Source organism: Roseibium sp. AWQ4_290, from assembly GCF_056160985.1.
The window spans coordinates 1-55,462 of the sequence record NZ_JBSWYG010000007.1 but is presented as its reverse complement, the minus strand read 5'-3'; the positions used below and the strand labels follow the sequence as shown (position 1 = coordinate 55,462).

General features: G+C 58.3%; 57 protein-coding genes and 1 pseudogene (1 of these 58 cut by a window edge). 33 read left to right on the top strand and 25 right to left on the bottom strand.

Features of this window, described 5'->3' with window-relative positions; genetic code table 11:
• On the bottom strand, positions 1-2,602 hold the 5' portion of the coding sequence (locus ACXAH0_RS08775) for an indolepyruvate ferredoxin oxidoreductase family protein (RefSeq protein ID WP_475190338.1). 932 nt of this gene lie to the left of the window's left edge; 2,602 of the gene's 3,534 nt are visible here — the first part of the coding sequence; its start codon is at positions 2,600-2,602; its stop codon lies beyond the left edge, outside the window.
• A gap of 146 nt (positions 2,603-2,748) precedes the next feature.
• Between ACXAH0_RS08775 and ACXAH0_RS08770 the strand changes: the two genes are divergently transcribed.
• Positions 2,749-3,228, top strand: coding sequence for an Lrp/AsnC family transcriptional regulator (locus ACXAH0_RS08770; RefSeq protein WP_475174309.1), 480 nt, complete (start codon positions 2,749-2,751; stop codon positions 3,226-3,228).
• A gap of 32 nt (positions 3,229-3,260) precedes the next feature.
• Here ACXAH0_RS08770 and ACXAH0_RS08765 read toward each other — a convergent pair whose 3' ends face one another.
• From ACXAH0_RS08765 to ACXAH0_RS08755, 3 genes are all read right to left on the bottom strand, one after another.
• A complete protein-coding gene (locus ACXAH0_RS08765; protein ID WP_475174307.1) occupies positions 3,261-3,845 on the bottom strand; it encodes a helix-turn-helix transcriptional regulator in 585 nt (194 codons plus the stop codon).
• A gap of 201 nt (positions 3,846-4,046) precedes the next feature.
• Positions 4,047-4,352 (bottom strand): PepSY domain-containing protein, encoded by a 306-nt coding sequence (locus ACXAH0_RS08760; protein WP_475174305.1) that lies wholly within the window; start codon positions 4,350-4,352, stop codon positions 4,047-4,049.
• A gap of 186 nt (positions 4,353-4,538) precedes the next feature.
• Complete coding sequence (locus tag ACXAH0_RS08755; protein WP_475174303.1) at positions 4,539-5,819, bottom strand: NAD(P)/FAD-dependent oxidoreductase; 1,281 nt, start codon at positions 5,817-5,819, stop codon at positions 4,539-4,541.
• A 310-nt stretch (positions 5,820-6,129) separates the two neighbouring features.
• Here ACXAH0_RS08755 and ACXAH0_RS08750 point away from each other — a divergent pair, with 310 nt between their 5' ends.
• From ACXAH0_RS08750 to ACXAH0_RS08730, 5 genes are all read left to right on the top strand, one after another.
• Complete coding sequence (locus ACXAH0_RS08750; RefSeq protein ID WP_475190337.1) at positions 6,130-7,095, top strand: sodium:proton symporter; 966 nt, start codon at positions 6,130-6,132, stop codon at positions 7,093-7,095.
• Between the two features lie 74 nt (positions 7,096-7,169).
• Positions 7,170-7,940 (top strand): DUF2259 domain-containing protein, encoded by a 771-nt coding sequence (locus ACXAH0_RS08745; protein ID WP_475190334.1) that lies wholly within the window; start codon positions 7,170-7,172, stop codon positions 7,938-7,940.
• Between the two features lie 169 nt (positions 7,941-8,109).
• Positions 8,110-8,778, top strand: coding sequence for a ribulose-phosphate 3-epimerase (rpe, locus tag ACXAH0_RS08740; RefSeq protein ID WP_475190332.1), 669 nt, complete (start codon positions 8,110-8,112; stop codon positions 8,776-8,778).
• 167 nt (positions 8,779-8,945) lie between these two features.
• The gene (locus ACXAH0_RS08735; protein ID WP_475190624.1) at positions 8,946-10,562 is read left to right on the top strand and encodes an APC family permease; all 1,617 of its coding nucleotides are present in this window, start codon (positions 8,946-8,948) and stop codon (positions 10,560-10,562) included.
• Between the two features lie 141 nt (positions 10,563-10,703).
• Complete coding sequence (locus tag ACXAH0_RS08730) at positions 10,704-11,327, top strand: YitT family protein (protein ID WP_475174293.1); 624 nt, start codon at positions 10,704-10,706, stop codon at positions 11,325-11,327.
• A gap of 13 nt (positions 11,328-11,340) precedes the next feature.
• Here the strand turns inward: ACXAH0_RS08730 and ACXAH0_RS08725 are convergent, their stop codons facing one another.
• Positions 11,341-11,823 carry an NUDIX hydrolase gene (locus ACXAH0_RS08725; protein ID WP_475190330.1) on the bottom strand — a complete coding sequence of 161 codons (483 nt, stop codon included), beginning with the start codon at positions 11,821-11,823 and terminating at the stop codon, positions 11,341-11,343.
• A gap of 159 nt (positions 11,824-11,982) precedes the next feature.
• Here ACXAH0_RS08725 and purB point away from each other — a divergent pair, with 159 nt between their 5' ends.
• The 3 genes from purB (at position 11,983) to ACXAH0_RS08710 (ending at position 14,919) form a co-directional block, all read left to right on the top strand.
• Entirely contained in the window at positions 11,983-13,311 is a 1,329-nt protein-coding gene (purB, locus tag ACXAH0_RS08720) for an adenylosuccinate lyase (protein ID WP_475174289.1), read from the top strand.
• Positions 13,312-13,583: 272 nt separating this feature from the next.
• On the top strand, positions 13,584-14,345 hold the full coding sequence (locus tag ACXAH0_RS08715) for a metallophosphoesterase family protein (protein WP_475190327.1): 762 nt from the start codon (positions 13,584-13,586) through the stop codon (positions 14,343-14,345).
• A gap of 19 nt (positions 14,346-14,364) precedes the next feature.
• Entirely contained in the window at positions 14,365-14,919 is a 555-nt protein-coding gene (locus ACXAH0_RS08710) for an RBBP9/YdeN family alpha/beta hydrolase (RefSeq protein WP_475190325.1), read from the top strand.
• A 232-nt stretch (positions 14,920-15,151) separates the two neighbouring features.
• Here the strand turns inward: ACXAH0_RS08710 and ACXAH0_RS08705 are convergent, their stop codons facing one another.
• From ACXAH0_RS08705 to ACXAH0_RS08695, 3 genes are all read right to left on the bottom strand, one after another.
• Entirely contained in the window at positions 15,152-15,370 is a 219-nt protein-coding gene (locus ACXAH0_RS08705) for a hypothetical protein (RefSeq protein WP_475174282.1), read from the bottom strand.
• Between the two features lie 224 nt (positions 15,371-15,594).
• Positions 15,595-16,398: an HpcH/HpaI aldolase family protein gene (locus ACXAH0_RS08700; protein ID WP_475190323.1), complete on the bottom strand. Its 804-nt coding sequence runs from the start codon at positions 16,396-16,398 to the stop codon at positions 15,595-15,597.
• A 238-nt stretch (positions 16,399-16,636) separates the two neighbouring features.
• Positions 16,637-16,960, bottom strand: a complete 324-nt coding sequence (locus tag ACXAH0_RS08695; protein ID WP_475174278.1) for a DUF1476 domain-containing protein — start codon at positions 16,958-16,960, stop codon at positions 16,637-16,639.
• 308 nt (positions 16,961-17,268) lie between these two features.
• Between ACXAH0_RS08695 and purC the strand changes: the two genes are divergently transcribed.
• The 6 genes from purC (at position 17,269) to ACXAH0_RS08665 (ending at position 20,160) form a co-directional block, all read left to right on the top strand.
• On the top strand, positions 17,269-18,033 hold the full coding sequence (purC, locus tag ACXAH0_RS08690) for a phosphoribosylaminoimidazolesuccinocarboxamide synthase (RefSeq protein ID WP_475174277.1): 765 nt from the start codon (positions 17,269-17,271) through the stop codon (positions 18,031-18,033).
• A gap of 136 nt (positions 18,034-18,169) precedes the next feature.
• Entirely contained in the window at positions 18,170-18,703 is a 534-nt protein-coding gene (locus tag ACXAH0_RS08685; protein ID WP_475190321.1) for a hypothetical protein, read from the top strand.
• 121 nt (positions 18,704-18,824) lie between these two features.
• Positions 18,825-19,067 carry a phosphoribosylformylglycinamidine synthase subunit PurS gene (gene purS / locus ACXAH0_RS08680; protein ID WP_475174597.1) on the top strand — a complete coding sequence of 81 codons (243 nt, stop codon included), beginning with the start codon at positions 18,825-18,827 and terminating at the stop codon, positions 19,065-19,067.
• Positions 19,068-19,083: 16 nt separating this feature from the next.
• A complete protein-coding gene (locus ACXAH0_RS08675) occupies positions 19,084-19,191 on the top strand; it encodes a phosphoribosylformylglycinamidine synthase-associated small membrane protein (RefSeq protein WP_475174272.1) in 108 nt (35 codons plus the stop codon).
• Positions 19,192-19,208: 17 nt separating this feature from the next.
• Entirely contained in the window at positions 19,209-19,877 is a 669-nt protein-coding gene (purQ, locus tag ACXAH0_RS08670) for a phosphoribosylformylglycinamidine synthase subunit PurQ (protein WP_475174270.1), read from the top strand.
• 28 nt (positions 19,878-19,905) lie between these two features.
• Complete coding sequence (locus tag ACXAH0_RS08665; RefSeq protein WP_475174269.1) at positions 19,906-20,160, top strand: DUF2164 domain-containing protein; 255 nt, start codon at positions 19,906-19,908, stop codon at positions 20,158-20,160.
• On the opposite strand, the gene ACXAH0_RS08660 is transcribed toward ACXAH0_RS08665, so the two are convergent.
• Positions 20,161-20,964 carry a helix-turn-helix transcriptional regulator gene (locus ACXAH0_RS08660; protein ID WP_475174266.1) on the bottom strand — a complete coding sequence of 268 codons (804 nt, stop codon included), beginning with the start codon at positions 20,962-20,964 and terminating at the stop codon, positions 20,161-20,163. It lies immediately after the preceding gene.
• Positions 20,965-21,120: 156 nt separating this feature from the next.
• Between ACXAH0_RS08660 and ACXAH0_RS08655 the strand changes: the two genes are divergently transcribed.
• Positions 21,121-21,657, top strand: coding sequence for a peroxiredoxin-like family protein (locus ACXAH0_RS08655; RefSeq protein ID WP_475190320.1), 537 nt, complete (start codon positions 21,121-21,123; stop codon positions 21,655-21,657).
• 195 nt (positions 21,658-21,852) lie between these two features.
• Here ACXAH0_RS08655 and ACXAH0_RS08650 read toward each other — a convergent pair whose 3' ends face one another.
• Positions 21,853-22,098 carry a DUF1127 domain-containing protein gene (locus ACXAH0_RS08650; RefSeq protein ID WP_475190318.1) on the bottom strand — a complete coding sequence of 82 codons (246 nt, stop codon included), beginning with the start codon at positions 22,096-22,098 and terminating at the stop codon, positions 21,853-21,855.
• Between the two features lie 103 nt (positions 22,099-22,201).
• On the opposite strand from ACXAH0_RS08650, the gene ACXAH0_RS08645 reads away from it, so the two are divergent.
• The 6 genes from ACXAH0_RS08645 to ACXAH0_RS08620 all read left to right on the top strand — a co-directional run bounded on the left by ACXAH0_RS08645 (position 22,202) and on the right by ACXAH0_RS08620 (position 28,136).
• On the top strand, positions 22,202-23,713 hold the full coding sequence (locus tag ACXAH0_RS08645) for an aminotransferase-like domain-containing protein (RefSeq protein ID WP_475190316.1): 1,512 nt from the start codon (positions 22,202-22,204) through the stop codon (positions 23,711-23,713).
• 279 nt (positions 23,714-23,992) lie between these two features.
• Positions 23,993-24,199, top strand: a complete 207-nt coding sequence (locus ACXAH0_RS08640; protein WP_475190315.1) for a hypothetical protein — start codon at positions 23,993-23,995, stop codon at positions 24,197-24,199.
• Between the two features lie 193 nt (positions 24,200-24,392).
• Positions 24,393-26,591, top strand: a complete 2,199-nt coding sequence (gene purL / locus ACXAH0_RS08635; RefSeq protein ID WP_475174256.1) for a phosphoribosylformylglycinamidine synthase subunit PurL — start codon at positions 24,393-24,395, stop codon at positions 26,589-26,591.
• Between the two features lie 47 nt (positions 26,592-26,638).
• A complete protein-coding gene (locus ACXAH0_RS08630) occupies positions 26,639-26,872 on the top strand; it encodes a BolA family protein (RefSeq protein WP_475174254.1) in 234 nt (77 codons plus the stop codon).
• 235 nt (positions 26,873-27,107) lie between these two features.
• On the top strand, positions 27,108-27,443 hold the full coding sequence (gene grxD / locus ACXAH0_RS08625; RefSeq protein ID WP_475174252.1) for a Grx4 family monothiol glutaredoxin: 336 nt from the start codon (positions 27,108-27,110) through the stop codon (positions 27,441-27,443).
• A gap of 411 nt (positions 27,444-27,854) precedes the next feature.
• Positions 27,855-28,136 (top strand): antitermination protein, encoded by a 282-nt coding sequence (locus ACXAH0_RS08620; protein ID WP_475174250.1) that lies wholly within the window; start codon positions 27,855-27,857, stop codon positions 28,134-28,136.
• 96 nt (positions 28,137-28,232) lie between these two features.
• Here the strand turns inward: ACXAH0_RS08620 and ACXAH0_RS08615 are convergent, their stop codons facing one another.
• The 3 genes from ACXAH0_RS08615 to ttcA all read right to left on the bottom strand — a co-directional run bounded on the left by ACXAH0_RS08615 (position 28,233) and on the right by ttcA (position 32,855).
• Complete coding sequence (locus ACXAH0_RS08615; protein WP_475190312.1) at positions 28,233-29,813, bottom strand: DUF427 domain-containing protein; 1,581 nt, start codon at positions 29,811-29,813, stop codon at positions 28,233-28,235.
• Between the two features lie 50 nt (positions 29,814-29,863).
• Positions 29,864-31,507, bottom strand: coding sequence for an EAL domain-containing protein (locus tag ACXAH0_RS08610; RefSeq protein WP_475174244.1), 1,644 nt, complete (start codon positions 31,505-31,507; stop codon positions 29,864-29,866).
• A gap of 406 nt (positions 31,508-31,913) precedes the next feature.
• Positions 31,914-32,855 carry a tRNA 2-thiocytidine(32) synthetase TtcA gene (ttcA, locus tag ACXAH0_RS08605; RefSeq protein WP_475190311.1) on the bottom strand — a complete coding sequence of 314 codons (942 nt, stop codon included), beginning with the start codon at positions 32,853-32,855 and terminating at the stop codon, positions 31,914-31,916.
• Between the two features lie 195 nt (positions 32,856-33,050).
• Between ttcA and ACXAH0_RS08600 the strand changes: the two genes are divergently transcribed.
• Entirely contained in the window at positions 33,051-33,539 is a 489-nt protein-coding gene (locus ACXAH0_RS08600; RefSeq protein ID WP_475174239.1) for a LysM peptidoglycan-binding domain-containing protein, read from the top strand.
• An 82-nt stretch (positions 33,540-33,621) separates the two neighbouring features.
• On the opposite strand, the gene rpsD is transcribed toward ACXAH0_RS08600, so the two are convergent.
• Positions 33,622-34,239, bottom strand: coding sequence for a 30S ribosomal protein S4 (gene rpsD / locus ACXAH0_RS08595; RefSeq protein WP_475174237.1), 618 nt, complete (start codon positions 34,237-34,239; stop codon positions 33,622-33,624).
• Positions 34,240-34,816: 577 nt separating this feature from the next.
• On the opposite strand from rpsD, the gene ACXAH0_RS08590 reads away from it, so the two are divergent.
• Positions 34,817-36,625 carry an EAL domain-containing protein gene (locus ACXAH0_RS08590; protein ID WP_475174236.1) on the top strand — a complete coding sequence of 603 codons (1,809 nt, stop codon included), beginning with the start codon at positions 34,817-34,819 and terminating at the stop codon, positions 36,623-36,625.
• Between the two features lie 268 nt (positions 36,626-36,893).
• On the opposite strand, the gene ACXAH0_RS08585 is transcribed toward ACXAH0_RS08590, so the two are convergent.
• The 4 genes from ACXAH0_RS08585 to ACXAH0_RS08570 all read right to left on the bottom strand — a co-directional run bounded on the left by ACXAH0_RS08585 (position 36,894) and on the right by ACXAH0_RS08570 (position 38,813).
• Positions 36,894-37,079, bottom strand: a complete 186-nt coding sequence (locus ACXAH0_RS08585; protein ID WP_475190309.1) for a hypothetical protein — start codon at positions 37,077-37,079, stop codon at positions 36,894-36,896.
• Positions 37,079-37,630: a hypothetical protein gene (locus ACXAH0_RS08580; protein WP_475190307.1), complete on the bottom strand. Its 552-nt coding sequence runs from the start codon at positions 37,628-37,630 to the stop codon at positions 37,079-37,081. Before ACXAH0_RS08580 ends, ACXAH0_RS08585 begins: the two co-directional genes overlap by 1 nt.
• 147 nt (positions 37,631-37,777) lie before the next feature.
• Entirely contained in the window at positions 37,778-38,059 is a 282-nt protein-coding gene (locus ACXAH0_RS08575) for a hypothetical protein (RefSeq protein WP_475190305.1), read from the bottom strand.
• Positions 38,060-38,174: 115 nt separating this feature from the next.
• Positions 38,175-38,813 (bottom strand): hypothetical protein, encoded by a 639-nt coding sequence (locus ACXAH0_RS08570; RefSeq protein WP_475190304.1) that lies wholly within the window; start codon positions 38,811-38,813, stop codon positions 38,175-38,177.
• Positions 38,814-38,949: 136 nt separating this feature from the next.
• Here ACXAH0_RS08570 and ACXAH0_RS08565 point away from each other — a divergent pair, with 136 nt between their 5' ends.
• Complete coding sequence (locus ACXAH0_RS08565; RefSeq protein ID WP_475190303.1) at positions 38,950-39,204, top strand: hypothetical protein; 255 nt, start codon at positions 38,950-38,952, stop codon at positions 39,202-39,204.
• Positions 39,205-39,349: 145 nt separating this feature from the next.
• Here the strand turns inward: ACXAH0_RS08565 and ACXAH0_RS08560 are convergent, their stop codons facing one another.
• The 3 genes from ACXAH0_RS08560 to ACXAH0_RS08550 all read right to left on the bottom strand — a co-directional run bounded on the left by ACXAH0_RS08560 (position 39,350) and on the right by ACXAH0_RS08550 (position 41,348).
• Positions 39,350-39,823, bottom strand: a complete 474-nt coding sequence (locus tag ACXAH0_RS08560; protein WP_475190302.1) for a hypothetical protein — start codon at positions 39,821-39,823, stop codon at positions 39,350-39,352.
• A gap of 363 nt (positions 39,824-40,186) precedes the next feature.
• Positions 40,187-40,513 (bottom strand): hypothetical protein, encoded by a 327-nt coding sequence (locus tag ACXAH0_RS08555; protein ID WP_475190299.1) that lies wholly within the window; start codon positions 40,511-40,513, stop codon positions 40,187-40,189.
• Between the two features lie 94 nt (positions 40,514-40,607).
• Positions 40,608-41,348: a hypothetical protein gene (locus tag ACXAH0_RS08550; protein WP_475190642.1), complete on the bottom strand. Its 741-nt coding sequence runs from the start codon at positions 41,346-41,348 to the stop codon at positions 40,608-40,610.
• Here ACXAH0_RS08550 and ACXAH0_RS08545 point away from each other — a divergent pair.
• Positions 41,257-42,026 (top strand): annotated as a pseudogene (locus ACXAH0_RS08545) (IS5 family transposase). The gene ACXAH0_RS08550 and the pseudogene ACXAH0_RS08545 overlap by 92 nt on opposite strands.
• Positions 42,027-42,103: 77 nt before the next feature.
• Here ACXAH0_RS08545 and ACXAH0_RS08540 read toward each other — a convergent pair.
• From ACXAH0_RS08540 to ACXAH0_RS08525, 4 genes are all read right to left on the bottom strand, one after another.
• Complete coding sequence (locus ACXAH0_RS08540) at positions 42,104-42,577, bottom strand: hypothetical protein (RefSeq protein ID WP_475190298.1); 474 nt, start codon at positions 42,575-42,577, stop codon at positions 42,104-42,106.
• 589 nt (positions 42,578-43,166) lie between these two features.
• Entirely contained in the window at positions 43,167-43,964 is a 798-nt protein-coding gene (gene murI, locus ACXAH0_RS08535; RefSeq protein WP_475172980.1) for a glutamate racemase, read from the bottom strand.
• A gap of 5 nt (positions 43,965-43,969) precedes the next feature.
• Positions 43,970-44,794 (bottom strand): RNA methyltransferase, encoded by an 825-nt coding sequence (locus ACXAH0_RS08530; protein ID WP_475172977.1) that lies wholly within the window; start codon positions 44,792-44,794, stop codon positions 43,970-43,972.
• Positions 44,795-45,148: 354 nt separating this feature from the next.
• The gene (locus tag ACXAH0_RS08525) at positions 45,149-47,095 is read right to left on the bottom strand and encodes a PhoX family protein (protein WP_475190297.1); all 1,947 of its coding nucleotides are present in this window, start codon (positions 47,093-47,095) and stop codon (positions 45,149-45,151) included.
• Between the two features lie 469 nt (positions 47,096-47,564).
• Between ACXAH0_RS08525 and ACXAH0_RS08520 the strand changes: the two genes are divergently transcribed.
• The 7 genes from ACXAH0_RS08520 (at position 47,565) to ACXAH0_RS08490 (ending at position 55,214) form a co-directional block, all read left to right on the top strand.
• Positions 47,565-48,053: a DUF2267 domain-containing protein gene (locus ACXAH0_RS08520; protein WP_475190294.1), complete on the top strand. Its 489-nt coding sequence runs from the start codon at positions 47,565-47,567 to the stop codon at positions 48,051-48,053.
• A 270-nt stretch (positions 48,054-48,323) separates the two neighbouring features.
• Complete coding sequence (locus ACXAH0_RS08515; RefSeq protein ID WP_475190292.1) at positions 48,324-50,540, top strand: NADP-dependent isocitrate dehydrogenase; 2,217 nt, start codon at positions 48,324-48,326, stop codon at positions 50,538-50,540.
• A gap of 281 nt (positions 50,541-50,821) precedes the next feature.
• Positions 50,822-51,517, top strand: coding sequence for a hypothetical protein (locus ACXAH0_RS08510; RefSeq protein WP_475172971.1), 696 nt, complete (start codon positions 50,822-50,824; stop codon positions 51,515-51,517).
• 40 nt (positions 51,518-51,557) lie between these two features.
• Complete coding sequence (locus ACXAH0_RS08505) at positions 51,558-52,259, top strand: HAD family hydrolase (RefSeq protein ID WP_475190291.1); 702 nt, start codon at positions 51,558-51,560, stop codon at positions 52,257-52,259.
• Positions 52,260-52,438: 179 nt separating this feature from the next.
• Positions 52,439-53,656 (top strand): NADP-dependent isocitrate dehydrogenase, encoded by a 1,218-nt coding sequence (locus ACXAH0_RS08500; protein ID WP_475190288.1) that lies wholly within the window; start codon positions 52,439-52,441, stop codon positions 53,654-53,656.
• A 146-nt stretch (positions 53,657-53,802) separates the two neighbouring features.
• The gene (locus ACXAH0_RS08495) at positions 53,803-54,411 is read left to right on the top strand and encodes an ABC transporter ATP-binding protein (protein ID WP_475190286.1); all 609 of its coding nucleotides are present in this window, start codon (positions 53,803-53,805) and stop codon (positions 54,409-54,411) included.
• A complete protein-coding gene (locus ACXAH0_RS08490; protein WP_475172961.1) occupies positions 54,408-55,214 on the top strand; it encodes an ABC transporter permease in 807 nt (268 codons plus the stop codon). The genes ACXAH0_RS08495 and ACXAH0_RS08490 overlap by 4 nt, the downstream gene beginning before the upstream one ends.
• The last annotated feature ends 248 nt before the right edge of the window (positions 55,215-55,462 follow it).

Genomic DNA, 55,462 nt, shown 5'->3' with positions numbered 1-55,462 from the left:
CCGCATTGACGGGCAGATAGGCGCCGGAGGCTTCCCGCAGCGCCGTGTCCATGCGCTTTTCGTCAAAGGAAAGGGTCTGCTTCAGGACGAATTCGGCCGTCGGCGCAACCTTCGTGTTGGCAACCGTCAGCGTATGCCCCCGCCGGGCCAAGGCCAGCTGATCCGCATTGGTGGCCACCACCATGTCGCTTGCGATCAGAAGGTCGAGACTCGCCGTCGGCACACGCGGCCCTTCAATGGAGCGGTCCCCCGCAGCAAAGCGCACATGGGAGGTCACAGGTCCACCCTTCTGGGCAAGACCGGTCATGTCCAGGGTCGAGGCCTGTTTGCCATCCACATGGGCCGCCATGGCCAGAACCGCGCTGATCGTGGTCACGCCCATACCGCCGATCCCGGCAATCAGGGCATTGCGGGTTTCGGCAAGGCTGGCAAGCTCTGGCTGTGGCAACCCCGCCACCAGCGCATCAATATCAACCTCCGCCTTTTTCGGCTTGCGCAAGGCCGCTCCGTCAATCTCCACAAAGGACGGGCAGAACCCCTTGATGCAGGAAAAATCCTTGTTGCAGCTCGACTGGTTGATCACGCGCTTCTCGCCAAAGGGCGTCGGCAGCGGCTCAACGGACAAGCAATTGGATTGCACGGAACAGTCGCCGCAGCCCTCACAGACCCGGTCATTGATGAACAGCCGCTTGTCCGGATCCGGGAACTGACCGCGCTTGCGGCGGCGGCGCTTTTCCGCCGCACAGGTCTGATCAAACACGATCACCGAGACACCGTTGAACGACTGCAGCTCCCGCTGCACATCCATCAGTTCGTCCCGGTGGTGCACCTTGGTGCCTGGCGCCAGCGGGCTCCAGGAACCGTAACTTTCCGGTGTCTCCGCCACAACGGCAATGCGCTCAACCCCTTCGGCCTCAAGCTGACGGGTGATCTGAGGCACGGTGAGCTGGCCGTCAACCTTCTGCCCACCGGTCATGGCCACTGCGTCATTGTAGAGGATCTTGTAGGTGATCGGTACTTTGGAGGCGAGCGCCTGACGGATAGCCAGAATGCCGGAATGGAAATAAGTGCCGTCACCCACATTTGCGAAAACATGGCTGTCGCCGGAAAAGGGCTGCTGTCCGACCCACAGAACGCCCTCGCCGCCCATGGCGATCTGGCCTTCCGTGGTCCGGCCCGCCAATTCCGTCATGGCATGGCAGCCGATCCCCGGCAGGGATCGGGCGCCGGACGGCGTCATGGTGGAGGTGGAATGCGGGCAGCCAGAGCAGAAATAGGGAATGCGGGCGGCCCGCTCCGCGTGGCCCTGGGCCCACATGACCTGCTTTGTCATCCGGTTGGCCACATCGGCCATGTCGTCCGAGACAAGATCTTTCGGCAACCAGCCGATCAGGCCCTTGATCAGTTCGGCCACCGACAGCTCCAGCACATCCGACAGGAAGACTTCCCCGTCCGGGCGCCGCTTGCCCCAGATTTCCGGCCGGCTCATCTCCGGCCAGTGATAGGAGATTTCCTTGATCTGCGGCTCCATGAAGGCCCGCTTGTGCTCGACCACCAGAAGCCGTTCGGCTCCGCGCGCGAAGTCGCGCAAGCCCAGCGGTTCCAGCGGCCAGGTCATGGCCACCTTGTAGACGGCCAGTCCCAAGGCCTTCGCCCGGTCTTCAGAAATGCCCATCAGGCTCAGGGCCTGAAGCAAATCCCGATAGGCCTTGCCGGACGCAACGATGCCGAGCTTGACCTGTCCACGGGTTCCGAAAGCGACCCGGTCGAGGCCATTGGTGCGCACATAATTCTGCGCCGCCGGTATGCGCAGATCGCGCACCAGCCGCTCGGTTTCCAGCCGGTTGCCCAGAAGCAGATCCCGGTTCTGCCGGTAATCCTTGCGCGGATCGCCTTCCAGCGGGCGGACCAGACGCAGACGGTCCGGGGAAATGTTGATGGTCGCGGAGGCATCCATCGTATCGGCCACACAGATCAGGGCACTCCACAGGCTGGTGAAGCGGGACATTTCCAGCCCATGCAGGCCGTAATCCAGAACTTCTTGAATATCCGCCGGATTGAGCACCGGAATTTCGGCGTGCTGGAAGAAAAACTCGCTCTGGGCGGGCAGAATGGAAGATTTTGCCAGATGGTCATCGCCTGCAAGCGCCAGTACGCCGCCATTGCGGTCCGTGCCTGACGCGTTGGCCTGGCGCAGCACATCCCCGGCCCGGTCGACCCCCGGCGCCTTGCCATACCAGATGCCGAAGACACCATCATATGCCGTGTCCCGGCCCGTGCCACCTTCCCCGCGCAGCTTCTGGCTGCCCCAGACCGCTGTAGCGCCCAGTTCCTCGTTCACACCCGGTTTAAAAACGATTTCGGACGGGTCCAGATGCCGGGAGGCCCGCATGAGTTCCGTGTCATAGCCCGCCAGCGGCGAGCCACGGTAGCCTGAAATGAACCCGCCGGTTTTGAGCCCGGCCTGTCTGTCCAGCCGGGCCCGGTCCAGGGCCACACGGACAAGGGCCTGTATGCCTGTCAGATAGACCTGCCCATCGGTTGCGGCATATTTGTCCTCCAAAGTCACGGGCTGGCTCTTCGCGGGCATGTGAACGTTCATGCGGCTCCCTCCTGAAACGTCATTCCTGACGGCCGCGCCTCCGGGCAACCGTTCTTTGGATAAATATCATCCTTTTCACAGGCAATTTCTGTGCTATCGTCACGGCCAATACCCTTCCAGCCGCATAAAATTTCTCAAAACCGCCCATGACCGAAAAAAATCTCCTCGACCCGTCAGACATTCGAGTTCTTCGAGTCTTGCAGCGAGACGCGTCCTTGTCCATTGCCGAAGTTGCCAAGGAGGCCGGAATGAGCCAGACGCCCTGTTGGCGGCGAATCAAACGGCTCAAGGAACAGGGCATAATCCGGCAGATTACAGCCATTATCGACCGGGAATCCGTCGGTCTCGGCTTTGTTGCCTATTCCTTTGTAAAACTGGCTGTGCCCAGCCGGGAAAACATGGAAACCTTCGACAAGCTCGTCCATCACTGGCCGGAAGTGGTCACCTGCGAACGCATCACCGGTGCGGTCGACTACCTGATCAAGGTGGTGACCGATGACATCAAGACCTATGATAATTTCCTCCGCCTGAAGCTGCTGGATAATACGCTCGTCTCCGATGTCCAGTCCCGGATCGTGGTCAATACGGTCAAGGATACGGTTGCCCTGCCTTTGCGGGAAAGCTGACAGATAGGTCCGTCACACAGGCCGGGGGCGCATCAGGCAGGACTGAGCGCGTCTGGCCGGTCCGCCCGGCCGTTGCCGGAAGCCCCGCCCGGGCCTGACTGACCGCTTCCGGCCCCCTCCAGAACACCCCCATGCAGCAGCTCGTCAATGAACAGGGACAACAGCTGCGGCCGCCCGCTCACCCCGGCTTTGCGGTAGATGGCGTTGCACTGGGCCTTGACCGTACCGTCCGCCGTTTTGCGAATCCCGGCAATCTCCGCAATGGAAAACCCTTTGAGGCAGAGCATGGCAACGTCGCATTCCGACGGGGTGAGCGCCCAGGTTTCAAAATGCTCTTCCAGCATGCCGGCAAAGGCGCCGGACGCAATCCGGACCTGACTTTCAAGGCGCTTTTGCCGCCCCATCACCCGGCGGACCTGAAAGGCCGACGCGGCCAGGCTGACGACCAGCACGGCCAAAACCAGATTCTCAATCAGGTCATTGTCCAGAACCGGAGCCGGGCGACCTCCCAGAAACAGATCGGAGGCTTCTTCACTGACAAGAAACAGGACACAAAGGGCCTGCAGCCCGACCAGCAGCCAGGGCAAGGCAACGTTCCGGCGCAAAAAGGCAGGCATGGTATCTCCTCTGCATGGCCAGTCATGGCCTGCGTCATAATCCGTGTCTTCATCCGGGCCGTGATCCGACTCAGAGCCCCTCAGAATTGGTACATGGTTTTTGGGGAAAGGCGAGCCCGCCCTGCCCGGACCAGGGCACCCCGGCCGGCGGGACCGCAGCAGATCACGGGAGATCCGGCCAGGGCAGGCTCAGGTCAGATGTCAGTCGCGGTCTTTTTCATTCTCATCTGCGGTCTCCAGCTCCATTTCCAGAACCTGACCGGTTGAGGCATCCACGACCACTTCCATCTCCTGGCCATTCAGCGTGACCTCAGCCTCCAGTTCGCCGTCTTCGGCTTCAATGTCCTGGACCTGGTAGCCTTGCGCGGTCAAGGCAGCGCGGATTTCGTCTTCCGTAGTGCCGAGCCTGTCGCCCAGAGAGACGGCGGCCGCCGCCACGCCCATACTTGCCAGCAGGCCGGAGACGGAAAAGAAGGTGATGGCGGAAGAGGTAAACGGTGTTTTCATCGGAAAGTCATCCTTTGCTTGAAGGTCAGATCACAGCACCGGCTGAAGCACCGGCTGGCTCTGATCTGGCCCCGCAAAGGTCCGTCCTGCCATAGCTCAAAGGCTTATAAACCCGGCCTTGAACGAAAGTTTAGGCCGCTCCTCTGGGGGGTTTAGTGCAGGTTTATGCCATTGGGCCCGGCCGGGTCAGCAGGCGCTTTTGAACACGAACCGGACCGGAGCGACGGCGCTCATATCCAGCAGCGGCGCCTTGCCCACGATCTGCTCCGCCAGCAGGCGGCCCAGGACCGGCGCCAGGGTGAAGCCGTCATTGCCATGGGCGGTGTTGAGCCAAAGACCGCGTATCGTTGGGCAGGACCCGCAGAGCGGTAGAGAATCCGGCAGGCAGAGCCGAGTGCCCAGCCAGGGGGTCTGCTGCAGCGGATCGCCGAGGGGAAAGAGATCATCGGCCCGCCGCCGGGCCTGTTTCAGTACGGCCGGATTTGCTGGGGCGTCCCGCTCTGCCAGTTCAAAACCAGTGCTCAGGCGGATGCCCATTTCGGTCGGCGTCAGGGCAAAGCCGTGATCAGCATCCACCACAGGCCGGGACAAGGTGCCCCCGGTCCGGGGCTGAAAATGCATGTGATAGCCGCGCAGCATGGCAAAGGGATAGGTGACACCCAGACGCTGAAGCAGATCCGGCGACCACGCCCCCAGCGCCACCACCGTTTCCGCCCCGAAGACAAGCCCGCGCTCGCTTTCCAGAACCCAGCCGCCTCCCTGCCGCTGCAAGGTCAGGGCATCTCCCCGGATGGAGCTGCCGCCTTCCTGAACAAAACTGCGCCATAGCGCATCGGTGACCGCACCCGGATCGGAAACTGAACAGCTCTGTGGCCAGTAAACCCCCTTGCGGTCAGACGCCGTCAGCCCCGGCTCCAGCGCATGAATGCCATCCGCTGTAAGTTCGTCATAGGGAACGCCAAACACCCGCGCATAATGACGCTCGATCTCATCCTGTATCCAGGATGCCTTGCCGCGGAACAGATGCAGCCAGCCGCCTTTGCGATAGTAGCGGTGGGCATTGGTCGTCTCTGCCAGGGCCTGATGCTCTTCCACAGCAAGCGCCCTGAGCGGCGCGACCGCCCGTGAATATGCCTCCAGCCCGTTGTCCTTGCCCGCTTCCCGATAGGCTTTCAGCCAGTCCTTGTGCCGGTAGAGTGCTGGAAGGTCTGCAGATGCCGCACAGGACTGGCCACTCAGGCTGGTCAACACCTGCAAGGGGCGGCTCGGGAGCGGCGGCGGGGCGAAACCATTGCCCTTCACGATCCCGGCATGGCCAAACGAGGCCTCCTGCCCGGGATGTTTACGGTCGATCAGGGCCACGTTCACACCCAAGCGGCGCAAGTGCAGAGCAGCCGCCACGCCAGCAATACCGGCGCCCAGCACAAGAATATCGAAGGATCTCAGCGGACCGTTGAGTATTTTCATCACTTTGCCAGGCACCGGCCGGAGGCAACTGTCCAGATGGTACCGGTCTTCTTGTTCTTGCCAGCCCGCCTCGTCCTGCTTCACGTTGCGGTTCCAGAAGATTAGTTCAATGCGTACGCTAATTCCAAAATTTCGGCTGCCACCATTCGGTTTGCGCCCTGAAAGTCTGCGTTATCCCCTGTATTATCACCTTGCCCGTCCCCACCGGCGCCCGCACCGCATGGCCCCGCATGCGCCAGAAGCCGCGCTGCTTGCCCAAAGCGCGCTTTTGCCGCATCACTCTTGAACCTCAAACCAGAAAGCTGACCGCATGATTCGACACCTGGGCGCAGGACTGGCCTTTACAGGGCGCCACGGAACGGCGGCTCTGGCCGTCAGCCTGTTTATCGGCATCGCTTTGCCGGCCCTGTCCGCCTATCTGCGCCCCTATCTGGCGCTGGCTGTCTTCAGCCTTTTGACCCTGGCCTTTCTGAAAGTGGATCTTGCGGCTGTCAAACAGCGGGTGAAACGGCCCGGCCTTCTGCTGGCTGCGCTGGCCTGGATGATGCTGGGCGCCCCGCTTCTGGTTTTGCTCCTGATCAGATCGCTGGATCTTGCCCCCGGCAGCCCGGATATCGTTCTGGCCCTCTTTATCTCCACCGCCGCCCCGCCGGTGATGGCGTCCCCCGCCTTTATCTATCTGCTGGGGCTGGACGGCACCTTGAGTCTGACCCTCTCGGTCGCCGCCCTGATCGTGACACCGCTCACCGCTCCGTTCATCGGCAGCCTGATGCTCGGCCCGTCCCTGCCGCTCAGCGTCAGCGGGCTCGCCGCGCAGCTCTCCGTGCTCCTGGCCGGGGCCTTTCTCACCGCAGCCCTGATCCGCAAGCTGGCAGGCGCTGCCAGGCTTCAGCGCAGCGCCGACCATATTGGCGGGCTCAATGTGCTGCTGCTGTTGATTTTCGCGATCGCCGCCATGGACGGGGTGGCGGCCAGTTTCTGGTCAAAACCGCTCTTCACCCTGGCCGTCACCGCCCTCACCTTCTGCCTGGCCATTGTTCAGATCGCCCTGTCGCTCGCCCTGTTTTCGCCCGCGACGCGGGAAGATGCCTATGCCATTGCCCATACTTGCGGCACCCGCAACATGGGGCTGATGGTCGCCGCCTTTGGCGGCACAATCCCGGAATTTACCTGGCTCTGGTTCGCCGTCGGGCAGTTCCCGATTTATCTTCTTCCCATGTTGATGAGACCTTTTGTGCGGATCTACTGCCGGCAAAACGCCAAATCTGTGATGTAGACGGGTCTTGCAGTTAGTGTCTTCCGGCTAGTCTTCCTGCAAAGGCCCAACGGCCCTGACAAGAGGAGACGGATATGCCTGCAGATTTCACCCCTTTGAACCGGATCGCACACGCGGGTCTGAATGGCCTGGCCGGTGCGGTTCTTCTGGTGCTGTCGTCCCTTGCCGCGGCGGCCGGAGACACTGCCGGGGTCAGGGTTCTGGGGTTCAATGCGACCGGCACCTTTTTCGCCTTTGAGCAATACGGCATTCAGGACGGCTCCGGCTTTCCCTATTCGGAGATTTTTGTTCTCGATGTGATCGGGGACAGCTGGGTGAAGCCGTCCCCGTTCCGCCGCCGGGACATGATCGACGACAGTCTGGGATATGATCCCGAGGCTCTGCTCAAGGCCGCCCGTGCCGCCAATCTTGAGACGGCCCAGGGGCTGCTGGCAGCAAAGGCTATCTCCGGAAAAGGCAAGACCGTGGCCCACAATCCGCCCTCCGAACTCAGCTCCCTGCCACACAACATGACGGTTGCCCCGCGTTTTCCGCAGCTGCCCGGGGACACGCCCATGGAACTGACCCTTGCCGAATATCCGCTGGAAAATGCGGAGTGCGCCGGATATGGCGCTGCGGTGAAAGGTTTCCGGCTGACCTTTCAACAGGGCGGCACCCAGCGGCTGCTCAATCAGGACACAAGCGTGCCCGCCAGCCGCCGCTGTCCGCTCTCCTACCGGATTGACCGGATCATCACCCACTATCCGGCGGAGGCTCCGCCGGTTTTTGCCATCCTGATCCAGGTTGAAAGCCTGGGCTTTGAAGGACCGGACCACCGCTACCTGGCCATTACCGGGCGGCTGTAACCTCTGTCCGCACACAGGAGTGCGCCGCTCGGGCGCTCAAATGGAATTGCCACAGGAAAAAGGATTTGAATCGGCCCGCCGCCCGTGGTAGCCGCGCTGACACATTCAGAACGGCCGGTTCAGGACCTTTTCGGCCTTGCCCGGCCCGCCCAGCTTCCGGGAGCCAGACATGCCGCGTGACCTCAAAATCGCCCCGTCCATCCTTGCATCGGACTTTTCCAAACTCGGCCAGGAAGTTCGGGATGTGGTCACTGCTGGCGCCGACTGGATCCATCTGGACGTGATGGACGGCCATTTTGTGCCTAACATCACCTTCGGCCCGGATGTGATCTCCAAGTTGCGGCCCCACACGGACCGTCTCTTCGACACCCATTTGATGATTGAGCCGGTGGATCCCTATCTGGAAGCCTTCGCCAAGGCCGGGTCCGACATCATCACCATCCACGCGGAAGCCACCCCCCATCTCGACCGCTCCTTGCAGGCGATCCGGGACCTGGGCAAGAAGGCGGGCGTCTCGCTCAATCCCTCGACCCCTGAAACCGTGATCGAATATGTTCTGGACCGGCTGGACCTCATTCTGGTCATGACCGTCAATCCGGGCTTTGGCGGCCAGAAATTCATTGCGTCCCAGGTGCAGAAAACACGGCGTCTGCGGCAGATGATCGGCGACCGGCCGATTGATCTGGAAATCGATGGCGGCGTGACGCCGGACACCGCCCCCCTTGTCGCCGCAGCCGGAGCCAACGTGCTCGTGGCCGGATCCGCCGTCTTCAAGGGCGGTTCGGTGGACAGCTATGCGGGCAATATATCCGCGATCCGACAGGCCGCCAGCATCTGACGCAAGCAGCCGGAAGACACGTCCAGACAGCGGTGCGGCGGAGAGGAGCACTGCCCCCTTCCCACACCCGCCTGATCAGGTGTCCAACAGCTCTTCCCTAAAGGAAATCCAATCAGGTAAGCTTCCCGGCAAGACCGTTCAGGATCCGGGGGGTTATCTTGGCACATATGCAACGCAGCATCGGGCTGCTGGGCCTGACCTTTGTCGCCATCAGCGGCATTTTGGGCTCCGGCTGGCTGTTTGCGCCACTTCTGGCCGCTCAGGCCGCAGGCCCGTCTGCGCTGCTTGCCTGGGTCATCGGCGGGGTTGCCATGCTGCTGCTGGCAGCCACTTTTGCGGAAATCGCCGCCATCCTGCCGGTTGCCGGCGGCATTGGCCGGGTGCCGCATTTCTCCCATGGCTCGGTCGTGTCCATGACCATGGGCTGGACCGCATGGATCGGCTACAACACGACCGCGACCATCGAGGTCGAGGCGGTGCTGCGCTATTCGAAAAGCCTTGCCCCATGGCTCTATGGCGCGGACGGGCACCTGTCGGCCGGGGGGCTTGGGGTTGCCTGTCTCCTGTTGCTGTTGTTTACGGTGCTCAACGCCTTCGGTGTGCGCTTCTTCGTCCGGCTCAATACGGCCCTCACCTGGGTGAAGATCATCGTACCCGCCCTGCTGGCCTCCGTCATCCTGAGCTCGGACTTCCGCTTCGGGAATTTCAGCGATTATGGCGGTTTTGCCCCTGAAGGGCTCAAAGGCATTCTCTCTGCCATTTCCACCGGCGGCGTCATCTTTGCCCTGATCGGGTTCCGCCATGTGATCGACATGGCTGGAGAAGCCCGCAACCCGAAAGTCAATGTGCCGCTCGCCTTGATCCTGAGCCTGGTGATCTGCCTGCTGATCTATGGCGGTCTGCAACTCGCCTTTCTCGGTGCCCTGGACCAGGCGGACCTGTCAAGAGGCTGGGCGTCCTTGCATTTTTCCGGAGATCTGGGGCCCATGGCCTCCCTTGCAACGGCAGTTGGAGCGCTCTGGATCGTCAGCATCCTGGACACAAGCGCCCGGATTTCCAGTTTCGCCTCCGGCCTTGTCTCCGTCGGCTCCAATGCCCGTCTGGGTCTGGCCATGGCACAGAACGGGCTGTTTCCCAAATTCATGGAAACCTTGTCAGAGCGGGGCGTGCCGCTGTTCGCCCTTCTGGTCAATTTCGCAGTCGCTGCCCTTTTCTTCGTGCTGCTGCCGTTTCGCGAGGTGCTGGCACTCAACACCTCATCCATCGTGCTGTCCTTCGTGGTTGGACCGGTTGCGGTCCTGGCCTTCCGCCGGCTGCTGCCCGATGTGCCCCGGGCTTTCACACTTCCAGCCGCCCCCGTCACAGGCTGCCTTGCGTTTGTGGTCGCCAGTCTGATCATCTATTGGAGTGGCTGGAGCACCATGCTGCATCTGGGCATCTGCCTCGCCCTCGGCCTGGGTCTTATGTTGATCCGCAATGCCCAGGGCGGCTTTGACCGGCTCGACTGGCGGGAATCTGCCTGGCTGGTGCCCTATCTGGCCGGACTTGTGCTCCTGTCCTATCTGGGGGGCTTTGGCGGCGGCACCGGCCTTTTGCCCCTCGGGCCTGATATTGTTGCCGTCAGCCTGCTGGCGGCCGGGATCTATTGTCTGGCCAACCGGCTCAGCCTGCCGCAGGACAAGTTCGATCTTTATATGGCTGAAGAAAGACAGGACGAGGCTGAAGAATATGGGGTACCGGAGGAGACTTCTCAGGATGGCCTGCCGCTACGGCCCGACGTGTAAAGACCACTCCCGTTCCGCCTCGCCCCCGTGAAAGATGCCGTTTTTTTAAGCGCGTCAGCCACGCAATGGGGCTCGCATTGCAGCGCACAATTTTCTAATTTTGGCTTCCTAAACTGCTGCGAAGTCAGAGAAACCCCGAACATGCCAGCCCTCACCGCTCCGGATCTCGCCCCTCAAAAACACAGCGCTGCCGATGATGTGCAGGGACTGGCCTTCGGTGTCTTCACCTGTGCCCTGGGCATTGTCTTCCTGTCCCATCTGGGCTTTCTGACCGGCCAGACCGCAGGTCTCGCCCTGCTGATTTCCTATGTGACCGGCACTCCGTTCGGGATTGTTTTCTTTCTTGTGAACCTGCCTTTCTACTGGTTCACCTATAAACGCATGGGACTGGCCTTCACGCTCAAGTCAGCCGTATGTGTCACCGCTCTTTCCCTCTGCGTGGAGCTGCTGAAAAACTATATTGTCTTTGAGCATCTTGATCCGCTGACCGGCACGCTGGCCTTTGGGGCCCTCTCAGGTGTCGGCATCCTGGCCATCATCCGCCACGGTGGCAGCCTTGGCGGCGTCGGCGCCATGGCCGTGGTGTTTCAGGAGGCGTTTGGACTGAAGGCCGGATATGTGCAGCAAGCCGTCGATTTTCTGATCTTCGCCGCCGCCCTGGTTTTCTTTCCCTTTTCCATCGTCGCCTGGTCCGTCTTCGGCTCCCTCGTGTTGAATGCCATCATCACGATCAACCACCGCCGCGACCGTTATATTGCGACCTGATACCGGGGACCCTTCAGCTGTAGATCCGGCTTGGCCTCATAGCCACGTCTCTTGAAGACAGTTTTTCGGCAAGACCTGCGGGATAAAGCTCCAGGTGTTTGGCCGCCAGTTCGTCGAGCGTGATCCATTTGGCCGTGCCGTCCGTTTCATCGCTCTCTTCAAAGACGAAGCTGTCTTTTTTATAGAAGCTGTTGTCGGTGAAATGCGCATGGCACAGGAAGACGATCTCGTGGCCGGAAACGCCGTGATGCTCATAAAGATTTTCCATCACGAAATACGTGTCCAGAAGCGTGATGCGGGTTCCGAGTTCTTCCAGAAACTCCCGCTGCAACGTGTCCCGCCAGGGCTCGCCGAACTCCACCGTGCCGCCAAGAGGGCGCATGCCTTTCACCCGGCCAGCGTCATCATAGACCTCCGACAGCAGCAGCGCATCGTCCTGCCAGATCAGGGCCAGCGCCTTGACCCGGATCGTGTCTGCGGGGCGCCAAGTCTGCATGAAGATCTCCAATGGTCTGTCTGATGAGCCGCAACAGGCCCCAAAATTCACCGGCACGGGCCACATCGCAAGCAAAATCATGGCCGCCCACATTGAAGGCCACGCGCCCCTCTGCTATTCCGCAGCCAGAAACACCCTTAAAAAGAGGTTCTGTCCGCGATGATCCCGCGCTATTCCCGTCCCGACATGGTGTCCATCTGGTCCCCGGAATCCAAATTCCGCATCTGGTTCGAGATCGAGGCCCATGCCTGCGATGCGCTGGCCGAACTCGGTGTCATCCCCAAGGAGGCAGCGGCCACCATCTGGGAAAAGGGCGGCAAGGCCACGTTCGACATTGACCGGATCGACGAGATTGAGCGCGAGACCAAACATGACGTCATCGCCTTCCTGACCCATCTGGCCGAAATTGTCGGGCCCGACGCCCGGTTTGTCCACCAGGGCATGACCTCGTCCGATGTTCTGGACACCTGTTTCAACGTTCAGCTGGTCAAGGCCACCGACCTGCTTCTGGCCGATCTGGACGCGCTTCTGGCAGCCCTGGAACGGCGTGCCATGGAGCACAAGGACACGGTGTGCATTGGCCGCTCCCACGGCATTCATGCCGAGCCGGTCACCTTCGGCCTGAAGATGGCCGAGGCCTATGCGGAATTCGACCGTTGCAAGACCCGTCTTCTGGCTGCCCGCGAAGAAATTGCCACCTGTGCCATTTCCGGCGCGGTCGGCACCTTCGCCAATATCGACCCACGCGTGGAAGAGCACGTGGCCGAGGCCATGGGCCTGACCGCAGAGCCGGTCTCCACCCAGGTGATCCCACGGGACCGCCACGCCATGTATTTTGCAACCCTCGGCGTGATTGCCTCGTCGATCGAGCGGGTCGCCACAGAGGTCCGCCACTTGCAGCGCACCGAAGTGCTGGAAGCCGAAGAGTTCTTCTCCAAGGGGCAGAAGGGCTCGTCCGCCATGCCCCACAAGCGCAACCCGGTGCTCACCGAAAACCTCACCGGTCTTGCCCGGATCGTTCGGGGTTACGCGGTTCCGGCCATGGAAAATGTCGCCCTGTGGCACGAACGCGACATTTCCCACTCCTCTGTGGAGCGCATGATCGGCCCGGACGCGACCGTCACCCTGGACTTCGCCCTGGCCCGGCTGACCGGTGTCATCGACAAGCTGATGGTCTATCCGGAACGGATGATCGGCAATATGGACCGGCTGGGCGGCCTCGTGCATTCCCAGCGCATCCTGCTTGCGCTCACCCAGGCAGGTTCGTCCCGCGAAGACGCCTACCGTCTGGTCCAGCGCAACGCCATGAAAGTCTGGGACAGCTATCAGGTGGCAGGCTCGGCCTCCGTCGACTTCCAGACGGAACTGCTGAACGATGAAGATGTGCGCAAATATCTGTCTGAAGAGGATATCCGCGACCGGTTCGACCTCGGCTACCACACCAAGAATGTCGATGTTATCTTCAAGCGGGTCTTCGGCAAAAGCTGAATCAGCACCGGCCGGGACTGACACCGGGCCTCCGGCAAAAGTCCGCCCTTTCGATGCGAAGCGCGGATTGCGCTGCCGCCCCCTTGGCGGCGGGCATGGCGGCCATCTCCCGCAAAGAACTGTCCCGGCCCCGCGCCGGGACCTTTTGCGAGCGCGGCAAAAAAGCCCGGTCCCGGGGCAACAGGGGGGCAGCTTTCAAAAAAAGCTGGCCGTCTGGTTTTGACAAACCCGGGTCCACCTTGATTTAAAGGCGCCTTTGGCGGGAGATCTTCATGAAAATCGCTGTTCTGTCTGACATTCACGGCAATGTTCTGGCTCTGGAAGCCGTGCTGGCCGACTTGAAACAGGAAGCCCCCGATGTGGTTGTCAATCTGGGCGACTGCGTGTCCGGCCCGCTCTGGCCGGAAGAGACGGCAGCGATCCTTCGCGAAAGCAACTGGCCTACGGTGCGCGGCAATCATGACCGGTTCGTGATTGAGGATCCGATCGAAAAAATGGGCCCGACCGATGCCTTTGCCACCGAACGGCTGTCCGCGCTCAGCCTGGATTGGCTGAAGACGACCCGGCCCACCATCCGCCTGAGCGACGAGATCTTCCTGTGCCACGGCACGCCGGATGATGACGACCGCTACCTGACGGAGAAAGTGGAAGGCCCCAAGGGGCACCTGCCCGATGAGGACACGCTGCTGGCCGCCCTGAAAGGGGAAACAGCCCCCATCATCTGCTGCGGCCACACCCATATCCCCCGCCTGATCCACCTTCACGCCAGCGGACAGACCCTGCTCAACCCGGGCAGCGTCGGGCTGCCCTCCTATGAGGACGATCATCCCAACCGGCACAAGATGGAGGCTGGCAGCCCCCATGCCCGCTATGCTGTGATGACCCGCTCAGAAAACCACTCTGGGGGCCGCTGGAACTTTCAGGAAAAGTGCCTGACCTATGACTGGGATACCGCCAGCGCCGAGGCAGAGAAAAACGGCCGCCGGGGCTGGGCCCGCGCCCTGAAACACGGCTTTTACGGCCCGCTTTCCTAAGTATGAGCAAGGCACCCTGATGAAGATTTCAGAGACCGATATTCTCCTGATCCCCGGCTATGGAAAGACCCTGCCAGGCCATTGGCTGCTGCGCTGGCGCGACAAGATGCCGACGGCCCGGGTGGTCAAACAGGCCGAGTTGCACACGCCCTCCAAGAAGGAATGGCTGGACACGCTTGTGCGCGAGATTGAAGCCGCAGAACGCCCGGTGGTTCTGGTAGCCCATTCCCTGGGCTGCATTCTGGTCGCCCATGGCGCCCATGCCTTGAAAGGCAAGGTCAAGGGCGCCTATCTGGTTGCCCCGTCCGACTGGGACCGGGACGGGCTCGTGCCGGAGTTTGACGGCGGTGATTTCCGCCCCATTCCCCACGATCCCCTGCCCTTCCCCGCCCATCTGGTCGCCAGCCGAAATGATCCTTACTGCGGCTATGAGAGGGCCGAAGCGTTCTCAAAAGCCTGGGGCACAACCTTTCAGGATGCGGGCGAAGCCGGTCACATCAATCTGGAAAGCGGACATGGGCCCTGGCCGGAGGGCCTGATGTCCTTTGCCCATTTCATGAAACGGCTCGGCTAGAGCCTCGTGCGATCAGTCTGCACCATTTGATGCTGGACAGCAGATCCTTCGGCAAGGCGCTTCGCGCAGCGGGATGCGGTGTATCGGGCAAGCGACGCAACGCTTGCCGATGGGCTGCTTTCCATCACCCGAGGGGCCGGTCTGCTTTGCCCGCTGAGATCATTGGATCGCGCATGTGCTGGGAAACACCAAGGCGCGCGATCCGCCTCCTCAGCAGACAAAGCAAATCCGGTCAATGTTGCGCCGACGGCTTGGAACCCATCAGGGCCCCTATGCGCATGGCAACAACAAAACTGACCGGAATGGCAACAAGCGCTCCAGCAGCCGCGCTGCCCACTAGCAGCAACGGATTGAAATCCGACACCCCGAAAATACTTAAGGGCAAAAGCGCACCGGCTCCGGCCAAAGTGGGTCCAACAATAATGAAGAGAATAAGCGCCAGCTTCCACATGGGTGTCTCCCTGGTGAGGAAAACGGCGGTTTTCCGTCCGAAACCAGCACATCACGCAGGGTTTCAAAACCGTCGCAAACAGAATAATTTAGTATTTGCGAATTTTTGAATTTATATGCATTGACTCAAATCAAGCCCAGACTTGCGGGAAAACAGGCAACGCCACAAGGCTGTTGCCTGCAAAGCCGGCACGCCTTGCCCCTGTTTATACCCAGCTCAGTTGATCAATGTCCGGCCCGATCCCGATCACCTTTGAGCGCTACCTTGACCTCTTGAAGGGCCTGCCGGGCGGAATGGTCCAGCATGACAGTGTCGATGCCGTAAGACATCAGCCGGTAGCCCTGGGCAATGGCGTCTCCCACCTTGTCCGGGGAGAGACAGAAAATGCCCGCCAGCTTGCCTGCCGCGCACGTCTTTTGCGCAATTTGCGCGCAGATCTGGGCGGTCTCTTCCCCATTGGGATCAAGCGCACTGCCGCTGGACAGCGACAGGGACAGGTCGCTCGGACCGACAAAGATCCCGTCCAGCTCCTTCACCGACAGGATGTCGTCCAGCGCCTCGACCGCCTCCTGGGTCTCGATCATGGCAAAGGCAAGGGTCTGGGCATTCGCCTTTTGCAGATAGGTGTCGCTGGTCTGGCCGGACAACATGGCGGCCCGGTAGGGCGACCAGCTTCGGGTGCCGTCCGGCGGGTATTTTACCGCACGGGCAAAGGCTTGTGCCTCCGGCCTGGAATTGATCATCGGCGCGATCAGGGCTTCGGCGCCCATATCCGCCAGCCGCCCGGCCAGCGCATTGTCCCCCACCGGGATCCGCACCAGCCGGTGCGCCCCACCCAGTGCGGTCAGCGCAAAGGCTGTGACCGCCGCGTCGAAATCCAGCATGCCATGCTGCAAATCAAGCGTAACCGCCTCATAGCCCGCCCGAGCCAAAAGTTCCGGCACCATCGGCGCCGACAACAGGCACCACCCGGTGATCACCGGGTGTCCGGCCTTCAATTTCTCGGCCAGGCATTTTGTCTCTGTCACGTTATTCTCCTCCGCTTTTTACCAGTCCATCCGATTCTTGGCGGAGGCTGCAAGCCTTCCGGTCCGGCAAACAGACCCCCGATCGGTTTACCGCAGCCCCCAATTCAAATCTCTCAGTCCCGGGAGGACGAAGAGTGTCCGTTTTGGAAAAGCCCCCCATCTCCCCCCAAACCAAAAAACGCCCGCCGGGTCCGGCGGGCGCTTCTGAAATCGTTCAGGCCTTGGACCCTCCAGCGGATCAACCTTCGCTTTGAAGCTGCTCCACGGCGGTTGCCATCAGCTCTTCCATGGTGCGGCGGATCTGGTGGTCGGACTGCTCGACATTGGCCGCGTCGAAGTCGCCGCGGATCTTGCGGAACACATCTTCATCGCCCGGCTCTTCAAAGTCGGCACGGACCACTTCCTTGGCATATTCTTCGGCCTTGTCGCCTTCATGGCCCAGGAAGCCGGCAGCCCACAGGCCCAGCAGCTTGTTGCGGCGCGCGGTCGCCTTGAACCGCAGCTCCTCGTCATGCGCGAACTTGTTTTCAAATCCCTGTTCGCGCTTGTCGAATGTGCTCATACTCTCGTCTCCCGAACTGCGTTCTTGCACTGCTCCCCATATGGGGTGCCTTTGGCCTCTTGCATATCCCCGCAAGGGCAGCAAATCAACGCAGTACAGAACCGGATGCGTCAAAAGCACGGGAAAGCAGGCCCCGGCAGAAAAACAGATGATTGTACTTTTGCCCCGCTTCGGGTAAGTTCCGCGCCGCAAAACGGGGATTGCAGCCATTCGATCGCACCAGCCGATTGACCGGACAACGTTCCGCAGCAAAACTGAGCAGGTGTGCAAGTCCCGCCCAAAGGTTTCAGAAAAACACGGTAAAGCCCATGAACCGCCGCCGGCGCATTTATGAAGGTAAAGGCAAGATTCTCTACGAAGGTCCGGAACCGGGAACCCTGGTCCAGCACTTCAAGGATGATGCAACCGCCTTCAATAACAAGAAACACGAGATTGTTGACGGCAAGGGTGTGCTCAACAACCGTATTTCCGAATTTATCTTCAACCACCTGAATGCCATCGGCATTCCGACCCATTTCATCCGCCGTATGAACATGCGTGAGCAGCTCATCCGGGAAGTGGAGATCATTCCGCTGGAAGTGGTGGTGCGCAATGTGGCCGCCGGGTCCATCGCCAAGCGTCTCGGTCTGGAAGAAGGCACCCAGCTGCCTCGCTCCATCATCGAGTTCTATTACAAGAACGACGAGCTGGACGACCCGATGGTCGCCGAAGAGCATATCACCGCCTTCGGCTGGGCCACCCCGCAGGAACTGGACGACATGATGGCCCTGGCCATTCGTGTCAACGACTTCCTGTCCGGCCTGTTCCTGGGGGTCGGCATCCGTCTGGTGGATTTCAAGATCGAATGCGGCCGCCTGTTTGAAGGCGACATGATGCGCATTGTCGTGGCCGACGAAATCTCCCCGGACAGCTGCCGCCTGTGGGACATTGAAACCAACGACAAGATGGACAAGGACCGGTTCCGCCGGGATCTCGGCGGCATGCTGGAAGCCTATCAGGAAGTCGCCAAACGGCTTGGCATCATGATTGCGGCCGAACGTCCGGCCAATTCCGGCCCGACCCTGGTTCAGTGACGTAACGGTCTCAAGGCTCTGTGATGCAATTGTGGCACAGGCCGGAGACAATGCGCACCAGACATCCATAGTCAGGTTGTGCAACCTTCAGACACATTCGATAACGCCTTCTTGGAAACAAGGGGGCGTTATCTTTATGAAATTGCATATCTTTATCAGAACCGCACTGTTTGCACTTCTTTGCGGCCTGCTGGCGGCCTGTCAAACGACCGGTCTGAAGCCCGGCAGCATCCAGGCCAACTACGCACCGAGCGGCTGGACGCAAAAAACGAAAAACGGCATCACCGGATACGTGTGCAACGTCCCAAAATGCAAGTCCGCCCGAGCGGTTGGCTACGGTCCATTGCGGATTCGCGGCAATTTCGAACAGGCCATCAAGAGCGGTGAATTTTCGACGGAATTGTTCAATGCCGTTGCCAATGTCTACACCGTAGCTTCGAAGGGCCGGGAAAAATTTCGGATCACACGAAAAATCGTCCGGAAGAACTACGCGGGTTTCGACGTCAGTGCACGCTTTTCAGTCCGGACCGAAACAGTTTGGTTTAAGGGCCGGGTTATCGTTCAAGACAATCGAGCATCCGTGGTGTTTGCGATCGCCCAGTCGCAAGGGATCGCGAACAGCTACTTCAAGAGATACATGAACAACACCACAATCCGCCGCCTGCCTTAAGGGACTGGCCATAAATCCCGGCAAATCCGGGCTGGGCACTTTCGCTTTCGGGGCTCCTCGTGTATGGGGAGCCCCAAACTGTTTGTCCTTGCAGATTCTGCAGACTGTTGCCGGGAAGCCAATCATGAAAGCTCGTGTTATCGTCACCCTGAAAAACGGCGTTCTGGACCCCCAGGGCAAAGCCATCGAGGGCGCTCTTGGAGGACTCGGCTTCGGCGATGTCGGTTCCGTGCGCCAGGGCAAGGTGTTTGACGTGGAGCTGACCAGCGCCGACAAGGACGCAGCCAAAGCCGAGCTGGAGCAGATGTGCGAAAAGCTGCTGGCCAACACGGTGATTGAAAACTACGCGATCGAGATCGCCTGACTTCCGGACCCGGGCCATGGATGACGACACCCGCAAGGCCATCACTTTCATGGCCGTCAAGGCGGCCATATTCATCCTCGTGCCCGCTCTTGCGGCCGTCATAGCCGTTCTTGTCCTGCTTTAGAACTTCGGGATAGCCTCATGAAAACCGCCGTCATCGTCTTCCCTGGCTCCAACCGCGACCGCGACATGTTCCACGCCCTGGAACTGATGACGGGATCCCGGCCCGAGAGCGTCTGGCACACGCAAAGCACCCTGCCCGATGTGGACCTTGTGGTGGTGCCCGGCGGATTTTCCTATGGCGATTATCTACGCTCCGGCGCCATTGCTGCCCGCTCACCGATCTTGAAAGACCTTGTAGCCAAAGCCAATAGCGGTGTGGCCGTGCTCGGGGTGTGCAACGGCTTCCAGATCCTGACCGAGGCGGGCCTTTTGCCCGGCGCCCTGATGCGCAATGCGGGCCTGACCTTTGTCTGCAAAGAGGTGAAGCTGGAAACGGTCAACACGGCCACACGGTTCTCGTCCAAATTCACCAAGGGACAGGTCTGGCGCTGCCCGGTTGCCCATCACGACGGCAATTATTTCGCTGACACCGACACGCTGAAACAGATTGAAGACAATGGCCAGGTGGTGTTCCGTTATGCTGACGGCACCAATCCCAACGGCTCCCTGAATGACATTGCAGGCCTCACCAATGCGGCCGGCAACGTCCTGGGCATGATGCCCCATCCGGAAAACCTGGTAGAGCCGCTTCATGGCGGTCTGGACGGACGCCTGCTGTTTGAAAGCCTGAGCAGCCGGGCAGCCTGAGCTGCCAGATCCAAGTGGGGAAAGAGCCATGCGCGATCTGAAACTGGACAAAGACACGGCCAGCCAGCTTGCGGACCAGATACGGCGCTATCTGGATGAGGATCTTGATATTGGCATCGGCAATATGGACGCGCAGCTTCTGATCGACTTTCTCGGCCCCACCCTCGGCGCCCATTTCTACAATCTCGGCCTGAAGGACGCGCAAGCCCTGTTCGCCCGAAAGGCCGATGACATCGCCGATGAAATCTATGCGCTGGAACGGCCTGTCAAAGACCAGCGCTGACTATCCGGCCTGCTTTCGCTTCTGTTTGGGCGGATAGCCGAAGCGGCGGGAAAAGGCCCTGGAAAACGCCGCAGCGCTGGAAAACCCGCACAGTGTGGCGACGGCCTTGACCTGAAGTCCCGCCTCCAGTTCGGAACGGGCAATCTCCAGCCGCCAATTTGACAGATATCCCATGGGCGTGGCCCCCACCAGATCCCGGAATGTGACCGCGAACTGGGTCCGGGACATGCCTGCCGTTTCCGCCAGCTTTTCCAGGGTCCAGACCTCTGCGGGCGCTTCATGAATGGCCACCAGGGCTGCCGCCAGCCTGGGGTGAGCCAGCCCGGTCAAGAGGCCGCTTTCAACCCGCCCCTCTTCCAGCGCATGGCGCAAAAGCCGGATCACCACCACCTCGCACAGGCGCGCAAAGGCCGCCTGACCGCCGCATCTGGGCTGGGTCGCCTCCTCGATCAGCGGGATCGCAACCGCCGCCAGAAAAGGGTCTTTGGACAGGTCCACCGTCAATTGCTCCGGCAGTGCCGTGATCAACTGGCGCCCAAGGCCGGACACCGTGATATGGGCGGCGACGATCAGCGTCTCACCGGGCCCCGCCTTCGGGTCCCGGCAGCCCGCAGCCCCCCGCTCCCACCCTGGACAGAACACCAGCCGCTGAGCCCCTTCCTCGCCCCGGAAGATCATCAGATTTGCGCGGCCGGTGCCGGAGCCTTCATGCAAGGCGTTGCTCACATGCACCCGCAGCCGGTCAATGAGCGAGGACAGCCGGTCCAGCTTCCCATTGAAGGACATGCGATAGGCAACCGGCATTTCTGTACTCCAGATCAATTTTTTAGAATGTTTCTTCGTCAAGCGTTCGCTACATTAAGCGCATTGCGAGGCAAATGAAAAGCGTTGCCTGACAGAGAAAGACGTAAGCGCCCGTTGACCGGGCTCAATGTCACTTAAGAACCGCAGGAGGAAAAGATGCTTGTTCCACGCCAACAGGTTCCCCCGCTGAGCGTTCCGCTGCTGGGCGGCGGCACCTTCGATCTTGTACAGGATGCTGCCCCGTTTGCAACGCTGGTCGTTTTTTACCGCGGCCTGCATTGCCCGATCTGCGCCACTTATCTCAAAGAGCTGGGCCGCCAGACCCCCGCCTTTGCCGAAAAAGGTGTCAAAACGATTGCTCTTTCCTCCGACGGGGAAGAGCGGACCCTGCAAATGGCGGAAAAGGTCGGTCAAGAGAGCCTGCGTTTCGGCTATGACCTTCCACTGACCGCCGCGAGAGACTGGGGGCTTTACATCTCGACCGGACGCGGCAAGACCTCCATCGGTATCGAGGAACCCGACCTCTTCTCCGAGCCCGGTGTCTTTCTGGTACGGACCGATGGCAGCCTCTATTTCGCCTCGGTTCAGACCATGCCCTTTGTGCGCCCGCATTTTCAGGAGATGGTGGGCGCTCTCGACTTCGTTCAAAAAAACGACTACCCGGCCCGCGGCGAATTTACCGGCGCGGTCTGAGCAGCACCTCCAGGCCGGGCTCCCACCTCCGGTCTGGAGGCTCTGCCTGACGTTCTCAGGGCTACCCCGCCCTGTGAGGCAGCCAGAGGACCCTTGAGCACAATTCAGCAAAACAGGACACGGGGTTTGTAACCGGGCTGGTTTGAAACCAAAAACCGGAAACTGCTTTCGGGCACTGCTTACGATGGCCGTCCGTCAGACCCTTCCGCTCTTGCAAAGACGAAGGGAGGACGCCCAGAAGGGACGCTTGGCTTCCCGAAGGGCCGTCTCCCGCTCAAGCCCGATGTCCTTCAGGGCTGCATCATCCAGGTCCAGCAAGTGCCTGCGGGTTCTGTAGCGTTGAAACCAGGCCTGCACGACCCGCCAGAAACGCTTGCGCACGGGCGACCAGCGCTGGCCTCTCAGGGTCAGCGGCCTCTGAATTGTCTCTATTGAACTCATTACAGCCCCTCAAGTTAGGTAACAATATCCACATTGGACACATTGTATTGGTTCAATCATATGAATTGACTCTTTTTGAGAGGCAATATACAAAATTGTCACCATGACAAATTGGCTTCCAACAATCCCCGATGGCACAGGGCCGCTCTATATGCGCCTGGCTGACCGCATCTGCGACGACATAGCCACCGGAACGCTTGCGGCCGGGACCAAACTGCCGCCGCAGAGAGATCTGGCCTATGACCTCGGCGTGACCGTGGGCACGATTGGCCGGGCCTATGCGGTGATCCGTCAGCGCGGGCTTGTAAGCGGGGAAGTCGGCCGGGGCACCTATGTTCTTGGATCGCAGGCAACAGGCCATCTGGAGGAAGAGACCAAGCCGGCCCTTACCGAAGCATCCTCCTTTGGCAATGGCTCCGGCCACTCAGCGCCGGGTGGTGCCTCCTGGGTGCAAGGGGCAATGGCACCGCCAAGTGACAGAGAGTTTGCCGGAACGCGTATCTCTGTTCCCGCGCCCAATTCAATCCGCTTTGACAGCACCTCAGCGCCGCAGGTAGGCCAGTCGGAGGTGATCCGGGAGCTGACCGCCGAAATTACCCGGCAATCGCCTTACGAGATTGCCAGTTACACCCGCTCTGTGCCTGAGAACTGGCGCCTTGCCGGACAAAGATGGCTGACGCGCGGCGGCTGGACCCCGCCTGAAGGCTCCATCGTACCGGCGACCGGTGCCCAGGCGGCCATCATGGCCATCATAGCCGCAACCACCGCGCCCGGCGATCAGATCGCCTTTGAAGACCTCACCTACAGCTCGATTGCAAGGGGCGCCGCCCTTACCGGACGACGGCCGGTCGAGGTGGCCCGGGATGCGGAAGGCCCCCTGCCGGAGGATCTGGCCCGGGTCTGCGCACAGCGCCACCCGAAGATGATTTTTCTCATGCCCACCATGCACAATCCCACCACCCGTCTGATGGGGGCAGACCGACGCAAGGATCTTGTGGCTGTGGCACAGGAACACAATTTGTGGATCATCGAGGACGAGGTCTACGGCACGTTGCGGGCGACCAGCCTGCCGCCGCTGGCAAGCCTGGCACCGGAGCGCACCTTTCATGTCGGCTCCCTGTCCAAGGCGGTTACAGCCGGTGTGCGCGGCGGCTGGGTGTCGAGCCCCGCGTCCCATGCCCAGCGAATTTACACCGCCCACAAGATGTTGACCGGAGGGATTTCCTTTCTCCTTGCCGAACTCTCCGCCCGTCTGGTTTTAACAGGAGCTGCTGACGCGATCCGGAAACAGGTTCTGGATGAGATTTCCACCCGTCACGCACTCGCCCGGCGTTTCCTGGGCGCGTTTGAAATGGAAGCGGCCCCCGACGCTCCCTTTGTCTGGCTGAAAGTGTCCGAACCCTGGCTCTCCGGCACCTTCAAGGCCGCGGCCGCCGCCGGAAATACACTGATCGATGACGAAGATGAATTCAAATCCGGACGGTCCGGCAAGGTTCACCACCGCGTGCGCATTGGCATCACCAACCCCTCCACCCGCGGAGAAGTGATCAGCGGGCTTGAGACCCTCAAAAGCCTGATGGAAGACAGCGGCGCAGGCTACGACCGGTTTGAATAGGCAAGGCCGCTCTCAGCATAGCCAGTCCCCAGACAGGACTGATCTCCCATTGCTGCAGCCTTGGGACATTTTCTGAACATAAGTCCTTTTATCACTGATTGACTTTACAAATTCCGGAAAAGAGCTTACGTTGAGTTAGAGCCCCATCGACACTCACGTCTTCGAAAAAAACAAATAATATACTTAAGATTTTCATCTCAAAACAATGCCCCGCCAGTTATGGGGGGGGCATTGCCCAGATTTTGTCATTTTGTAAAAAGTCCTTTTGAAGCCGTTGCCATGCTCTCAGAAAACAGCTCTTCTCCGCCCCGGGACCTGACCGCGGAACGTTTGCTCATGCGGATCATGAAACTGGAGCATAGGGTCCGGGAACTCCATCAGCAAAGCATCTTCAAGGATCAGGAAATCAAGCGGCTGGAAAGCCGGATCCGTGAATGGCAGCAGATCACATTGCGGCTGCAAACGCGCGTTTCCAAACGGCCCTGACACCAAAGGCCACCGGGCATCTGCGCAGGACTGTGCAGGGAGACACAAACTTTCCTCCCTCCCCTCCCTTTTCCGGACACAATCTGCTAAATGGCGGCAACACTGCCCGCGCTTGGCTGCCCGGCCCTTCACAGCCGGTCCAGAAAGCGGCCCAATCGACTGGCCAAAGAACTGGCCAAAGAACTGGAACGTCATGATCCCGAACGACATCAAGATCACGCCCGACCTGATTGCGTCCCATGGACTGAAACCGGATGAATATGAGCGCATCCTGGAGCTCATCGGCCGGGAACCGAGCTTCACCGAACTCGGCATCTTTTCCGCCATGTGGAACGAGCACTGCTCCTATAAGTCCTCCAAAAAGTGGCTGAAAACCTTGCCGACCGAAGGCCCGCGCGTGCTGCAAGGACCCGGCGAGAATGCCGGTGTCGTTGATATCGGGGACGGCCAGGCCGTTGTCTTCAAGATGGAGAGCCACAACCACCCGTCCTATATCGAGCCCTATCAGGGCGCGGCGACTGGAGTGGGCGGCATCCTGCGCGATGTTTTCACCATGGGCGCCCGGCCGGTTGCGGCCATGAACGCCCTGCGATTCGGCGAGCCGGATCATCCGCGCACCCGCCACCTGGTCTCCGGCGTTGTTTCCGGTGTCGGCGGCTACGGCAATTCCTTCGGCGTGCCGACCGTGGGCGGCGAAGTGGAATTCCACGCCCGCTACAACGGCAACTGCCTGGTCAACGCCTTTGCCGCCGGTCTTGCCAAGACGGATGCCATCTTCCTGTCCAAGGCCGAGGGCGTCGGCCTGCCGGTCGTCTATCTTGGCGCCAAAACAGGCCGGGACGGGGTGGGCGGCGCCACCATGGCGTCTGCCGAATTTGACGATACGATCGAGGAAAAGCGCCCGACCGTGCAGGTGGGCGACCCGTTCACCGAAAAATGCCTGCTGGAAGCCTGCCTGGAGCTGATGGAAACCGGCGCGGTCATCGCGATCCAGGACATGGGGGCCGCCGGCCTGACCTGTTCGGCCGTTGAGATGGGCGCCAAGGGCGACCTCGGCATTGAACTGGATCTGGACAAGGTGCCGGTGCGCGAAGAGCGTATGAGCGCTTACGAAATGATGTTGTCGGAAAGCCAGGAGCGCATGCTGATGGTGCTGCGCCCGGCTATGGAACAGCAGGCGGAGGCGATTTTCCGCAAATGGGGCCTCGATTTTGCAATTGTCGGTGTTACGACAGACACACTGCGCTTTGTCGTCAAACATCAAGGCGATGTTGTCGCCGACCTGCCCATCAAGGACCTGGGGGACGAAGCGCCTGAATATGACCGCCCCTGGGCCGCGCCGGTCCAGCGGGAGCAGCTTTTGGCTGGCGATGTCGCCGAGCCAGCCGACTATGCCGAGGCCCTGAAAACGCTGGTGGGCAGCGCCAACGGCGCCTCCCGCCGCTGGGTCTATGAGCAATATGACACGCTGATCCAGGGCAACACAGCGGAAACACCCGGTGGAGATGCGGGCGTGATACGGGTGGAGGGCACGCGCAAGGGCCTGGCCTTTTCCGTCGATGTCACCCCGCGCTATTGCGAGGCCGACCCGTTCGAGGGCGGCAAGCAGGCGGTGGCCGAAGTCTGGCGCAATCTGACTGCCGTTGGCTCGGAGCCACTGGCCGCAACCGATAATCTGAATTTCGGCAATCCGGAAAAGCCGGAGATCATGGGCCAGTTTGTCGGCTGCATCAAAGGCATTGGCGAAGCGTGCAGGGAGCTGGATTTCCCAATCGTCTCCGGCAATGTTTCGCTTTATAACGAAACCCACGGCGAAGCGATCCTGCCAACGCCTGCCATTGGCGGTGTCGGCCTGCTGCCTGATGTAACCGTACGTGCCGGGGCGGCCTTTGCCGCTGAAGGCGACGCTATTTTGCTGGTCGGCGGCTTCGGCACCCATCTTGGCGCCACGCAGTATCTTGCCGAGATTCTTGGACGGGAAGACGGCACCCCGCCCCCGGTGGATCTGGCGGCCGAAAAGCGCCGGGGCACGCTGGTGCGCCAGTTGATCGGCGCAGCCCGGCTGACCGGCGTTCACGACATTTCCTCCGGCGGCCTCGGCGTGGCGCTTGCCGAGATGGCCATGGCAAGCGGAATCGGCGCCGTGGTCGAGATTGACGGGCCGGCCCATGCCGCCCTGTTCGGCGAAGATCAGGGCCGCTATGTGCTGACCGTTTCCCCGGGCAACGCCGATGCGGTTCTGGAAGACATTCTGGATGCGGGCATTGAGGTGCGCCAGATCGGCAAAACCGGCGGCAAGGATTTGACTGTTGACGGTATTCTCACCATATCCGTTGCAAACTTGAAAGAAGCGCACGAGAATTGGTTCCCGGACTATATGGCAAACGCCTGAGCCATATCGTCTTTTTTGACGGACCTTGAGACGAGGATTGACGTAACATGCCGATGAACGCGAACGAGATCGAAACCCTGATCAAGGACGCATTGCCCGACGCTCAGGTGGAGATCCGGGATCTGGCGGGAGACGGCGACCATTATGCGGCCAATGTTGTCTCTGAGTCCTTCCGGGGCAAAAGCCGGGTTCAGCAGCATCAGATGGTCTACGAAGCCTTGAAGGGCAATATGGGTGGCGCTCTGCACGCCCTCGCGCTTCAAACCAAGGCGCCGGACTGAAAGGGGCCTGAGACACGGCGTGCAGCGCCGCTTGCCAGACGGCCTCTTGATGTTGCGCCGGTTTGAAACACATAACAGGTCAGTTAAAAGGACATCAGATGGTTTGGCTTCTTCTCCCTGTTCTGCTCCTCCTGCTGGTTATGGAGCTCCGCGTGTGGAGAGCGGCCGCCAGACTGCTTTATCGCACCGGCCGCGGGATATTTCCCGTGCCCGCGAACCAAAAGGACGGACACTCATGAGCATCCAGGACTGGATCAAGAACGAAGTCGACAGCAACGACGTGGTGCTGTTCATGAAGGGCACACCGAATTTTCCGCAATGCGGCTTTTCCGGGCAGGTCGTGCAAATTCTCGACTATGTCGGCGCCCCTTATAAAGGCATCAATGTTCTGGAAGATGACGAGTTGCGCAACGGCATCAAGGAATTCACGAATTGGCCGACAATCCCCCAGCTCTACGTGAAGGGAGAGTTTGTCGGCGGTTGCGACATTATCCGCGAAATGTTTCAAAATCAGGAATTGCAGGGGCTTCTGTCCGAAAAAGGCATCGAAACCGCGCAGCAAAGCGCCTGACGCGCCGCTTTTCTTCAAGGCACGATTTGGCGCATGGCTTCAAGGGGCGGGAATTCCGCCCCTTTTTGCGTTTCCAGCCCGCACCCGTGCTTTCCCGCCCTTTTGCCTGTCGCAATTGTCTGAATTCAAACCGTTTTGTCCTTTGCGCTGAACGCGCTGATTTCAGGCAGCGAACGGCAAATCCGAATCACCCCGGCCCACCCGCAAAATTCCCTAACGTCAATTTATCCAAAGCTAAATCGCCTCAAAACGGGCTGAAATATGGCAACAGCTCGGCAAAATTTGCCGAATCACCTAAACTGAACTGAAGGTGAATGCGGATTTCAGAGTCAGTACAGGTGCGTTCCGCCATTCTCCGACCATACCGCAAGGCCTGTCACACCGGCAGGCCGGGACATGGGACCGGGGACGATGAACAAGTTTGCTGTTGCAACCACCTCAACACTCGCCTTTGCTCTGGCAGGGTTCAGCTACGCCATGACGGCAAGTCCGACCACAGACCGGGAGCTGCGCCGGGTTGAGTGCCAGGCGATCACGATGTTCACACCAGCCCACCGGAAAAGCGCCGAAGAACTGTGCGCCAATTATGGCGGTGTCGCTGACCGCGGCGCTGAGCCCAGCAAGGCCGGGCTTGTCATTCTCGTACGCAATCAGCCGGTGGGCGGCTTTGATGGGGACAAGACGGTCCGCTGATCCGATCATAAGTTGAGATTGGTACCACAAGACCGCCCCCCAAGGATTGAGAGCGTATCGCGTTCAACTGGCTTTAGAGCATCCTGCGCTAAGATATCAGCGCCCTTCCTCCGGCGGAGACGCCTCCAGTGAAAAGGCCTCCAGCGGATCGGCCACATTGTGCAGGTCCAGAGCTCCCAGACGATGCGCCGGGCAGCCCGCTTCCTGCTTCACCTCCCTCGAGAGGATCACTGCTGCCCCACACATCTTGCCGTGGTCGGCAAGCCGTGCGGCGATATTGGCGGCGCTGCCGATAACCGTGAAGTCCAGCCGTTCTTTCGAGCCCACGTTGCCATAGGTCACGTCCCCATAGGCAATGCCAATAGCACAGGAGAGCGGGCGCACCTCCTCTCCCTTGCCGCCTCCCTCCGGTTCGGCCAGCGCCCGCACGATTTTCTGCGCGCTGTCCGCGGCCTGCCGGCACGCTTGTGCCTGCCCGGCCCCAGCAGGAAAAATGGCCAGAACCGCGTCGCCGATGAATTTCAGCACTTCGCCGTCATGCGCATTGACAATCCCGGTGGCTGTTTCGAAAAACCGGTTCAGCACCGCCACATACTCCTCCCGGCCCAGGTCCCTTTCCAGCCGTGTGGAATGACGCAGGTCGCAGAACAGGATCGCCGCATCGATCACGTCTCCGTCGCCCCGCCGGATCTTTCCACCCAGCACCCGGGCCCCCGTGCGTTTGCCCAGATAGGTCTCCAGAAGCGTCGTTGCATTTGAGGTCAGGGCAAAGACTTCAAACAAGCGGCTGATCAGAGCAGAACATTCAAAGATCAGCCCCAGATTGGCCGTGGTGAACCCGTCCGGGTCATCACAGGCCAAGGTCAGGACGTTGATTCTGCCGTCGGAAAAGGGCAGCGGCATCGCGACATAGTCGGTCACCCCCTGCGCCTTCAGCTCCTCCATGATCGGGAAATTGAACTCATCCGGATTGGTATCCAGTTTCTGGCGCACGCCGCCCAGACCATCCGCCACATGGCGGAACGGGCTGTCCTGGAAGATCGGGCTCTCCAGAAGCTCATAGGAGGGATAGCGGATGGTCACCTCGTTCCCGTCCCGCTCCCAGATGCAATTCTGCCCAGCGATCATGGGATGCAAGGACCAGATGAGAATGCTCATGCGGCGGACGGCAACGCCATCTTCCACCAGCTTGTTGCCAAGACCGGCAATCAGCGCCTCCGGAGACTTGATCAGGCAAGCCTCCCGCAACAGCCAGTCCACCACAGGGCCGGATATGTTGCCGGCCAGCCCTTTTCCGAGAGCCGCCCCGCCATGGTCAATCCGGCTGGCCACCCCGGGCATGAACGCCACATATCCATCCACCGCCCGGCCTTCCGGCAAGGCGTTCCGATAGCACCAGGCCCCCTGTCGAAGGTCTTCGCCTGCACACCGGACCCGAAAGTAGGATGCTGTGCCCTTGAAGGGGCAAAACGTCCTGTGCGCGTCCTCCGGCGACAGGCTGGCCAGAATGTCTTCCCTAGGAAAATAGACCACCGGTGCCAGACGGGTCTCATACATGACCCGGGCACGTGTTGAGCGCGCCAGCACATGCTCTCCCCGCCAGGCGGTCACCTCGCCGGACAGCGGCTCCACCAAAATGCCATAGTCATTCGAGGTTTGTTGCACAGATAAGGGCATGGTGTCTCAGATAGGCGTGAGAGCCGCTGCTGTCCATAAGGGACCTAAGGTCAGCGGGCGGCGAACACCACCTTGCCCGCCTTGGGTCTGTCCCCGTCGTGCTGGTCCTCTTTGCGGCACAACAGGGTCAGAAAATCGGTCACAGGCACCGGGCGGGAAAAAAAGAAACCCTGGCCAAATTGCACATTCAGATGACGCAGCAAGGCAAGCTGGCCTGCATTTTCAATGCCTTCGGCGACGATCGTCACATCCATCTCACCACAAAGCGAAACAATATGCCGGACAAAAGCCCCCACCACCGACTGACGGTTGACCGACAACTCGTCGATAAAGCCACGGTCGATCTTCAAATAATCCGCATCAATCTCCTTGAGCTGATTCAGATTGGAAAAGCCCGTGCCGAAATCGTCGATTGCGACCTGTACACCTAGCGCCTTCAGGTACTGGAGAGACGCAGCACTGTCACTCTTGTCGGTCACACTGGTTTCCAGAAGTTCGAAAATCACCTGCACCCCAAGCCGCATCAGCTCTTTCAAGGCTTCGCTGTGCTTCAGGCGGTCAAAGTTGGCGGCCGACAGATCCGTCGGGAAGATGTTGATGGCCACGCGGAAATCCTTGGGCAGCGTCTCCACACCGCGCAAGTCGTCCAGAACACAGTTGAAAATGCGTTCGGTGAACGACCAGGTTTGTCCTGACGCCTCCACGACCGGAATGAACACGGCCTGCGAAACCGGGCCCCGCGAATCGGTAAACCGCGCCAGAACTTCGCAGCCGATGATCTTTTCACTCTGCAAATCAACAACCGGCTGATAGTGGCAATGGAAGCCCCACCCACCCTTTGCCGTCAAAGCCCGTCTTACACGGCCCTGCGGGCTGAGGCGGATTTCAGCCTGTCGCACAGACTTTCGAAACACAATCCAGCCGAGCAGCAGGGACAACAGCAGGCTGGGCGTCAGAAATACGGCGTCCTGCAACAGAAGTTGCTGAAAAGGCAGGCCAATGAGCATGCACATGAGCGTACCGGGAACACAGACTTTCGTGACAATTTTCTCCGGCAATACGAAAACGCCTTGGTTTTCCAAATAGTCTTGATAAAGGCCCCGGTTGCCGAAGCCATGATGCCGGAAACTGCCGTCAAGGTTCTGGACGAACATATGCCAGTCCTGATCCGCGAAGGTTGCCCTCATAATGTCGGTATCCATGATCAGGCCAAACCGGCCTTCCCGGCTCACATGATGCTGATTTCCGTCGGGCAGGAACGAAAGCTTCGGCTCGTTCCATAACATCCGGTCGGGGTATCTTGGATTGACGAGAGGTTTCTCGGAGATCTTGTAAACATCAGGCAATCTGCCGATTTGCGCTGTGCATTCGATGGTCCGGCCATCTTCTTTGAAAACCGCAATATCACGCAGCATATAGTGGCGATAGACTTGAGCCCGCAGCAGCATCAGCGTGCGCGCAGAACACGGGGTGCTGTGGTGACCCTTGAGCAGACCATGCACCTCATCGGCAGTCGTCATTGCCTCAAGAACATTGGTCTTGAACCGGGCCCCGATCCGTTCAAGTTGCAGGGTTTCCAGATAGATGAGGCTCTTGAGCGACAAGAACACGGCCAGAGCCGCCACGCCCACACCGAGCAAGGCCGACAGTCCCCAATACCTGTTTCTGCCATGTATCGCAGCGCTTACGCTCATGAAGGTCTCATTGAGATTTTTACGTATACTTCTTTGAAACCGAGTTGAGCAAACCTGACAAAACAGCCTCACCCAATTGCACGAATCTAACACTATCGCACAAACTGAATATATTGAATTAATTTCAAAACGAGACATTGGAACTTAGTGACTTCTTACTTAAGATGCCGCAAGTTTCATCTTGAAAAGCAACCAGAAATACAACCCTTGATATAAATTTCAAATTTTTGCATTTGTTGATTTTGTGTATTTTTTACAGGTATCGATCCCGGCAGTTCAAAAAACACCACTGCACTCGGCGACATGGCACCGTATTTCTTAAAACAGGCCCTCACCGTCCCCAGACCTGCGACGGGTGCCGGCAAAGATAATGTAGCGGCGGTCAGGCGTTAAACGCCCGTTCCGTTCACTCCGCCGCAAACAGCTTTGCGGTCATGGCAAGGCTGGCGCCGCAGGGATCTTCCGCTTCTCCGCCCCCGTCCAGCACCTGCCCCCCGGCCGGGCGCAGAGCGGCGAAATCATAGAGCTGGCGGTCCAGAAGATGCGACGGGCGGGTGTGGCCAAGCGCCCGGGCCATGACACCAAGCCGGCCCGGATTGTCCTTTTCCCAGCCCTGAAGCATGCGTTTGACCTCTTCACGCTGCAGGCCATCCTGGGAGCCGCACAGGTTGCAGGGAATGATCGGAAAGCCCATCCCGTTGGAAAAGCGGGCAATATCGCTTTCAGACGCATAGGCCAGCGGACGCAGAACCAGAAGATCACCTTCGTCATTGACCAGCTTCGGCGGCATGGAGGCCAGGCGGCCGCCATGGAAAAGGTTCATAAAGAAAGTTTCCAGGATATCATCCCGGTGATGACCCAGGACAATCGCCTCGCAGCCCTGCTCGCGGGCGACCCTATAGAGAATGCCCCGGCGCAACCGCGAGCATAAGGAACAATAGGTCCGGTGCGCCGGGATCTTGTCCGTAACAATGGAATAGGTGTCTTCGCGCACGATGATGTGCTCAATCCCGTTGTCCTTAAAAAATTTCGGCAGAATATCCGCCGGGAACCCGGGCTGGGCCTGATCCAGATTGCAGGCGATCAGATCAACCGGCAGCAGACCCCGCCATTTCAGCTCGATCAGCACCGCCAGCAGCGTGTAGCTGTCCTTGCCGCCGGACAGGCACACCAGCCATTTCGGCCGGGTCTCGGCGGACGCCTCCCTGGACAGCATGCCAAAATCGCTGATGGCCTCCCGCGCCTGACGCAACAGCCGCTTGCGCAGTTTCTTGAATTCAACACTGGACGGCGCCCCACGCAGGAGGGCCGGAACATCCGAGTCCGTGCTGGCGGCAATGTCATTCATACGGCAGGCCTTGACGTTTCATTAGAACGCGATGCGTTGATGTATCCGATTGCGCAGCCAAGGCCAAGCCCCCGGCCGCCTCAATGCCAGCTGGCGGCAGGGGGTGCACTCTCCCGCGCGCGCGGGATTGGGTGTAGTCTTGGGTCTGGCTGGGACGAAGATACGCAAAAGCACATTCAGGAGGAGGATCGTGCAATGACCGTAACACTCGACATTCAGCAACCGAGCCCGTTCGATTTGGTCGGCGCAACCATTTTGATTGCAGGCAACGCGGCCGCGTTTGAAGGCACCTTGAGCATCCGGGTGTCGGATGGACATGATGAATTCACGTCCTTTGCCTCTGTCGGCGCACTCGGTCTGCGCCAGTTCCAGGCCTCTATCGACATCCCGGGGGTGAACGGCCTTCAGCTCAACCGGCTGTTCCTGACCCTGGCGGACGACACGGGCAATGAAAACGGGCCCTCTGTGGTGATCCCGATACTGTTCGGCCCGAAAATCCTGACCGGATACCGGGGCTGGCAGCCCTATACGGTTCAGCCAGGAGACACCTTGACCCAGATCGCCCTGCAACAATACGGCACGCCCGATTTTCAACCGCTCTTTGAGGCGAACCAGCATATTCTGTCCGACGCGGACACGATTTTTCCAGGACAGGTGCTCAGAATTCCGCGCAGCGACATTTGAGAAATGCGCGCCCAATGAGACCTGCGCCCAAGAAAAAGGCCCGCCAGAAGGCGGGCCTTTCAAGAACCATATTCGGCGCTGATCAGCGCGAATAGAACTCAACCACCAGGTTCGGTTCCATCTGCACCGGGTAAGGCACATCAGAAAACGCCGGAATGCGGCTGTAGGTCACGGTCATTTTGGCGTGGTCCACATCCACGTAATCCGGCACGTCCCGTTCTGCGGACTGGACAGCTTCCAGAACCAGAGCAAGCTGTTTGGACTTTTCGCGGACTTCGACAACGTCACCCGGGCGCAGCTGGTAGCTCGGGATGTTGACGCGCTTGCCGTTGACCTTGATGTGGCCGTGGTTGATGAACTGACGGGCCGCAAACACGGTCGGAACGAACTTGGCACGGTAGATGATCGCGTCGAGGCGGCGCTCCAGCAGACCGATCAGGTTTTCCGACGTATCGCCTTTCAGGCGGGACGCTTCCGCATAGACCTTGCGGAACTGCTTTTCGGAAATGTTGCCGTAGTAGCCTTTCAGCTTCTGCTTGGCGCGGAGCTGAACACCGAAGTCGGACAGTTTGCCCTTTCGGCGCTGACCGTGCTGGCCGGGGCCATATTCACGCTTATTGGCCGGGCTCTTCGGACGGCCCCAGATGTTCTCGCCCATCCGGCGGTCGATTTTGTACTTAACGCTATGGCGCTTAGACATCGCGGTTTCCTTTGAATTCGCGTTGTTTTTTCTAAAAGGAAACGCGCCCTCCTTTATCCTGCGCAGCTCTCGAAAAAGAGGCTGTTCGGATCGACAGGGACCCAGCTAGACGGCGCCGGCCGGATGCCCACGGGTGCGTAGTGCCGGGAGACAATCGCCTTCCGGACTGCGCGCTCTTACAGTGCTCCTTAAAAAAAGTCAACGGCCAGCCTGCCCCCTTGCCACCCCAGGCTTGATTCCTGCCTCGATTCGGTGCACGTAACGGCAGCTGTGAAATGCGCAATTTCTGCCAGTCGTAGAAATACAAACCTGCGTGCCGGGTGAAATTGCAAGTGAAACACAACGGCAACCACCGGAATTTGATTAACAATCTGAAAATTCAGACATTTGAATTTACCTCGACTGCAACCATTTATATATACTCAAATTTAATGCATACATTCAGGAAATATTAATCGCGATTTTTGACAATGACAATTAAACCGCGGCCAAGGCTAATATTTGCAGACGCTTCATAAACAGCGCATTATCCTAACGCCTCCGGACAGAAATGCCCGACTTGGTGGGAAGAGTGAGAATGACAACGGAACTGAAGACAACTCAAGCAACAGGACCGGATTCAAGCCGCACACATTTGCGTTCCGTTGAGGACATGATTGCGATCCTGGACTACCGGCTGCAGCCCATCGTCGACGCTGGCACCGGAGTTGTCTACGGTTATGAGACCTTGATCCGCGTGGACGGCCAGGACGAGCCGCATCATGCGGATACCCTCTATGACCTGGCTTTTGCACGGGGCTTCCTGCCCGAATTGGAAACATCCTTGTTCGAACGCGCCCTTCTGACCTTCAAGGCGTTGCGGATTGCACAGGGCACCAAATTGTATTTCCGGCTGGATGGGCGGGGGCTCGGCATCGACTCTCAAGACCCCCGCTTGCAGCTACCCTCCATTGCTGCCCGGTCGGGCGTGCAGGCCAACCAGGTCTGTATCGAATTCTGCGAACGGGACCAGCACGGCTTCACAGACCTGATGCAGGAGGCGATCGGCACCTTGCGCCAGCTTGGCTGCCTGATTGCGCTGGATGATGTTGGCCGGGGCTCTTCGGAATTGCGCCTCATCTACGAGCTTTCCCCCGACTATCTGAAAATCGACCGGTTGTCGCTGGAGGGGATCGACAGCGACCCGCGTCGCAAGCTCTTCGTGACCACCGTCGTCAATCTGGCCCATGTGCTGGGCGCCCGGGTGATTGCGGTCGGAATTGAGACCGAACGGGAATTCAAGGCCTGCCGGGATGTGGGCTGTGACATGATCCAGGGGGCTTATGTGGCCCCGCCCTTTGAGGGGAGCGCCTCGGCCAAGCTCTTCTACGATCACGTCCGGGCCCCCAGCAAGGGGCAACTGCATCGGGAAGAGCAGAACCGCATTCGCAGCGAATTGCTGCCCTTCCCGGCGATCCAGTTCGATGCCACGCTGGCCGAACTGCTGGAAATGGTGGTTCACAATCTCGACGGCACCGTCATTCCGGTTCTGGATTCAAACATGGAACCGCGCGGGCTGATCCACGAACGGGACCTCAAAGCCTATCTTTATGCGGGCAGCCAGGAAGAGACGGGCGAAAGACCGTCTCTCGACATTCCTCTGCAGTCTTTCGTGCGCCCATGCCCGATTGCCGATATCGATTCCAACGCCGATATGCTGCTGGTCACCTTCGCCTCGTCGATCAATTCCGATGGCATCATCATGACGGAGAATTTCCGCTATGCCGGGTTCCTGTCAGCCACATCTCTCCTGAAGATCATTCACGAGAAACGCCTTCAGGAGGCCCAGGACCAGAACCCGCTGACCCGGCTGCCCGGCAACAGCGCGGTGTCGCGCTATATTTCCGATGTCGCGCGCAAGAGCCAACTGGACCGGCATCTGTGTTACCTGGATTTCGACAATTTCAAGCCGTTCAACGACACTTATGGCTACAAGCAGGGCGACCGCGCGATCATCCTGTTCGGAGAGCTGCTGCAACGCCACCTGTCCGGCTCCGATATCTTCCACGGCCATATCGGCGGTGATGATTTCTTCACCGGGATCCAGAACACCGACCAGGAGGATGTGGCCGATCGCATGCTGAAGCTCAAACAGGCGTTCCGCCTGGACGTGGAGAGTTTTTATGAAGCCGAGCACAGGGAACTCGGCTATATCGAAGCTCAGGACCGGTTCGGCACCACCCGGCAATTCCCCTTGCTGGAATGTTCGGTTTCCATCCTCAGCCTGCCCCAGGGGCTAACGCTGCGCCCGAACGAGCTGAGCGAAGAAATCGCCGAACTGAAGATTGCCGCCAAACATTCCAAGACTGGCCTCGTGCTGAAGAAACTTCGCGAAGACGCGTCTTAGAGCCCGATTTAAGAGTAGTTGAGTGACATCATCCCAGGGCATCCGATCCTCCACATTCTTGTCAGAAGTGTTGCATCACAACCCTTGGATATCACTCAACTACTCTTAAATCGGGCTCTGACAAACTGAAAAGACTCCTTGGATCCATAACCACACCTCCGTCCATCCAGTGAATCAGAGATTACGCTCCAACGCGAGGTTTTTGCGGGCGTCCAGCTTTGCGGCATTCATATCCCTCGCCGCAACGATCCTGTGGCTCAAGTGAACGTCAACAGACCCTAGTCACATAAGAATATTTTTGTGTTGCAGTTGCGCCAACATTGACGGGTCCAATTTGTCGAGAAACGGTCAAACTCCCAAACTGTCCATAATCAACAACCGGACCAAGATCATCTTCTTTATAATAGTCAGTAGGATTTTTAGAACTAAACCTATTAGTAAAACTGCCGCCCATCAGAATCTCCGAATCAGTTCATTAATTATGTTCCGCGCATACTCTCGAACATTCTTTCCTTCTAGTTTTTTGTAGGACTCCCCATAGAAAAACAAAGAAATTGCATCCAGTACACACCTATAATTCTGATCTCTCGCAGAATTACTCGTATTGTTTACACCAACCGTTATTGGCCAGTCTTTAAATGGAAGGATAAAGACCAGGCACACATCAGATTTTCCCTTGAAAAAATCCGCCTCCTCTTGCGTCATCCCGGGGAGAAAACGTTTCACTTTGTCTAAATTTACAGCACCGCCAACCAAGTAATCAGCGCCAGAAAGAAAAATAAAATTTGCCGCGTTATTGTTTTCTGTCGAAAATTCTCCGAAAAATAAATAGGTCCAGATAATTGACCTCATAAAATCCTCGATTTCATCGTCCTCAAAGCTTGAATAAGGCTTTATTGGGCGGATTCCGTTTTCATTTGCAGCAAGTGCAAAACTGGAAAATGCAAACGTAATTGCTGCGACGCAAAGTGCAAATGCGAAGTTCAAGTATCGAAATTGTTTCATGATGTTCTGCTTTTAATTCCGTGAGATCTTTCGAACTGAAAAAATCGAAGTGAGATCGCGCGAGCCTGAGCTAAACAGCTTCAACATAATTCCCCCCAACTGTATTCATCCCAAAACGACGGAAAAACTGGTCGCTTTCTGCCGCGCTCATGCCATTAGTAACGTGGACCAGAATATATAGCTGCAGAGCCGTTCTTTAGTCCACAGGCGGACCGCCTGCATCAGCCGGAGGGCAACTTTACCTGCGAGCATCTTCCCGGAGAGCTGCCGGCTGATATTCAACGTCTGCACCGTCGCAATCAGCGCTCCAGACCCCAGGAAATACTCCCCCGCATGAACCGAGGCAAAGCCGTAGAGGCCATCTTCTGCAAGTGGCTTACTGCCGACTGGAACAGCATAGATCAGCCCGAACCGGTTCGGCTGTGCCATCGCCTTGTCGAAAATCGCGCGCGCTTTTGCTCCGGAAAACGGAATGTCACAGCCTTGCTCACCGAGTTCTGTGCAAACCTTCCCAACACAAAAGAAAAAATTACATCTCCGACACTCATACAGCAAAATCTTTCAAGAATAATTTGCTTATCAGCACCTTATTTTCACGCGAGCGAATAATATTAAATTTATATTTCAAATGTATTTTTTCAATATAATAATCTAAAATGTCTATTTTTACTGATGTTAAATTATTTTGTCTAAATTCACCCCTTACCTTTGCCTTTAGGAATTCCACATTACATTCTTTTACGGTCAGAATATTTGAACTCCTATCAAGATCAACGGTCAATTTCGAGTTAGAATATAATCGAAACCAAGAAAATAGAATAAAAGAAGTAAAAATATGGACAAAACCAATCTCATTAGCGTAACCGTTGAAAAACGATACGATGAGTACGATCACCGACATTAGAAAAAAATAAGAAAACAACTTGAAACCCACACCTGGAAACCTTTGCCTTAGCACCGTATTGGTTATATTTTTGTTTGTTATTTTCACTATATAAACACCTCCCTCGTGAAGCGAGGCAAAACCGTAGACACCGTCTTCGGAAGGCGGTTCCCCTCCTCCCGGCACGGCATAGATCACCCCGAACCTGTTCGGCTGTGCCATCGCCTTGTCGAAATTCGCACGCGCTTTTGCTTCGGAACACGAAATGTCGCGGAAGATCGCCTTCTGATGCGCCGGCAAGATAGGCACCCGCGCGGAAATCAGCCGCAGACCCGTCCTCCAACCGGACTACCATATTTCCTTTGGCCCGCGCCATATCTGCCGCGCCCGCCAAACGACCTGGCATCCTGCGCCGCGCCGCTCACCTGCGCAGACAGTGCCGTTTCGCCTGGACGTGGAGAGCTTTTATGAGGCCAAGCACAGGGAACTCGGCTATATCGAAGCTCAGGACCGGTTCGGCACCACCCGGCAATTCCCCTTGCTGGAATGTTCGGTTTCCATCCTCAGCCTGCCCCAGGGGCTAACGCTGCGCCCGAACGAGCTGAGCGAAGAAATCGCCGAACTGAAGATTGCGGCCAAACATTCCAAGACTGGCCTCGTGCTGAAGAAACTTCGCGAAGACGCGTCTTAGAGCCGGATTTGAAAGTAGTTGAGTGACATCATCCCAGGGCATCCGATCCTCCACATTCTTGTCAGAAATGTTGCATCACAACCCTTGGATATCACTCAAGTAGTCTTAAATCGTTTCTTAAGAAGGGAAGAATATTTACTTTACATCATTTAGCGCACTTTTTCCTAATTTTATCAATCTTTGTAAGGATCGCGGGCTCTAAATCACCCTTCATTACAAGCGATAGTTCGAATTTGTCATAAGAAACAATCTGAACGCCATTGCATTTTAAGTATTGGGTTTTTGATTTACCTTTTTGCGAGAGCCCATAAAAAGAAATACTCTTGGTTGCACCATTACCTCCGTATAAATCTACACGCTTTATTTCATCCAGAAAAATACTTTGCTCCACCCTAGATACAGCTTCTGGATGATTGCAGGTAGAATTTTGCTGTATGATTTTTAGTAAACACTGATTTATTTTGACTGTATATTTTGCATTTCCAAAGGTAAACATTGATTTTTCTATCAACTTACTCAACCCCTCGAAATCATCAGAACTCTCGACCGAATTCGTTTCTTGAAACAAATACAAAACAGTCAACAAAAACAAAAATGCAATTTTTCTTTGGTGAACCATCAAAAAAGCCCCTTTTTAACGCTCCAATGCACAAATACCTCGAGTAAAATTAGATTTTTGACCTCATGCGCTATCGAAATAAAAAATCCGGATATCAAGCATGGCATCCAAAACGCTCCAGTTTCGAACTTTCGCACTCAAGTAATTCCACTCCAACCTATTTTTATCTACTAAATTTGATCAAAAGCACTCGAAACATAGAGAACCTCAACATATTTCCCCCCAACTGTATTCATCCCAAATCGGCGAAAAAACTTGTCACTTTCCGCCGCGCTCATGCCATTGGTAACGTGGACCAGAATATGGCTGCAGCGCCGTTCTTTAGCCCACTGGCGGACCGCCTGCATCAGCCGGAGGGCAACTTTACCTGCGAGCATCTTCCCGGAGAGCTGCCCGCTGATATTCAACGTCTGCACCGTCGCAATCAGCGCTCCAGACCCCAGGAAATACTTCCCTCGCATGAACCGAGGCAAAGCCGTAGAGGCCATCTTCTGCAAGTGGCTTACTGCCGACTGGAACAGCATAGATCAGCCCGAACCGGTTCGGCTGTGCCATCGCCTTGTCGAAAATCGCGCGCGCTTTTGCTTCGCAAAACGGAATGTCGCGGAAGATCGTGTTCTGATGCGCTTCACGGGCGAGATAGACACCAGCGCGATAGTCCGCCTCGGACCCGTCCGCCAACCGGACCACCATAAAGTCCCGGATGCGCTGAAATTCTTAGAAGATAGATCATGATTATATTTTATAGTTTCCGCATGGATATATTTCTCATGATTACTTTTAATCATTTTGCGCAATCCCTTCGAATTGATTCAAGACTGTTCATCAAATTACGGTCTAAATCGCCCTTTACGAGAATTGAAAACTCGCCATCGTCATAGGAAACAACGCGCTTACCGTCACATTTTGTATATATAACTTTGGATTTACTTCTATTTTTGCTTTTTAAGAAATCTATAATTCTATATTCTTTGCGGCTACCTAACAATTGCAAATGATCGATTTCATCAAAAAAAATACTCGTTTCGACTTCGGAAACAGCGTCAGAATGCTCACAATCCGTGTTTTTTCGAGTAATTCTTACTAAACAATGCTTCGTCTCGATTGAATATTTTTCATCACTAAATATGAAAATCGACTCTTCTATCTTCCTGCCCAGATCTTTTGGATTTACTGATTCAGCAAAAGCAATTGGTGGCAGTAGAAACAGAAACGCACTCAATAAAATCGCGTATTTTTCTCCACAAAACCGCACCATTAATCTCCAGTTCGTTGTATTCTCTAGATGTCTAAGAGCCCAACTCGAAAAGAGTTGAGCGGTTTCAGTAGGTTGTGATTCAGTTCTGTTGCCAAACCGAACGGAGCCCCAAATGCCTTGGACTGAAACCGCCCGCCTGGAGTATCGGCGCAAGACGACGCGCTCTGCAAGTGATTTGACCGACCGGGAATGGGAGTTGATCGCGCCCTTCATGCCGCCGCCCAGGCGGCTCGGACGTCCTCGCACGACCGATCTGCGTGAGGTCATGAACGCGATCCTCTATATGGCGACGACGGGTTGTCAGTGGGTTCAATTGCCAAAGGACCTGCCGCCCTATTCGACGGTTCAACGTTATTTCTATGATTGGCGCGACAGCGGCCTGTTGCAGACGATCCGCTTCCACCTTGTCATGGACACGCGGGAACTGGAGGGGCGCGAAGCCAGCCCGACGGCCGGCGTGATCGACAGCCAGAGCGTAAAAACTACGGAAAGCGGTGGGGTTTGCGGATTCGATGCCCCCTCTCAGCGATGCTTCGCTTCGCCTGCCGGGCGATGGGTAAGAAGGTCAAGGGACGCAAACCGCATATTGTCGTCGATACCATCGGCCTCATGGTTGGCCTGGTCATTCATGGCGCCGATATTCAGGACCGCGACGGCGCTCCCGCCGTGCTTGCTTCCATCCGCCGGTCCTGTCCGTGGCTGCGGCACATATTCGCCGATGGGGGCTATCAGGGGCCGAAACTGCGTGGTGCGCTCGAGCGGGTCGGTGAATGGACGGTGGAGATCGTCAAGCGATCCGATACCGCAAAGGCTTTTGAAGTGTTGCCCCGCCGCTCGGTCGTCAAACGAACATTTACTTGGCTTGGACGCTGTCGGCGACTTGCAAAGGATTGGGACAAATCCATCGCCTCAGCCGAGGCATGGATCAACGTCGCCCATATCTGACTCACAACCAGACGTCTCGCAAGGTACTGCTATTATTCATAGAGTTTCGAGTCGGTCTCTAAGAGTAAATTTCAGTTTCAATCATTTGACGCCCCAAAGTAGTAGTCTACGGCCGCATCGACACTTTCGACACAACTCTTACTCTCTAGTAATTTTCTATCATATGGAAGCCTTACAATATAATTCACCAATCTATGTTCGTATGTATACTTTGCGATAACGCAAACCTCATCACCAACATTTAATTTATTTTCCTCGTTTTCATCCGAGGCAAATGTTTTTTCAAGTTCCTCTATAAATTCCAGCTCACTTTTTTCCAATGCAATGCTGTAACAATTGAAAATACGCCCGTCAGACCCGGCAAACAACATAGTTTTTCGCGCTTCCATCGAAATTAATTTAGATAATTTATTTGCATACCACGACCATTTTACTGAGCATACTTTCTCTTCATTTGCTGAGGCGAATTGAGCCGATAGACTGTCCATCAAAAAGAAAGAAAGAAAGAGTTTGAATAATGCTACTTTCCAATTCTCTTTTTTTATTTTCATTCTACACCCGATTTCTCATTTGAATTTCCCGACACAGTAGTGGTTGACAAAAATCAAAGATTTTTTTGACGGTTGCCATCTCATTTTGCTAAACGGAAGATGTATGAACTCTTGGATCTAGATAGAAGTTAGTCTTGGATTCCAAACGAGCAACAAGCCAACAAGTATCTGAAACCCTCCGTCACAAGAACTAATTACTAAGACAATCTGGAAAATTGCACTAAATGTTCAGTCACACTTTCCGTGGGCCCGGACAGATCACACCCGCTTCTGCCCGCCTTGCCCCAAGCCCCTCTGCTCACCCGAAACCGCCCCTCGCCTCAAGGGACGGCTAACGGTCAGAACTACCAGACGGCACCCCTCCTAAGCTTAACCAAACCTTAGCAATAGTACCAAACTGCGTACAACCGGAATTGTTCGATTTGCGGTTAGATTTCAAACTGACGTAGCGACGTCTGAGGGATGGTTGGTATGCGTTCGGATTGACAATTGTGTCACGAATTCTTGTTCATCCTTATCGTCAGGCGCCAACGGCTTCAACAGAGTGGGAGTAATTCAAATCGAAAAGAGTTGAGTTCTTAAAGCCATGTCAGCGCGTCAACTGAAGCCCGAACCCTGCCAGAAGCCGTTGCAGACCAGCATCGCTCGGCTTTGAGGTGAACACCGCCTCATCCGGCAAACCATGCCCCGTGGGAGCGGTCTTGCCCGCCAGAACACGCACCAGCTGCCGGGCAATGGCCTCAGCCGGGTCCAGCCAGTCAACCGGCCAGGGGGCTATCTTGCGGAACCGGTTGGCCAGAAACGGGTAATGGGTGCAGGCCAGCACCACGATGTCGGTCCGCCGGCTGTCCTGCTCCAGAAAACAGTCTGCGACTTCAGCGTGAAGCTCTGCATCCGGGACGGTGTTGCCGCGCAAATGCTGTTCCGCCAGTTCCGCAAGACGGTCCGAGCCCACCAGCCGCACGTGGCATTGGCCCGCAAAACTCTCAATCAGGGTCCGCGTATAGGCCCGGCGCACGGTGCCCGGCGTCGCCAGAACGGAAATCAGCCCGGAGGAGGTACGCTCCGCCGCCGGTTTGATTGCCGGAACGGTGCCCACAAAAGGCGTTTCAGGATGGGCCGCGCGCAGCGCCTCCCCCGCCAGGGTGAAGGCTGTGTTGCAGGCGATCACCACCGCTTTGGGCCGGTGGATCGCGATAAGGTCAGAAAAAAGCGCCAGCAAGCGGGCTTTCAAGTCTGCTTCCGGCCAGCGGCCAATCGGGAACGCGGCATCATCAGCCACATAAAGCAGGCGCTCATAGGGCAAAAGATAGCGGGCTTCGCGCAGAACCGTCAGGCCGCCAAGGCCGGAATCAAAAATCAGAACCGGCGCCTGCCTGTCCACCACCGGCCCTACTCCCCGCTGCCGTCCGGGCCACCTGCCCCGCCCCGGTCCTTGCGCGGCCGGGTCTCGCGCTTTTCCAGCGAGGCGATCACACCGCGCAGCGCGCGCACTTCCTGCTCCGTCAACTCCGCCTTCTGGAAGATATTGCGCAAGGTGCGCACCATATGCGGGCGGCGTTCCGGCGGACGGAAAAAGGTCGCGTTGTCCAGCGCCCCTTCCAGATGCTCGAAAAAGCGCACCACATCTTCCTTTTTCGCCGGAGGATGCTCGTCTTCCGACAACAGGAACGGCAGCGCGCCGGAGGTGGCCGTCTTTCGCCATTCATAGGCGCAGACCAGCACGGCCTGGGCAATGTTCAACGAGGCGAAATCCGGGTCGACCGGCAGAGTGACAATCTCGTCTGCCAGCGCGATTTCCTCATTGTTGAGCCCCCAGCGCTCCCGCCCGAACAGATAGCCACTCGCATGGCCTTTCCGGCCGAGGTCCACAACCTTTTCAGCTGCCTCATCGGGACCGCGCACCGGCTTGGGCACTTCCCGGGAGCGCGCGGTGGTCGCATAGACAAATTGCAGATCGGCGATGGCTGCCTCGACGCTGTCAAAGACCTGCACCTTGTCGATCACATGGTCCGCCCGGCTGGCCGCGGCCCGTGCCTTGTCGCTCGGCCAGCCGTCCCGCGGATTGACGATCCTGAGATCCACCAGCCCGAAATTGGCCATGGCCCGCGCGGCCGTGCCGATATTCTCCCCCAGTTGGGGCTCGCACAGGATCACCGCAGGCGGCCGGACCGTCACGGCCCTGGCTTCGTCTCTGATAAATGCATTCTTGCTCATAACGCGGGGTTTAGAGCATTTTGAGCGCCAGGAAAACGGTTGAGACCGGTTTTCACCCGGCGCTCCTTCTATCTCCCTGGAGAGATCCACACCGCCGTATTTGTGATCCCTGCGCATGAAAGGAACCCAGCCCCGCTCACGGGCTCGCAAAAAGGCTGCGAAGTGCTCGGTCCCGGATCTCCGCTTTGCTGCGTCCGGGACGGCAACAGACCCCAAAGGCCGATACAGATCCGCAAACGGACTGCCTGACCTGAGCTGGTAAATGGAAACGGCAAACCATAAAAGCCTGCTGATGCTCAAGAATTTGCCGGTCCCGCCTGTTGCGGGACCGGCTTTTTCGGGAAGGCGAATGCGTCAGACTTTTGCGGGCAGACCGGTCAAGTAGCCGACGGCCGCCCCGAGCTTGCCGTGGGCGTCGGCATAGTTCTGTTCGATGAACGGCTCAAGCAGCTCATGGACCTTGGCGTGCAGGCCGCCCGTGACCTTGCCGGTCGCCTTGTCCTTCTTCAGTTCCCAGTCGCCCGGATGCTGGAAGTTGCTCATGATGTAGGTGAACCCGTTCACCTTGTCGACGGCGTGAAGGCCGGTGGATTCCGCACCGGCCGGGGTCGACAGGATACGGGTCAGTTCCTGAGTGTCGACATTATAGGCCCACAGGAAATTGTTCACATGCATGCCGCTGTCTTCACCGATGAACAAGGTGCGCATGTCCTCGTTGAACTTGATATTGTCCGGGTTGGCCACAAGATCGGGATCAGCGTAGTTGCCAAGCTCATCCTGTTGGGCCAGATCCTTGCCGACGACCACTGCATAAGTGTGAACCGGCACCCATTCGCTGTTGATTGCAGCGCCCTGGTCGTCGACCTGACCGCCCTCCAGCTTGTGCCCATAGACGATCCCCGCCGCTGGCCCTTCGACACGCACGCCCCCGGAGCCGTCCTTCATCGCGCCCTTGATGTAGCTCATGGCCGAATAGGCGATCTTGTCCCTGGCGTTGACCGTGGTGCCTTCCATCTTGGTAAAGCCCAGGCTGCCGCCCTTGACGGCCGCATAGCGGTGGGTTTCCAGAAAGGCAGCCGCCTTGTCCTGCCCGTCCACGAATTTGACCCACTGGGTCTTGCCGCTGAACGGAATGCGGGAGTAGCTGCCGTCTCCCGGGTCTTCGGTTTTGACATCGACAATGTCGGCGGCGGTCAGTGTGTCGGCCAGGGCCTTGATCTCATCACTGGTCGCATGGCCCAGATTGATCCAGGTGAGATCCGCCGTACCGCCATTTTCCGCCGTCAGCTGGTTCCACTTGGCCACATAAAGCGTGCCCGCATCAAGTTTGCGCGGTTCATCGGCAACAAACATGAACAAGCCGCCATTGGTGGCGTCATCGCCCATGAGCGCAGTGCGCTCGTCCGGCATCACCTGAACCAGCTCGTGGGAAATACGTCCCATGCAATAGTGCTTGGCAATGGTGCCGGTTCCATCCGGATGCACTGTGACTTCCGGCATATGTCCATAGTGATAGGGATTGGCCTTGTCCGCATCGCCATAAAGGTTCTTGCTATAGGCTTGGAAGGTCTTGTCCGTCTTGGCCTTGGTCGCGTCAGGCTCGTACTCCTCGCTCGACAGATGAGTGTTCCAGGGGGTGATGCTGGCGCCGCATGTGGTCCAAAGACCGTTGATCGGGCTGCTGTCCACCGGAAAATATTTGACGAGTTTCAGATGGCCGGTCTGCGGGTCCTGGTCCAGGGTCAGGACAGCCATGGGCGCCGGAAGCGTTTTGTAGGTGTTCTCGCCCGCAGCGTTTTCGCTCATATATTCAAACTGAACAACGTGGAAAACCGGATTGCCGGACACCCCGTCCACATTGGCATTTTCCAGCGTCAGGAGACTGCTGCCATCCGGGCAATCGGAGAAGAATTGCGGCTTTACGTCCCCTTCGGCCGAGGCGTCCAGGATCGGCTTGTTGTTGATGTCATAATAGCCGCCGGCGATGACCGTGCCGCCCTTGCCGTCCGGCACGCTCTGGCCGGTCACGAAAAAGGGCTGATAGCCAAGGTCGAAGCGCTTGGTGCTGCCGTCGGTAAACGTGACATCCATTGCCGATTTGACCAGCGTTTTCGCCATCTCGTCCGGCGCTTCCATAGACGGCGCGTCCATGCCGACAAACCGGGCGGACTTCAAGCTTGCCGAAACCGCATCCTGTGCGCCGAAGATGGACCCGATGGTACCGGCCGCAAGCGGCAGAACAGGCAGGCTTGCAGCCAATTTGAGCGCGTCCCGCCGGGACAAATCAATCTTGCCTTTCATCATATTGCTCCAATGATGATGGGTTGAGATAGAAAGCTGTGTGTCTGTCGATGGGAACGAAGGCAGGTGTTGTCTTGTTTGCGGCGATGGGACCACCGGTTTATGACGCGAGGGTGTCGATTAAATTTAATTAATACTTTGAACAGAAGCTTAGTTTTTGTAGCCGCCAAATAATTTTTGCTTTTCCAAAAAACTATTTCCAAAAAAGGCTAGACCAAAGAAGAATCTTACTTAAAGGCCCGGACCCAAAGGACTTTAAGGCGGTGATCAAGGCCATGACCACATCGGATTTGCCGCTCCAAAGCCGCAAAATGCCCTCAGGCTGCAGGGTGAAAAGGGCAGATTTTTAAGCTTCGCGCCCAAGGCCAGGCTGAACAATAATTAATGTCATCGGCCGTCTCCGCCGCCCTCCCGGCCCGCTATTCGCACATATTCAACCCTGCCACGAGGGGATGACACAGGAGGCCTTTTGCTCGAGAGTGGCCGCAAATTGCCCTTCGAAAGCCCCGAGCCCATGCCCATGCCACAAACCTATTTTCTCGCCTCTCGGGACTTCGACGCCTTTATTCAGGATGTGCGCGACACCTGCATGTTGCAGACCCACCATCAGGCTTATCACACGCTCCGGGCGGTTCTGCACACGTTCCGGGCCCATCTCACCGTCAAAGACGCCCTGCGCTTCGCCAATATCCTGCCCGCCGTCACCCGGGCAATTTTCGTTGAGGACTGGAGCCCGCAGGACCCACCGCTTCCTTTTCCGGAGCGGGCTGAGCTGATCCGGGAGGTCAAGTCTGTGCGTAAGGATCACAATCTCGCGCCTGACACGGCAATTGGGGATGTGGCCGCAGCGCTCAGGCGATCCTCGATGGATGAAAAAGACCTGGACCGGGTCCTGGCGGCATTGCCGGAAGCAGCCCGGGCGTTCTGGGCAGGGCCGGCTGCCCAAACAGCTCCATAAGAGGCCTGCCCGCCTGACAGCTTTGCCAAACCGCGACAGTCCACAGCCGGTCCCCTTGTGCAACCCGATAGACGTGCAACCCGATAGACTTTTCACACCCGTTTGCTAGAACGGGCCAGCATCAGCCGTCTTTGTCTTTTGAAGGGCTGGCAATTGATTGCGTACAAATGTATACGCCTGTCGGACCCCGTCCGGAACGGCCCCGCCCGTTTCCGCAGACGGCTATTCAAACTCTGGACCAAATGTCGAACACCGGGAACTGTGAGAACCATGGCCGATATCATCTACACCAAGGTCGACGAAGCGCCTGAACTGGCAAGCGCCTCGTTCCTGCCCATCATCCGCGCCTTTACAAAGGCTGCGGGACTGAGCATCGGCACCCGGGACATTTCCCTTGCAGCCCGCATTCTGGCCGCCTTTCCCGAGCACCTGAGCGATGCACAGAAACAGTCCGACGATCTGGCCGAACTCGGCAAACTGGTCAAAGAGCCCAGCGCCAATGTGATCAAGCTGCCGAACATTTCCGCCTCCCAGCCCCAGCTGAATGCCGCCATCAAGGAGCTTCAGGGTCAGGGTTACAAGCTGCCCGACTATCCGGCTGATGCCGCAACAGACGAAGACAAGGCCGTCAAGGCCAGGTATGACGCCATCAAGGGCTCGGCCGTGAACCCGGTTCTGCGTGAAGGCAATTCCGACCGCCGCGCCCCGAAGGCAGTCAAGGAATATGCCAAGAAGAACCCGCACCGGATGGGCGAATGGCTGCCCTCGTCCAAGACCCATGTTGCCACCATGGGCGCGGATGACTTCCGCTCCAACGAAAAGTCCGTCACCATCTCAGCCGCCTCCGCCGGCACGGCCCGGATCGAATTTGTGGGCCAAAACGGCGATGTGACCGCCCTGAAAGGCGACTGGCCGCTTGAGGAAGGCGACGTCATCGACGGCACCTTCATGAGCGTCAAGGCTCTGAAAACCTTCCTGGAAAAGGAAATTCAGGACGCCAAGGACCAGGGCATCCTGTTCTCCCTGCACATGAAGGCGACGATGATGAAGGTCTCTGACCCGATCATCTTCGGCCATTGTGTCGAGGCCTTCCTGAAGGACGTGTTTGCCAAACATGCCGCCACCTTTGCCGACCTTGGCGTCAACCCGGATCTTGGAATTGGCGATCTGGAGGCCAAGGTAGCCAGCCTTCCTGCAGACAAACGCGCGGAGGTTGAGGCCGACCTGAAAGCGGCTCTGGACACCGGCCCGGCCATGTACATGGTCAACTCCGACAAGGGCATCACCAACCTGCATGTCTCTTCCGATGTGATCATCGATGCGTCCATGCCCGCGCTGATCCGCGCAGGCGGCAAAGGCTGGGGGCCGGACGGGAAGGAAGGCGATGCCAAATGCGTCATTCCGGACAGCTCCTATGCGGGCGTCTATTCCGCCGTTATTGATTTCTGCCGGGAAAACGGCGCCCTCGATCCGGCCAAAATGGGCACCGTGCCCAATGTGGGCCTGATGGCCCAGAAGGCCGAGGAATACGGCTCCCACCCTCAGACCTTCAAGGCCCCCGCCAACGGCACCATCCGCGTGGTCGATGCGGCCGGCACGCCCCTGATTGAGCACACGGTGGAAGCTGGCGACATCTGGCGCGCCTGCCGCACCAAGGATGCCCCGATCCGGGACTGGGTGAAACTTGGCGTCACCCGCGCCCGCCTGTCCGGCATGCCGGGTGTCTTCTGGCTCGACAAGACCCGCGCCCATGATGCGGAGCTGATCAAAAAGGTAGAGGCCTATCTGCCGGAGCACGACACGACCGGCCTGGACCTGAAGATCATGGCCCCCGCGGAAGCCGCCGCGTATTCCACGGCGCGCATTGCCAAGGGCGAGGATACGATCTCTATCACCGGCAACGTGCTGCGCGACTACCTGACCGATCTCTATCCGATCCTGGAAGTCGGCACCTCTGCCAAGATGCTGTCCATCGTGCCGCTGATGAATGGCGGCGGCCTGTTTGAAACCGGTGCGGGCGGCTCCGCCCCCAAACATGTGCAGCAGCTGCAGGAAGAAAACTACCTGCGCTGGGATTCGCTTGGCGAGTTCTGTGCCCTTGGCGCCTCGCTCGAACATTTGTCCAATGTCACCGGCAATGCCAAGGCCCAGCTTCTGGCCGAGGCCCTCGACACAGCCATTGAGCAGCTGCTCGACAATGATAAGTCCCCGGCCCGCCGGGTTGGCGGCCTCGACAACCGCGGCAGCCATTTCTACATCGCCCTTTACTGGTCCAAGGCCCTGGCCGCCCAGGACACGGATGGGGAGCTGAAAGCGCATTTCTCGCCAATTGCCGACGCGCTCTCCGCCAATGAAGACAAGATCGTTGGTGAACTGAACGGGGTTCAGGGCAGCCCGGCCGACACCGGCGGATATTACCATGCGCCTCAGGCCAAGGTTGACGCGGTGATGCGCCCCAGCGCAACGCTGAACGGCATCATTGACTGACCCTAAGGAACATCAGCAAGACAGAAAGGGCGGCTCTGGCCGCCCTTTTTTCAAAAGGCGCGTCGAAGCGGAGCTTCCTGTGCGGCCTGAAAGCAAGGACATCGCAGCCCTCCAGTGTTTGAGAGCCAAATGCGGTTCACCGGATTTGCCTTTTGCGGCCTGAAATCCCACATTTGACCGCAAGAGACAAAGGGGGTGAAACCGGAAGACCGCGGCTCGCCCGTCGCAGGAAAGATGCGATACGCTCAAAGTGATTCAACCAGACTTCAGGGACTGTTTCCGTGACCACCGAAAAGCGCAACTATGCCAGAACCGTCACCAACGGCGCCAAGGAGGAATTTACGATCCGGACCCCGGCGGACGATCCGCGTGATCTCAACTGGTGGGCCGATACCTGCCTGATGTTTCAGGCCTTGAGCGACGGTGACATGTCGACCCTTCAGTCCGGTGTCAAACTGATTGACGAGGACGATATCCCGGTCATCGTGACAGAAACGGACAGCGTTACGGATGAGCTTTACACCCGCCTGTCCTTTCTGGGCTACATGCAGCTTGACCCGGACGCGCTTCCCGAGGAAGTGGCCGAGCTCCTGCACTCTCATACGGTGACGGAGTACGGGCAGAAACATCTGCCAGACTTTTTCGGTGCCCAGCTGTCACTGGAAGAGCAACTGGACGGAAATCTGGCCGCCCTTCGTACCTTCATGGAAGCCTATGCTCCCATGTGGGACTATCAGGACACCCTGCCCCTTGACCATCTGCTGGCGCTTCGCCATTTTTTCTCCCATCCAAAACACGCTCTCAAAAATGACTTGGAGGGCGACACCTCAAAGATCTTCGAGCTGTTTAAGGACCTCGGTCTTGTAAACGAAGTGGAAGACAAAAATCTGGTGGCCCCCAGCCTGTTCGGCGCCACCACCATTCCATTCCTGCTGGACATCCTGATCCACGCAAAAGGCGGCGACCGGCTGCATTGATGCCCCGCGAGTGCTGCACGTCCTCCAAGAAGGCCCCAGAATGAAAACCGCCATCAGCGCCATATTGTTCGACAAGGACGGCACGTTGCTCGACTTTGACGAAGCCTGGATCCCGGCCTATGACACGGCCTCCCTGTTTGCCGCCAAGGGGGATGCGGCCCTGGCCGAGCGGTTTTTGGCGGCGACCGGCCTGAACCGGGCCAGCGGCACCTGTGCGGCCGGATCGCTGCTGGCGGCCGGAAATTCGGCCGAAATCGCCGCCGCCTGGATCGCCCTTGGCGCCGCGTTTCCCGCTGACAGTCTGGCGGCAGAGCTCGACCGCATCTTCAGCGAACGCATGACCGGCGCCCCGGCCCTGCCCGGTCTTGCCGGCGCCCTGGATGTTCTGAAAGACAGGGGCTTGCGGCTAGGTGTCGCCTCAAGTGACAGCGAAACGGCCATCCGCAAGTTCCTGACCGGAAGCGGCCTGATCTCCCGGTTCGAGTTCCTGTGCGGCTATGACAGCGGCCATGGCCCCAAGCCCGAACCCGGCATGGTGCATGCCTTTGCGAAGGCCACCGGCCTGCCCCCGGCCAGAATTGCAGTCATCGGCGACAACACCCATGACCTGCACATGGCCAGATCCGCCGGGGCCGGACTGGCGCTTGGTGTGCTCACCGGCACGGGCAGTCATGCAGACCTGGCACCGCTGGCCGATGCGGTGCTGACCAGTGCCGCAGACCTGCCCATTTTTTTGACATGACCACCAGACAGGTGCAACCGGCTTGCCCGGACAGCGCTGGTCTTGCGCATTCGTCTTTTATTGTATACAAGCGCACACAATAAAATTCCGCTACAAATCGGTGTCATAGTCCCGGGCACATCCCGGTCTGCGGACCGGTTCACCGTTCCAGTCCCCAAATCCCGCGAGGCAGTTCCCCAATGGCAAAGATCAAAGTTGATAATCCGGTTGTCGAGCTCGACGGCGACGAGATGACCCGCATCATCTGGGCCTTTATCAAGGACAAGCTGATCCACCCCTATCTAGACGTGGATCTGCTCTATTATGACCTGTCGATTCAGAAGCGCGACGAGACCGACGATCAGATCACGGTCGACGCGGCGGAGGCGATCAAAGAACACGGGGTCGGCATCAAATGCGCCACCATCACCCCGGACGAAGCCCGCGTGGAAGAATTCGGCCTGAAGCGCATGTACCGATCGCCAAATGGCACGATCCGCAACATTCTGGGCGGGGTGATCTTCCGCGAGCCGATCATCATGCAGAACGTGCCGCGTCTGGTGCCGGGCTGGACCCAGCCGATCATTGTTGGCCGTCACGCCTTTGGCGACCAGTACCGGGCCACGGACTTCACTTTCCCCGGCAAGGGCAAGCTGACCATCAAATTTGTCGGCGAAGACGGCACGGAAATCGAGCGCGACGTCTTTGACGCCCCTTCCGCCGGTGTGGCCATGGCCATGTACAATCTGGACGATTCGATCCGCGACTTTGCCCGCGCGTCCATGAACTACGCCCTGCAGCGCAAGGTGCCCTGCTATCTCTCCACCAAAAACACGATCCTGAAAGCCTATGATGGCCGCTTCAAGGACCTGTTCCAGGAGACCTATGAGGCCGAATTCAAGGAAAAATTCGCCGATGCGGGCATCTGGTACGAGCACCGGCTGATCGACGATATGGTCGCCTCGGCCCTCAAATGGTCCGGCGGCTATGTCTGGGCCTGCAAGAACTATGACGGCGACGTCCAGTCCGACACGGTGGCGCAGGGCTTCGGTTCTCTCGGCCTGATGACGTCGGTTCTGATGACCCCGGATGGCAGAACGGTCGAAGCCGAGGCCGCCCATGGCACGGTGACCCGCCACTTCCGCCAGCACGAAAAGGGCGAAAGCACCTCCACCAACTCCATCGCCTCGATCTTCGCCTGGACGCGGGGCCTTGCCCACCGGGCCAAGCTTGACGGCAATGACAAGCTGGCCCGCTTTGCCAAGACCCTGGAAACCGTATGCATCAACACGGTGGAAGCTGGCTATATGACCAAGGATCTGGCCCTTCTGGTCGGCCCCGAGCAGGCCTGGCTGACCACCACCGGCTTCCTGGACAAGATCGACGAGAACCTGTCCAAGGCCATGGCGGACCGCTGAGACCAACCGCTCGACAAAAGTTGCGGGACACCCTTTCCAAGACGGACGTCCCGCCTCTTTCGACCTGTCGCCCCTTGGGCAGAAAGCCGATTGTCCCCTGCTTCCGTCCGCTGTAGCATTCGGGCATTGTGAGGGAGACAACCACGGTGCTGTCCATCAAGCAGTTGCGCACAGCACTGATCGGCCCGCTCGATCTTGACCTTCGCGAAGGCACCTGTACTGCCATTCACGGCCCGTCCGGTGCGGGCAAATCCCTATTCTTGCGCGCCATTGCTGATCTTGACGACAATTCCGGCGCCATCTGCCTGAACGGCCTCCCCAGATCCACGTTCTCTGCGCCCGGCTGGCGGCGCAAGGTCGCCTATGTGCCAGCCGAAAGCGGCTGGTGGGCGGACCGGGTCGCAGACCACTTTGCCGGGCAGGACGGTCTAGCCCCGTTGCTGGACGCCGTCGGGCTGAAAAAGGCCCTGTCCTGGCAGGTCAGCCGCCTGTCCACCGGAGAAAGGCAACGCCTTGCCCTGATCCGGGCCCTTCAGCTCCAACCAAATGTGCTTTTGTTGGATGAACCTACCTCGGCCCTGGACCCGCCAACCACCGCCAAGGTGGAAGCGCTGCTGCGGGCGCAGATGGAGGCCCAATGCACGATCCTTATCGTCACCCATGACCCGGATCAGCCCGCCCGCCTGGGGGCCCGGCAGATGCGCATGCGCTCAGGGCGTCTGGAGCCATCTGCGCCTGGAGAGGCTGCGGCATGACCAGCTATGTAACACTCTCCTATTGGGATCTCGCGGCAGCGTCGGTCTTTTTGCTTGTAAATGCCGGTCTATCTCTTGCCCTCAGCCTCGGGCTCACCAGAACGCTGGTTGTTTCGGCACTGCGCATGACCGTTCAGTTGCTGCTTGTGGGACTTGTTCTGAAGGCGATCTTCTTCACCGCCTCCTTCTGGTGGACCCTGCTGGCCGCCGCCGTAATGGGCGCGTTCGCGGCCCGGGAAATCTGGGCCCGGCAGGACCGGCGCCTGTCCGGCCTGTGGGGCCCCGCCTTTGGCAGCGGGGCCTTGCTTCTGGCCGGAATTCTGGTCGCCGCCTATGCGCTGGCCGGACAGATCCGCCCTGATCCGGTCTGGCTGCCGCAATATTCGCTGCCCCTGTTCGGCATGATCCTGGGCAGCACCATGACCGGCATCAGCCTTGGCCTCGACACTTTGCACACGGCTCTTTTCAAGGGAAAGATGGAAGTGGAAGCGCAGCTTCTGCTGGGCAGGACCCGCTGGGAAGCCACCCGGCCCTGCCTGCGCGCTGCGCTGCGCTCAGGCTTCACACCGATCATCAATGCCATGGCCGCAACCGGCGCTGTCTCGCTGCCCGGCATGATGACCGGCCAGATCCTGTCCGGCATTGATCCGCAGGAAGCCGTCAAATACCAGCTGATGATCATGTTTCTGCTTGGCGGAGCCACCGGTCTGGGCGTTCTGACAGCAACCTTTGCAAGCCTGTGGCGGCTGACCGATGCGCGGCACAGGCTCCGGCTGGACCGGTTGACGGGAGGCCTCTCATGATCACTCTTTATGGTTCTGATTCACTACTGTCCGGGAAAATTCTGATTTAGGATAAAAAAGGTCCGTTTTGTAAGGAGATCGTCTAGAATCTTGGTTGCAACGCCTGATTCAGAATCTCTCCCAAAAACGGACCCAAGAATGACCCTAAGCGTTTTTCATCAGATCATAAAGCATCTTCCCCGCCGCCAGATCAATTCCCTCACCGCAGCCTATGCGAGTGACAAATGGTGTAAGCGATTTTCCACTTT

Bases quoted from the DNA above. Each gene is read 5' to 3' on its own strand.
- rpe (WP_475190332.1), top strand. From the start codon at position 8,110: ATGCCGCGTGACCTCAAAATCGCCCCGTCCATCCTTGCATCGGACTTT.
- ACXAH0_RS08500 (WP_475190288.1), top strand. From the start codon at position 52,439: ATGGCAAAGATCAAAGTTGATAATCCGGTTGTCGAGCTCGACGGCGAC.
- ACXAH0_RS08615 (WP_475190312.1), bottom strand. From the start codon at position 29,813: ATGCCCTTATCTGTGCAACAAACCTCGAATGACTATGGCATTTTGGTG.
- ACXAH0_RS08580 (WP_475190307.1), bottom strand. From the start codon at position 37,630: ATGAAACAATTTCGATACTTGAACTTCGCATTTGCACTTTGCGTCGCA.
- ACXAH0_RS08490 (WP_475172961.1), top strand. From the start codon at position 54,408: ATGACCAGCTATGTAACACTCTCCTATTGGGATCTCGCGGCAGCGTCG.
- purL (WP_475174256.1), top strand. From the start codon at position 24,393: ATGATCCCGAACGACATCAAGATCACGCCCGACCTGATTGCGTCCCAT.
- ACXAH0_RS08600 (WP_475174239.1), top strand. From the start codon at position 33,051: ATGACCGTAACACTCGACATTCAGCAACCGAGCCCGTTCGATTTGGTC.
- ACXAH0_RS08585 (WP_475190309.1), bottom strand. From the start codon at position 37,079: ATGGGCGGCAGTTTTACTAATAGGTTTAGTTCTAAAAATCCTACTGAC.
- ACXAH0_RS08705 (WP_475174282.1), bottom strand. From the start codon at position 15,370: ATGTGGAAGCTGGCGCTTATTCTCTTCATTATTGTTGGACCCACTTTG.
- ACXAH0_RS08770 (WP_475174309.1), top strand. From the start codon at position 2,749: ATGACCGAAAAAAATCTCCTCGACCCGTCAGACATTCGAGTTCTTCGA.
- ACXAH0_RS08610 (WP_475174244.1), bottom strand. From the start codon at position 31,507: ATGAGCGTAAGCGCTGCGATACATGGCAGAAACAGGTATTGGGGACTG.
- ACXAH0_RS08760 (WP_475174305.1), bottom strand. From the start codon at position 4,352: ATGAAAACACCGTTTACCTCTTCCGCCATCACCTTCTTTTCCGTCTCC.
- ACXAH0_RS08710 (WP_475190325.1), top strand. From the start codon at position 14,365: ATGAAGATTTCAGAGACCGATATTCTCCTGATCCCCGGCTATGGAAAG.
- rpsD (WP_475174237.1), bottom strand. From the start codon at position 34,239: ATGTCTAAGCGCCATAGCGTTAAGTACAAAATCGACCGCCGGATGGGC.
- ACXAH0_RS08620 (WP_475174250.1), top strand. From the start codon at position 27,855: ATGAACAAGTTTGCTGTTGCAACCACCTCAACACTCGCCTTTGCTCTG.
- grxD (WP_475174252.1), top strand. From the start codon at position 27,108: ATGAGCATCCAGGACTGGATCAAGAACGAAGTCGACAGCAACGACGTG.
- ACXAH0_RS08505 (WP_475190291.1), top strand. From the start codon at position 51,558: ATGAAAACCGCCATCAGCGCCATATTGTTCGACAAGGACGGCACGTTG.
- ACXAH0_RS08525 (WP_475190297.1), bottom strand. From the start codon at position 47,095: ATGAAAGGCAAGATTGATTTGTCCCGGCGGGACGCGCTCAAATTGGCT.
- ACXAH0_RS08550 (WP_475190642.1), bottom strand. From the start codon at position 41,348: ATGACCTCACGCAGATCGGTCGTGCGAGGACGTCCGAGCCGCCTGGGC.
- purQ (WP_475174270.1), top strand. From the start codon at position 19,209: ATGAAAACCGCCGTCATCGTCTTCCCTGGCTCCAACCGCGACCGCGAC.
- ACXAH0_RS08750 (WP_475190337.1), top strand. From the start codon at position 6,130: ATGATTCGACACCTGGGCGCAGGACTGGCCTTTACAGGGCGCCACGGA.
- ACXAH0_RS08675 (WP_475174272.1), top strand. From the start codon at position 19,084: ATGGATGACGACACCCGCAAGGCCATCACTTTCATGGCCGTCAAGGCG.
- ACXAH0_RS08590 (WP_475174236.1), top strand. From the start codon at position 34,817: ATGACAACGGAACTGAAGACAACTCAAGCAACAGGACCGGATTCAAGC.
- ACXAH0_RS08685 (WP_475190321.1), top strand. From the start codon at position 18,170: ATGAAATTGCATATCTTTATCAGAACCGCACTGTTTGCACTTCTTTGC.
- ACXAH0_RS08655 (WP_475190320.1), top strand. From the start codon at position 21,121: ATGCTTGTTCCACGCCAACAGGTTCCCCCGCTGAGCGTTCCGCTGCTG.
- ACXAH0_RS08725 (WP_475190330.1), bottom strand. From the start codon at position 11,823: ATGCAGACTTGGCGCCCCGCAGACACGATCCGGGTCAAGGCGCTGGCC.
- ACXAH0_RS08660 (WP_475174266.1), bottom strand. From the start codon at position 20,964: ATGCCGGTTGCCTATCGCATGTCCTTCAATGGGAAGCTGGACCGGCTG.
- ACXAH0_RS08630 (WP_475174254.1), top strand. From the start codon at position 26,639: ATGCCGATGAACGCGAACGAGATCGAAACCCTGATCAAGGACGCATTG.
- ACXAH0_RS08515 (WP_475190292.1), top strand. From the start codon at position 48,324: ATGGCCGATATCATCTACACCAAGGTCGACGAAGCGCCTGAACTGGCA.
- ACXAH0_RS08540 (WP_475190298.1), bottom strand. From the start codon at position 42,577: ATGAAAATAAAAAAAGAGAATTGGAAAGTAGCATTATTCAAACTCTTT.
- ACXAH0_RS08640 (WP_475190315.1), top strand. From the start codon at position 23,993: ATGCTCTCAGAAAACAGCTCTTCTCCGCCCCGGGACCTGACCGCGGAA.
- ACXAH0_RS08735 (WP_475190624.1), top strand. From the start codon at position 8,946: ATGCAACGCAGCATCGGGCTGCTGGGCCTGACCTTTGTCGCCATCAGC.
- ACXAH0_RS08560 (WP_475190302.1), bottom strand. From the start codon at position 39,823: ATGGTTCACCAAAGAAAAATTGCATTTTTGTTTTTGTTGACTGTTTTG.
- ACXAH0_RS08745 (WP_475190334.1), top strand. From the start codon at position 7,170: ATGCCTGCAGATTTCACCCCTTTGAACCGGATCGCACACGCGGGTCTG.
- ACXAH0_RS08665 (WP_475174269.1), top strand. From the start codon at position 19,906: ATGCGCGATCTGAAACTGGACAAAGACACGGCCAGCCAGCTTGCGGAC.
- ACXAH0_RS08765 (WP_475174307.1), bottom strand. From the start codon at position 3,845: ATGCCTGCCTTTTTGCGCCGGAACGTTGCCTTGCCCTGGCTGCTGGTC.
- ACXAH0_RS08695 (WP_475174278.1), bottom strand. From the start codon at position 16,960: ATGAGCACATTCGACAAGCGCGAACAGGGATTTGAAAACAAGTTCGCG.
- ACXAH0_RS08645 (WP_475190316.1), top strand. From the start codon at position 22,202: ATGACAAATTGGCTTCCAACAATCCCCGATGGCACAGGGCCGCTCTAT.
- ACXAH0_RS08530 (WP_475172977.1), bottom strand. From the start codon at position 44,794: ATGAGCAAGAATGCATTTATCAGAGACGAAGCCAGGGCCGTGACGGTC.
- purB (WP_475174289.1), top strand. From the start codon at position 11,983: ATGATCCCGCGCTATTCCCGTCCCGACATGGTGTCCATCTGGTCCCCG.
- ttcA (WP_475190311.1), bottom strand. From the start codon at position 32,855: ATGAATGACATTGCCGCCAGCACGGACTCGGATGTTCCGGCCCTCCTG.
- ACXAH0_RS08730 (WP_475174293.1), top strand. From the start codon at position 10,704: ATGCCAGCCCTCACCGCTCCGGATCTCGCCCCTCAAAAACACAGCGCT.
- purC (WP_475174277.1), top strand. From the start codon at position 17,269: ATGAACCGCCGCCGGCGCATTTATGAAGGTAAAGGCAAGATTCTCTAC.
- ACXAH0_RS08715 (WP_475190327.1), top strand. From the start codon at position 13,584: ATGAAAATCGCTGTTCTGTCTGACATTCACGGCAATGTTCTGGCTCTG.
- ACXAH0_RS08650 (WP_475190318.1), bottom strand. From the start codon at position 22,098: ATGAGTTCAATAGAGACAATTCAGAGGCCGCTGACCCTGAGAGGCCAG.
- ACXAH0_RS08575 (WP_475190305.1), bottom strand. From the start codon at position 38,059: ATGGCACAGCCGAACCGGTTCGGGCTGATCTATGCTGTTCCAGTCGGC.
- ACXAH0_RS08755 (WP_475174303.1), bottom strand. From the start codon at position 5,819: ATGAAAATACTCAACGGTCCGCTGAGATCCTTCGATATTCTTGTGCTG.